The following is a 56,908-nucleotide window of genomic DNA, read 5'->3' on the forward strand; positions in this document are numbered from 1 at the left end:
GTCACCGCCACCACCAGCGGCGTGGACCGCATCTACCAGCAGATGCTCAAGTGGAACGCCCAGTGGCGCCTCAATGTGGACATCGCCAACGTCACCGCTGCCCTGGCTGCGGTGAACCTGGCCGGGCCGCTGTCGCGCCAGGTGCTGGAGAAGCTCTGCGAGGACGTCGACCTGTCCGCCGAAGGCTTCCCCTACCTCGCCGTGCGCACCGGCACCGTGGCCGGTATTCCGGCGCGGCTGATGCGAGTCGGCTTCGTCGGTGAACTGGGATACGAAATCCACGTCCCCGCCCGTCACGGCGGCAAGCTGTGGGACGCGCTGATGGCCGCCGGCACCGAGTTCGGCATTCGTCCCTTCGGCGTCGAGACCCAGCGCCTCCTGCGCCTGGAAAAGGGCCACGTGATCATCAGTCAGGACACCGACGGCATGACCCATCCGGGCGAGATCGACATGGAATGGGCCATCGGCCGCAAGAAGGCCTTCTTCGTCGGCAAGCGCTCCATCGAGATCCTTGAAGCGCAACCGCTGAAGCGCAAGCTGGTGGGCTTCAGCCTGCCGAAGGGCAGCCCGCAGCCGCTGGAGGGCCACCTGGTACTCAAGGGGTCGGACATCAGCGGCAACGTCACCTCCTGCGAGTTCTCCGCCACCCTCGGCCATATCATCGGCCTGGCCTACGCCGGTGCCGACCAGGCCGAACCAGGCTCGCGGATCCCGATCCGCGTCGAAGGCGGCCAGGTGGTCCAGGCCACCGTGGTGCAACTGCCCTTCTTCGATCCCGACAACAAGCGCCAGGAGCTCTGAGCCATGACCAGCCTCAATCCCATCGAGCGCTGCGCGCTCATCGACCTGACCGACCTGCCGCGCGTGGGCTTTCGCGGCATTGATGCCGCCGACTTCCTGAACAAACGCGGCTACCAACTGCCGGAGGCGCCCAACCGGGCGCTGACGCAGGATGACGGCTCGCTGGTGGCGCGCCTGTCGCAGGCCGAGTATCTGCTGCTGGGCAGCCTGGCCGACCGGGGCAGGCGCATCGCCGCCGAAGAGGCCGGCTGGCAGCTCGGCGACAACGGCAACTACCTACTGCCGCGCCAGGACAGCCATGCATGGCTGCAACTCTCCGGTCGCCACGTGGCCGAGGTGATGGCCAAGGTCTGCGGCGTGGACCTGCGGCCGCAAGCCTTCCCTGTGGGCGCGGCGGCACAGACCTCGGCGGCGCGAATCAACGTCATCGTAATCAACGCCAGCACCGGCGAGTTGCCACGCTTCCACATCCTCTGCGACCGCGCCTCCCTGGAGTACTTCCAGGGTGCCATGCTGGATGCCATGGACGAATTCGGCGGTCAGCCGGTCGGTATGGAAGCATTGCTGGCCTGATGCGCCGGGCTTCCCGTAGCTCAGCCCAGCCCAACCTACGAAACCCCGTAGGTTGGGCTGGGCACGAAACCGGCGTTTCGCTCGCTCGCGAGTGATCTGCTGGCGGCTGCGAACGGGTGGCACTCATCGTTCTGCCCCGGCAGGCGTCCAACAGGTCAAACAACTCCAGGCTGTGTGAAAACAGCGAAGTGCTGACACCAGAACCGCATGCGGGATTTGACCCGAGGGCTCGTAAAGTTGAATCGACAGTGTGCTGATGACCGCTGCCTGAGTCTCCTGACGCGATCCACGGCATCTTGAGGCGGAGAGACGCGTGGAAATGGCCCACCTCAGGCACGCAGAGCATCCACCGCGCCACGGATGCCAAAGATGCGCATCAGCCGTTTGAGGTTATAGGCGAGCACATGCAGGCCCATCTCCGTGCTCACCCGGGGCAGCGTTTTGGTCAGGAAGTGTGTCGCGCCCATCCAGTGATTGAGCGTGCCAAACGGGTGTTCCACGGTCCGGCGACGCACGCCCATCATCTCCGGCTGACGGTCCAGCCGCTGCTGCATGGCCTCCAGTGAGGCTTGCTCACGCAGCCGGTCTTCTCAGCGGAAACCTGCTGCTGCGCCAGATTGGCCATGCGGTGACGTTGATTACCCAACTGGTCCTGGTAGTCGCACTGCTGCTGGAAGCGTTCTGACAAGGGCAGGCTTGCGCATTCAGATCCAAGACGCCCCCTTCCTGCGTTGGAGAAATGCCAACGCATTACCCACATTCCAGCGCCGCGAGTTGTGGCGCATTCCTGAAACACAAGGAGGTAACCAGTCTTTTGCTCGGCGGAATACGCGATAACCCGCACTTTCTCAAATCCAAACAAGCATCGTAGTCGTCCTCCACACTACGCCATGATCCGCTGCTCCCTCCTAATCAGCTCCCGAGCCAAAACTATTTCCTAGCCGATCCGGATCCTGCTCGAAACAGTCTTTGCCCCCTCCCCTGTCAATGCCGAATCTCTCGCCCACGGCACATCTGCGTGCCGGGTGCTTTGTCGGAGAGGTTGGGTTCAGGGATGCAGGCGACGACGGTGCTGTACGGCCAGGTGCTGGCGGTGTTGGCCATTACCCTTTCCGGGGTATGGGGTGCCACACAGTGGACGGCAGCTGCGCTCGGCTACCAGGCACGCCTGGGGGCACCCTGGTTCGAATGGCTGGGCACGCCCATCTATCACCCTTGGCGTCTGTTCGAGTGGTGGTTCTTCTTCGATGCCTACGCACCGGAGGTCTTCAACGTCGGTGGCAGCATCGCCGCCTGCAGCAGCCTGCTGGCGTTGGTGGTGGCCATCGGCATGGCCATCTGGCGCGCACGCCAGGCGCGGCACGTCACGACCTACGGGTCGGCGCGCTGGGCCGATGCGGAAGAGGTACGCCAAGCCGGGCTCACCCGCCCGGCTGGCGTGTTCCTCGGCCTATTCGAGGAGCAGTACCTGCGCCACGAAGGCCCGGAGCACGTGCTGGCCTTTGCGCCGACACGGTCGGGCAAGGGCGTCGGCCTGGTGGTGCCCACCCTGCTCTCCTGGCCGGCCTCTGCGGTCATCCATGACATCAAGGGTGAGAACTGGAGCCTGACAGCCGGCTGGCGCTCGCGCTTCTCCCACTGCCTGCTGTTCAACCCCACCGATCCGGCTACGGCGGCCTACAACCCGCTGCTGGAAGTACGTCGCGGCACTCACGAGGTGCGCGATGTACAGAACATCGCCGATATCCTGGTTGACCCGGAGGGCGCGCTGGAACGGCGTAATCACTGGGAAAAGACCAGCCATGCGCTGCTGGTCGGCGCCATTCTGCACGTGCTCTATGCCGGCCAGGACAAGACCCTGCGTGGCGTCGCCAACTTCCTCTCGGATCCGGCTTGCACCTTCGAGCTGACCCTGCACCGGATGATGACCACGCCCCATCTGGGCGACGCGCCTCACCCGGTGGTGGCTTCGGCCGCACGGGAGGTGCTGAACAAGAGCGAGAACGAGCGCTCGGGGGTGCTATCCACGGCCATGTCCTTCCTGGGCCTGTACCGCGATCCGACGGTGGCCGAAGTCACGTCGCGCTGCGACTGGCGTATCGCCGACCTCATTTCGGCCGAGCATCCGCTATCGCTGTACCTGGTGGTGCCGCCCTCGGATATCAGCCGCACCAAGCCGCTGATCCGCCTGATCCTCAACCAGATCGGCCGGCGCCTGACCGAGTCGCTCGATGGTGCCGACGGTATCGAGCGTCGGCACAAGCTGCTGCTGATGCTAGACGAGTTTCCTGCGTTGGGGCGGCTGGATTTCTTCGAATCGGCCCTGGCCTTCATGGCCGGCTACGGGCTGCGCGCCTTCCTGATCTCGCAGTCGCTCAACCAGATCGACAAGGCCTACGGCCAGAACCACTCGATCCTCGACAACTGCCACGTACGGGTGACCTTCGCCACCAATGATGAGCGTACCGCCAAGCGCATTTCCGAGACCCTGGGCACTGCCACCGAGCTGCGTGCGCAACGCAACTATGCCGGCCACAGGCTCGCTCCCTGGCTGGGTCACCTGATGGTGTCGCGCCAGGAGACCGCACGTCCACTGCTGACCCCGGGCGAGGTGATGCAACTGCCTACCGACGAATCCGTAGTGATGCTCTCCGGCCACGCACCGATCCGGGCGAAAAAGCTGCGCTATTTCACCGATGCCAATTTCCAAAGTCGGGTACTGCCGGCACCGCAACTGCAGCCTGGGCGTTACGCTGACGCGCCTGCAGCAAGGACAGACGACTGGAGCACCTTGGCTGTACCCGTGGCCATGGGAGTTCCGCCGGCTGGTTTGGCCGACGGCGAATCCCTCGAAGATGGCGGTCCTCGCCTTCAGCCCGAACTGGTGGAAATCGCCCAGTTGCCTGATCCAGGTGAACTGTCCAGCGACCTGCTACTGCTCGACGAGGACGACACCCCAGCCCCCTTCTCTACCCAGCCTGATCCGCGCCTGCAGCGTGCAGCGCGGCTGGCCGCCCTCGACCCTGACGATGGAATTGCCCTATGAGCCGAGCCCGCCTGAACCTGTTCATCCAACCCGAGCACGCCAAGCGCCTGAACGAACTGGCGATCAAGAAAGGCGTGTCGAAGTCGTCGATCATCGCCGCGGCGCTCGCTTCCTGGCTGTCTCCTGACTCCGGCGACCAGCGAGAGACGACCATCGCCAAGCGCCTGGACCGGCTGTCGCGCCAGCTCGAGCGGCTGGAGCGCGACCAGAACATCCTGATCGAGACCATCGCGCTCTACGTGCGCTACTACCTCACCGTCAGTACACCAGTGCCCGAGGCGCACCAGGAGGCGGCGCGAGCGCAGGGCAAGCTGCGCTTCACCCAGTTCGTCGAGCAACTGGGACGCCACCTACAGCGTGGGCGCAGCCTGGTCAGGGACGTGCATGAGGAGATCCAGCCGGACGCCCAGTGGCTGGACGCCTCCGAGGTTCAAGCCATGGGAGAACGTCCGTGAATGCTCCTGCCTCCTCGGTGCTGACCGCGGCTGCAGCCTCCCTGGATCGTCGCACCCGCATGCTGCGCACGGCGATGGGGCCACTGATCGCTGGCGCCCTTGAAGATCCCGACGTGGTCGAGGTCATGCTCAATCCCGACGGCGTCCTCTGGCTCGACCGAGTCTCGAGTGGCCGCTCCCAGTTGGGCACCCTGCCCGCTGCTGACGGCGAGCGGATCATCCGTCTGGTCGCGGCACATATCGGCGCGGAAGTGCATCGGGGCAAACCCTTGCTCAGCGCGGAGCTGCCGGAAACCGGCGAACGATTTGAGGGAGTTTTGCCTCCCGTGGCGCATGGGCCGACCTTTGCACTGCGCAAGCGAGCGGCTGGCGTGATCCCGCTGGAGCAGTACGTGGTCGACGGCATCCTCAGCGCCTGGCAGGCCGAATACCTCCGCGGCGCCGTGCGCAGCCGACAGAACATCCTCGTCGCCGGCGGCACCAGCACCGGCAAGACCACCCTAGCCAATGCCCTGATCGCCGAGGTGGCCGGTACCGGCGACCGCGTCCTGGTGCTAGAGGACACGGTCGAACTGCAGTGCCCGTCCCTTGATCACGTCGCCCTGCGCACCCGCCCTGGCGTGGTGTCCATGGCTGACCTGGTGCGTGCCACGCTGCGCCTGCGCCCCGACCGGGTGGTGGTCGGCGAAGTACGCGGCGGCGAGGCCCTGGACCTGGTCAAGGCCTGGGGCACCGGCCACCCGGGGGGCATTGCCACCCTCCACGCCGGCTCCGCGCAAGGCGCCCTGCTGCGCCTCGAGCAACTGATCCTGGAGGTCGCCCTGGCCGCGCCACGGGCGCTGATCGCCGAGGCGGTCAACCTGGTGGTGCTCCTCGCCGGGCGCGGCCGCGCCCGCCATGTCCAGCAGATCGTCCGGGTCACCGGCCACGACGCGCACGGTTACCGGCTCCATCCCATCGACGCCCTCCCTTCCCTGCCCTCTGCCTCAGGAGATCAGCCATGAATCCCCGCCAGACCCTTGTTGTGTTCCGTCGACGCTTTGCCAGTGCACTCGTGCTGGGGGCACTCTGGCTCGGTACAGCCTTGCCGGTATTGGCTGCCGGCTCCGGCATGCCCTGGGAAGGGCCACTGCAATCGATCCTCGACTCGGTCCAAGGTCCGGTGGCGCGCATCGTCGCGGTGATCATCATCATTACCACCGGCCTGACGCTGGCCTTCGGCGATACCAGCGGCGGCTTCCGCAAGCTGATCCAGATCGTCTTCGGCCTGTCCATCGCCTTTGCCGCGTCTTCGTTCTTCCTCAGCTTCTTCAGCTTCGCAGGCGGGGCGGTGGTCGCATGAACGGTGAGCGCGCTTTCATCCCCGGCTTCGAGGTGCCGCTGCACCGTTCGCTGGCCGAACCGATCCTGCTCGGCGGCGCGCCACGCAACGTGGCCATCCTAAACGGCACCCTGGCGGCCGTGGTCGGCCTGGGCCTGCAGCTGTGGATTCCGGGCCTGGTGCTCTGGCTGGTCGGCCACACGCTAGCGGTTTGGGGCGCCCGCCTGGATCCGCAGTTCATGCAGGTCTTCACCCGGCATATCAAGCAACGCCCGCTGCTGGACGTGTGAGGAGCGCCGCCATGCTAAACCTTACCGAATACCAGCGCCGTCCCGCCCAGCTCGCCGACTGGCTGCCTTGGGCCGGCTTGGTTACCCCGGGCGTGGTGCTGAACAAAGATGGTTCGTTCCAGCGCACGTTGCGCTTTCGTGGGCCGGACCTCGATAGCGCCACCCAGGGCGAACTGGTGGCCACGTCGGCGCGCCTGAACAACGCCCTGCGCCGCTTGGGCTCGGGCTGGGCGCTGTTCATCGAGGCCGAGCGCGTGGCCGCCGCCGACTACCCCGATAGCAGTTTTCCCGAGCCGCTGTCCTGGTTGGTGGATGAGGAGCGTCGCGCCACTTTCGAGGCGCAGGGCAGTCACTTCGAGAGCACCTACCACCTGACGCTGCTCTACCTGCCGCCGGAGGAGTCGCGCTCTCGCGCGGCCAGCCTGCTGTATGAGCACCGGGCGCACCGCGGCGTCGACTGGCGCGAGCGGTTGGCCGCCTTTATGGCCGAGAGTGATCGCTTCTTCGACCTGCTGGACGGGGTGATGCCGGAGCTCGCCTGGCTCGATGACAGCCAGACGTTGACCTATCTGCACGCCACGGTGTCGACGCACCGTCAGCGGGTGGCAGTACCCGAGGTGCCCTTCCACCTGGACGCCCTGCTGGCCGACTGCCCCCTGGCCACCGGCCTGGCACCGCGGCTGGGCGAGCAGCACCTGCGCGTCCTCTCGGTGCGCGGCTTCCCAACCTCGACCTGGCCCGGCCTGCTGGATGATCTCAACCGCCTGAGCATCCCCTATCGCTGGTCGACCCGCTTCATCTGCCTGGACAAGGACGAGGCCGAAAAGGAACTGGTGCGTCTGCGCCGTCAGTGGTTCGCCAAGCGCAAGGGGGTCCTGGCGCTGCTGCGCGAGGTACTCTTCCAGCAGGAAAGCCCGCTGCTCGACAGCGATGCGGCGAACAAGGCCAGTGACGCCGACGACGCCCTACAGGAGCTGGGCGCCGACCAGGTCGCCTTCGGCTATATGACGGCCACCGTGACGGTGAGCGACCACGACGCCGAGGTCGCCGAGGAGAAACTGCGTCTGGTCGAGCGGGTGATCCAGGGGCGCGGTTTTATCACCATTGCCGAGAGTCTCAATGTGGCGGAGGCCTGGCTGTCGTCCATCCCCGGCAACGCCTACGCCAATGTACGACAACCGCTGATCTCGACGCTCAACCTGGCCCACCTGATGCCGGTGTCGGCAGTCTGGGCTGGCCCCGCGCGCAACGACCACCTCGATGGTCCGCCGCTGGTGGTCACCCGCACGGATGGGGCGACGCCGTTCCGCCTGGTCACCCATGTCGGCGACGTTGGCCACACCTTGGTGGCCGGCCCCACCGGCATGGGCAAGTCGGTGCTGCTGGCGACCCTCGCGATGCAGTTCCGTCGCTACCAAGGCTCGTGCTTGTTCCTCTTCGACATGGGGCGTTCGCTGCGCGCGACGGTGCTGGGCCTGGGCGGCGAGCACTACGACCTGGGGGGCGATGGCGACCTGGCCTTCCAGCCTCTGGCGCGCATCGACCAGGCCGGCTATCGCGCCTGGGCCGCCGAGTGGCTGGAGGCGCGCCTGCTGCAGGAGGGCGTGGTCGTCGGCCCGGAGCAGAAGGCCGCGCTCTGGACCGCCCTGGACAGCCTGGCCGGCGCACCCGAGGCGCAGCGTACGCTGACCGGCCTGAGTGTGTTGTTGCAGGACAACGCTTTGCGCCAGGCGCTGCAGCCCTATGTGCTGGGCGGCGCGCACGGACGACTGCTGGACGCCGACTGGGATCGCCTAGGAGCGGCCGACGTGCAGTGCTTCGAGATGGAGGAACTGATGCACAGCAAGGCGGCGGTGGCGGCTGTATTGAGCTACCTGTTCGCCCGATTCGAGGAGCGCTTCGACGGCGCACCCACCCTGCTGATTCTCGACGAGGCCTGGCTATTCCTCGACGATCCGCTGTTCGCCGCACGCATCCGCCAGTGGCTCAAGACCCTGCGCAAGAAGAACGTCTCGGTGATCTTCGCCACCCAGTCGCTGGCCGACATCAAGGACTCCAGCATCGCCGCGGCGATCATCGAGAGCTGCGCCAGCCGCATCTTCCTGCCCAACCCGCAGGCCAGCGAGCCGCAGATCCGCGGCATCTACCAGGGCTTCGGCCTCAACGACCGGCAGATCGAGATCATCGCTCAGGCCACGCCCAAGCGCGATTACTACTACCAGTCGCGCCTCGGCAATCGGCTGTTCGACCTTGACCTGGGTCCGGTGGCAATGGCCTTTTCAGCCTCCGCCAGCCCCGTAGAGCAGCGTGAAATCAGCCGGATCCAGCAGGAATCCGGCTCTGCGGATTTCGCCGTCACCTGGCTACGCCACCGCGGGCTGGACTGGGCCGCCGACCTACTCGCCTCTTACCTCTCGCCACGCAAGGAGTGCCTGCAATGAGTCGCCGAACCCGCCTTTCTCCGCTTACCGCTCTGCTGTCGTGGGGCCTGCTGGCATTCCAGCCGGCCAGCGCCCTCACTGTGATCGACCCAACCAATCTAGCTCAGAACACTCTGACCGCAGTGCGCACCCTTGAGGTAGTCAATAACCAGGTCAACCAGTTGCAAAACGAAACCCAGATGCTGCTGAACCAAGGCCGCCACCTGGCGACCCTGGATTACAACGTGATCAATCGGCTGCGCGCCAGCCTGGCCAACACCGAGCGTTTGCTGGCCGAGGCCCAGGGGCTGGCCTATGAGGTCCAGCGCCTGGATCAGGAGTTCGTCCGCCTGTATCCCACCGAGTATGCGAGCAGCGTCAGCAGCCAGCGCATGGCACAGGAGGCGCGCGAGCGCTGGAAGCAGGGTCTCGATGGCCTGCACACGGCCATGCGCGTGCAGGCACAGGTGACGCAAAGCCTCGCCCAGGACGAGAGCGTGCTGGCCGACCTGGTGCAGCAGAGCCAGTCGGCCGTTGGGACGCTGCAGGCGGCCCAGGCCACCAATCAGTTGCTGGCCCTGCAGGCCAAGCAGTCTAGCCAGGCCCAGCAACTGCAGGTCACCCAGAACCGCGCCATTGCCCTGGAACTCGCCCGCCAGGCTGCGGCGGCCGAGGAGGCGCGTGAGTTGCGGCGACGCTTCATGGGTAGCGGGACGCCCTACACCCCCTATCCCGTGCAGTTCTACCGGCAGTGAGGGCGCTGCGATGAAAACCTTCGTGCTGCAGCCACTGCTACTCGTGCTAGCTGCCTGCGGCCAGGGCGATGACAGTGGAGAGGTCCAGTCAGAGCTATCCCCGCAGGCGCGCTTTTACTCCGGGTGCACTCGTCCCGGCGAGTTCCTCACCCCCGAAAGCCTGCCTGCCATTCCGCCGAGCTTCGACGAGGACGTGCGATGAACGACGTCAGCGTGATCGACCGCTTCCTCGCGGTGTTCTCGCTCTACATCGACTCGGGCTTCGGCCTGCTCGGTGGCGAGGTGGCCTTTCTCAGCCTGACCCTGGTGGCGATCGACATGACCCTGGCCGGGCTGTTCTGGGCCATGGGAGGCGAGGATGTCACCGCCAAACTGGTCAAGAAGACCCTCTACGTCGGCGCCTTCGCCTTCATCATCGGCAACTTCAACACGCTGGCGGAGATCGTCTTCCGCTCCTTCGCCGGGCTGGGCCTGCTGGCCGCGGGCTCGGGGCTGAGCCAGGGCGAGTTCCTGCAACCCGGGCGGCTGGCGTCCATCGGCATCGACGCAGGTAGCCCGTTGCTGGAACACATCAGCAGCATGAGCGGGTTCCCCGACGTCTTCAGCAACCTCCACAGCATTCTGGTGCTGTTTCTGGCCTGGTTGGTGGTGGTGATCAGCTTCTTTTTCCTGGCCATCCAGCTGTTCGTCACGCTGATCGAGTTCAAGCTGACCACCCTCGCCGGCTTCGTCCTGGTGCCCTTTGCCCTGTGGAACAAGACCGCCTTTCTCGCCGAGAAGGTCCTGGGCAACGTGGTCGCTTCCGGCATCAAGGTCCTAGTGCTGGCGGTGATCGTCGGCATCGGCACCGGGCTGTTCGCCGAGTTCCAGGCCGTGCCGGATGAGCCCTCCATCAACCATGCCCTTGTGGTCATGCTCGCCGCGCTGGCATTGCTGGGCCTGGGCATCTTCGGCCCGGGCATCGCCACCGGCCTGGTATCCGGCGCCCCGCAACTGGGGGCAGGAGCAGCCGCCGGTACGGCCCTCGGTGTTGCGGGCATGGCCGCCGGTGCCGCCGCCGTGGCCACGGGTGTCGGCGGTGCCGTGCTGGCCGGCGTCCGCATGGCGCCCGGCGCGGCGCGCCTGGCCATGGGCGGTGTCAAGCCTTTGACCGCCGGCATGGCGCCAGGATCTGCAAGCGCGGGCGCAGCGTTTGGCGATACGGCCACGGCGGCCGGCCCCGCGACATCCCCTGCCAAGCAACCCGACTGGGCCAAGCGGCTGCAACGTAAGCAGCAGCTCACCCATGCCGCAACCACGGTCGCGCACACCCTGCGCGGTGGCGATGGTGGCGGCTCATCCCCCGGGCCGCAGGTGCGCGACCCGTCGAATTCGTGAAGGAGAACGAAGATGCGATTCAAACGTCCGCAGGTGCGCTACAGCGACACCCCGCAACCGGCTACACCCTATCAGGCCGCGGCGCAGATCTGGGACCGGCGCATGGGGAGCAGCCTGGCGCAGGCGCGCAACTGGCGGCTGATGGCCTTCGGTTGCCTGAGCCTGGCCCTGCTGATGGCCGGCGGGCTGCTCTGGCGCTCGGCCCAGTCGATGGTCACGCCCTATGTGGTGGAGGTCGACAATGCCGGCCAGGTACGCGCGGTTGGCGAAGCCGCCAGTCCCTACCAACCGCAGGATGCGCAGATCGCCCATCAACTGGCGCGCTTCATCGAGTTAGTGCGCTCGCTGTCCATCGACCCGGTGGTGGTGCGGCAGAACTGGCTGGAGGCCTACCACTCCACGACCGACCGCGGCGCCGCCACGCTCAACGACTACGCCCGCACCAACGATCCCTTCAGCCGGGTCGGTAAGGAGTCGGTAACGGTGGAGGTGACCAGCGTCGTGCGAGCTAGCGACAGCTCGTTCCAGGTGCGCTGGAACGAGCGCCGCTACGTCAACGGTGCGGCCGCCGGGCTGGAGCGCTGGACGGCGGTGATCTCGGTGGTGCTGCAGCCACCGCGCACCGAGGAAAAGCTGCGCCGCAACCCATTGGGCATCTACGTCAACGGCCTGTCATGGAGCCGCGAACTGGACACTACGGAAGGAGCCAAGAAACCATGAGAACCTGCCTGCACTTCTGCACCTGCCCGCTGCTGCTGGCCATGCTGGCCGGCTGCGCCGGCTCGGGTGAGCCGCCGGTGATTGCCCTGGACGAACCAGTGGAGGCGCAGCGCCTGCCGGAGCCACCCAAGCCCATCGAGGTGGTGGAGATGCCAAAGCCGCTGGCCCTACCGGCACAGCTGAAACCGGTGCCGGGGGCCAAGGCCGAAAAGCCGGTCGAGGAGCCAACCGATGAGCGCGTGCGTGTCTCGCGCGCCAACCGCGACGCTCGGGTCGCGCCGACCCGGGAGGGCTACATCAACGCCATCCAGGTCTGGCCCTACTCCGACGGCGCGCTGTATCAGGTGTACACCAGCCCAGGGCGGGTAACGGCGATCAACCTGCAGGCTGGCGAGGAGCTGGTCACGGTGGCCGCCGGCGATACCGTGCGCTGGATTGTGGGCGACACCTCCAGCGGCAGCGGAGAGGAGCTACGTGTCAGCGTGCTGGTCAAGCCGACACGGGTCGACCTCAAGACCAACCTGGTCATCACCACCACGCGGCGCACCTACCTGATCGAACTCACCGCCACCGAGCAGGCGTGGATGGCCTCGGTGTCCTGGGACTACCCCAAGGACCGCATGCTCGCCCTGCAGCGCCGCGCTACTGCTGCGAAAGCGGCGGCCCCGGTCGATACTGGCCTGGCGCTGGAGCAACTGCGCTTTCACTATGCGATCAACGGCAGCAACCCGCCCTGGAAACCGCTGCGTGCCTTCGACGACGGCCGCAAGGTGTACATCCAGTTCCCTGCCGGCATCGCTCAAGGGGAGTTGCCGCCGCTGTTCGTGATCGGTCCGGAGGGTGACGGCCAATTGGTCAACTACCGCTTCCGCTCGCCCTACTACATCGTGGATCGGCTGTTCGGCGCGGCTGAATTGCGCCTGGGCGCGGACAAGGGTGACGTGGTGCGGATCGAGCGCACCGATGGCGTGGCACGGAGGCCCTGATCATGAGTGCCACGAATGATATCCAGGATGCGGCGCCGCGGCCGCCCAAGGAGGCACCGGAATCACTCGAGCTGCGCGCTCGGCCTCGCCCTGTCACCCGCCTCAATCCACGCATGCTGGCGGTGCTCATCGGAGGACTGGCCAGCGCGGTGCTCGGCGCCATGCTTTGGTCGTTGCAGCCTCAGCAGCGCCGTCAGGGTGCGGAGCCAAACGAGCTGTACAACGTCGACCGTGTGACCCGCTCCGAGGGACTGGAGCAGCTCCCGGCGGATTACTCGCAATTGCCAACTCTCGCTGCGCCCGAGGTGCCGCAGCTGGGTCCGCCGCTGCCCGGCGACCTGGGGGGCCCTATCCTCAGGGCCGAGCAGGCACAGGGTTACGACTACCGCCATGCCGGGCCCGACCCAGCTGAGGCTGAGCGCCTCGCCAGGCTCAAGGAGGCCGAGGAAGCGGCGTTGTCCTCGGTATTTTTCCGCTCTGGCAGTGGAGCGACATCGAGTGCCGGAGGCCCAAGTCCGAGCATGGCAGAGCACGCGAGATTCGATCCTTTGACAGCGACTCCTGCATCGGCCGCTGCAATGACCAACGCCCCTGCAGCAACGCAAAACCCGCAGCAGCAGAAAGAGGCGTTTCTCAGTAAATCCGTAGATCCGCAGATTCGTAATTCCGGGTTTCTGCAAATGCCCGATTCCCCCTCCCGGGTAATGGCCGGCACCATCATCGCGGCCGCACTGGTCACGGGTATCAAGTCGGACCTGCCCGGTGATGTGATCGCCACGGTGACCGAACCGGTCTACGACAGCGCCACGGGCCAGCATGTGCTGATTCCCCAGGGCTCACGCCTGCTCGGCCGCTACAACAGCCAGGTGAGCTACGGGCAGAGTCGCGTGCAGGCGGTGTGGCAGCGGGTGATCCTCCCGGACACCTCGTCCTTCCAACTCGACAATCTGGTGGGCAGCGATACCGCCGGCTATGCCGGCCTGGAGGACGGCGTCGACTGGCACTGGGACCGGATCGTCGCCGGTGCGGCCATGACCAGCCTGCTAGGCATCGGCGCCGAACTGGCGGCACCAGAGAACCGCACGGATGGAGATCGGGTCGTCATCGCTGGACGCGACAGCCTGCAAGACACAGTGAACCAGATCGGCCAAGAGGTCACCCGACGCAATCTCGATATCCAGCCCACGCTGACCCAGCGCCCCGGCCTGCCCCTACGCGTGATCGTCAGCCGCGACCTAGTGCTGCGCCCCTACCAACCCTTGTTCATCCAGCAGAGGAATCCGCAATGAGCACGAACAAGCTGCGCCTCGGCCCCTTGCCGAAAACCGAGAACCTGAAACTGACCTTCACCTGTCCGGCTGGCCTGAAGGCCGACCTGGAGCGCTACGCGGCGTTGCACTCGCAAGCCTACGGCGAAGAAGTCGATGCGCTGACGCTCATCCCACACATGCTGGAGGCGTTCATGGCAAGGGATCGGGTGTTCAGGCGATCTAGTGCAGGTGCAGGCAGGAGCGCTTGATTGCTGTTATGTCAGATATTGAAATATACTTCTGACAATCAGTCTTCAGAACCGCCAAGGTACTCGCCGTGAAAACCCTCCCTGAGAGAATCCTCGAACAAAGTCAGCAGCTCCCCGAGGGCGGTGTACTTTCGCCCAAGGATTTCATTCATCTGGGTAGTCGTGCGGCAGTGGACCAGGCCCTTTCTCGCCTGGCCAAGGCAGGAAAGCTGATGCGTGTGGCACGCGGCACCTACGCGGCGCCTGTCACCAGCCGATTCGGCACGCGACCACCAGCTCCTGAGAAAGTCGTAAAGGCGATAGCGGAGCAACGCGGCGAGACCCTGGTACAACATGGCGCCCGGGCTGCCAACGCCCTAGGACTCACGCAGCAAGTACCCATCAAGGAAGCGTTCCTGACCGCAGGACGATCCCGGAAGATGCAACTCGGCAAGACCGAAGTGCTTGTGCAACATGCTCCTCGCTGGATGCTCGCCCTTGGCCCAAGCCTGGCCGGCGAGGCGGTCCGTGCCCTTGCCTGGCTTGGCCAGGCGCATGTGAGTGAAGCGGTTGGCAAACTCCATAGCACGCTGCCCGAATCGGAGTGGGATTCGTTACTCGCGAGCCGCACCATCCTGCCTGCCTGGATGGCTCAGGCTATCGGCCGAGAGAATGCCCATGCCTGAGCAGTTCTTCGAGTTATCGGAACAGGACCAGCGTGAAGCACTTCAGTTTGCCGCTGCTCAAACTGGCCGCCCTGCTCATCTACTGGAAAAAGACTTGTGGGTGGTCTGGACGTTACGGGCGCTGTTTACATCGACAGCCGGCCAGAACCTGACCTTCAAGGGCGGCACCTCCTTGTCGAAAGCGTACAAAGTCATCGATAGGTTTTCGGAAGATATCGACCTCACGTACGACATCCGCGAGTTGATCCCCGAACTCACAGGCAAGTCCGACCTCCCCTCTACACGCGGCGAAGCTCGCCGATGGACCGAAAGGGTGCGAGAGCGCTTACCGGACTGGATTCAGCAGGTCATCAGTCCGGTGCTTCAATCCTCGATCGAACAAGAAGGGCTGGACGCTACACTGCAGATTGCGGGTGAAAAGCTATTCCTCCGCTACCCCGCACTGGCTAGCGGTACAGGCTATGTCCCCCCAGTCATCACCCTGGAATTTGGTGCCCGCTCGACCGGTGAGCCGCATGCACCGCACCACGTCGTATGCGACATGGCTGGAGCAGTTGAGGGCGTGGTCCTTCCAGAGGCCAATCCAATTGTAATGGACATCGCGCGCACATTCTGGGAGAAGGCCACGGCCACCCATGTCTATTGCTCACAGCAGAGAATCAGAAGCGAACGATTCGCCAGGCATTGGCATGACTTGGCAGCCATTGCACGTACCGCACACTTCGATGAGATTGCAGCCAATCGACACGTTGCCGACTTGGTCACAACCCACAAGAGTTGGTTCTTCCAGGAAAAAGCTGCAGACGGTTCGGTAGTCGATTACCACGCAGCTGCACGAGGCAGCATTCAGATTGTTCCCAATGGAGCAGCAAGGGAGGCCCTGGGACAGGACTACGCACTGATGCTCGACGACGGCGTCATGGTTGGGGACGCCCGATCATTCGATCAACTCATGCAGGAGTGCGTCGTGATCCAGGATCGCCTTAATGCACTGACTACTCCGAAGGACCAGTAATGAACAAGGCCTCGAGGCCCAATGCGAGCAGCCTTTGACGACTCGTCAGATCTAGCCCGGACGACATTAAACACGCAGCTTGTATGGCCACATTCTTAAGCGCTATCGAAAGCCTACATAGCATTCCCGTCAACACGTCCCCTCTCAGTTGAACCGTTTTGACGGTGATGCTGCTGAGGGTTTTTTTGTTGCCCGCATTTCGTGGAAAGTCCCACGTACCTTTCCCTTGCAGGTGCTTAGAGGCCCGAGAATGCTCACCACTAGCCTGCGGGACGTCTGCTTTCGGCAGATTCTGTTGAAGAACTCAGTGCCGTCTAACGGGATTCACTGTGTGATTCCAGATTCACCAATAGGTACCAACGTAGGGCGTATGTTGCGCCCCCTCCCCCAGGGAAACGAATCTTCCTTCTTGCCGCCTGAGTAGCCACTCTGGCCGGGATGGTCGCGGCGCGCTCCGTCAGCAAAGGACGGGCTGCCAGTGTTGATGGCAAATGACTCCCAGCCAACTGGAAACCTTTCTCCGCAAATCTTGCTGGCGTGTCCCTTCGCCGTATCTCGCGCCACCTCGCACACACGCAAATACTCGAGGAGCGCTGCGCCTCGAAGAACGACCGGATACCTGGGCGGAAATCATCCCATTTCTGGAACGCATGGTTCCACTTCGCAGGATTGTTCCGCGCCAAACCCAAAAATACTATTTATACAACCAATAACGGCGTAATCGCTGTTATTTCATAACGCAACCAGAAAAACCTCTATCTCATTCTCGATAGGGCTGCGCAGTCCTAACGCCAGAGATTCATGGCGCAACTCGATGCCGTCAAAAATTAGATATCCGAATTTTCAAAAGACAGTAAGCGACAAACAATTTCGATAGTTAATCGACTAACACTACAGGACTTCGGGATGAAAAATGAAGATCACCATGACATTCCCGGCACCTATGTGCTCGATGGTGAACACTCGCGAAACGGCTATCACCTCAATATGTTTTGCATGTCGCTGAACAAGGCTGAGAACCGGGAAGCATTACGTGCCGGCGAAGTGACTTACCTGAAGAGATTCCCAATGACCGAGGAGCAGCGTCAGGCGGTGTTGAGTCGGGACTGGCTGGGCATGCTGCGCCTCGGGGGGAATATTTACTATATCTTCAAATTAGCCATTTTTGACGGCCTTAACATGCAGCAACTGGGTGCATTAATGTCAGGCACCGGCATGACAGAGGAAGAATTCAAAAAAATGATGATGAATGGCGGCAGGCGCATCGACGGTAACCGCAGCAAATCGGAGGCGCACAGTGGCTAAAATCATTGCCGGACTTGGCACCTCGCACGTACCAGCGATTGGTGCGGCTATCGACCATGAAAAAACCCAGGAATCATACTGGAAACCATTGTTTGAAGGTATTCAACCGGCCCGCCAATGGATCAATGAATTGAAACCGGACGTATGCATTATCGTCTATAACGACCATGCATCAGCTTTTTCTCTCGAAGCCATTTCTACATTTGCAATTGGTGTGGCGCCCGAATTCTTACCAGCCGATGAAGGCTACGGTCCGCGTAAAGTGCCAGCGGTGAAAGGCAACTCCAAACTGGCTTGGCATATTGCGGAATCGCTGATCAAGGATGAGTTTGATATGACCATCGTCAATGAAATGCCGGTGGATCATGGCCTGACAGTTCCGCTATCGCTTATGTATGACAAGCCTGACGTGTGGCCCTGCGAAGTAATTCCACTCTGCGTTAATGTCATTCAATACCCGCAACCGACCGCCAATCGCTGCTACAACCTCGGCAAATCTATTTGTAGAGCTGTCGAGTCCTATCCAGAGGCTATCAGGGTTGCAATCGTCGGTACGGGCGGCCTTTCGCATCAACTGCAGGGCGAGCGGGCTGGGCTGATAAACAGCGATTTCGATGAAAACTGGCTCGACGATCTCGTTTCCAAACCGGAAGAACTGAAGAACGTCTCCCATACCGAGTATCTGCGCGAGGCCGGATCGGAAGGGATCGAGATGATCATGTGGTTCATCATGCGTGGCGCTTTGGATGAGCGGGTTAAGCAGGTGTATCGCTTCACTCACTGCCCTGTATCGAACACCAACTACGGATTGCTGGCTCTCGAAAACGAAAGCTGATTAACCCAAGCATGGACAAGACGAAGGTGAGCATGAAAGTTGGACTGATCGGACAGGGTGCGTTTGCCAAAAAACATCTGGACGCTGTCGGAAATATTGACGGCGTGGAAGTAGTTGCCGTGCTCGGACGCCGCACCGACTCGGTCGTTGCGTTCGCTGAAGAGTGGGGAATCCCTTACGCAACTACCGATCTGGGAGACTTCCTGGCTCAGACGGGAGTCGAAGCGGTGCTGATCACCTCACCTACCCAAGTGCATGCCGAGCAGGCCATCGCCGCCTTGCGGGCAGGCAAACACGTGATGATCGAAATCCCGATGGCAGACTCACTGGAAGATGCCAGAGCCATTGTCGAGGTACAGAAAGAAACCGGATTGGTGGCCATGGCGGGACATACCCGTCGCTTCAATCCGAGTCATCAGTGGCTACATCAGCGCTTTGCTTCCGGCGAGCTGAAGCTGCAGCAGCTTGATGTGCAGACCTACTTCTTCCGTCGTACCAACACCAATGCCCTGGGTGAGCCTCGCAGTTGGACCGACCATCTGCTCTGGCATCATGCCTGTCACACTGTCGATCTATTCCAGTACCAGACTTCCGAGTTGGTCAGCCACAGTTTTGCGCTTCAAGGGCCGATCCACCCAACGCTTGGAATTGCAATGGATATGAGTATCGGTATGAAAACCCCCGATGGCTCACTTTGTACCTTGTCGTTGTCATTCAATAATGAAGGTCCGCTGGGAACTTTTTTCCGCTACATCTGCGATAAGGGTACCTATATCGCCCGTTATGACGAGTTGATTGATGGTAATGGACGACCCATCGATTTGAGCGGAGTCGCAATTTCCGATAATGGCATCGAATTGCAGGACCGCGAATTCTTCTCCGCAATACGCCAAGGCCGCGAACCCAACTCCAGCGTCGCTCAATGTTTATCTGCGATGAAAGTTCTGAATAAACTCGAACAACAACTGGTGTAAGCCCATGCAGAAAGCCATTCCATACATGCACTTCCGCGGCGGAAGCTCCAAGGGGCTGTACTTCAATGCCGCTGACCTGCCCTCAGATCCGGAAATTCGTAACCGGGTACTGATCGCGGCCATGGCAGGGGTTGGCGGCAATGATGGTCGCCAGATCGACGGGCTCGGAGGAGGCGATCCGCTGAGCAGCAAAGTCGCTATCGTCAGCCGCTCCCAACGAGCCGATGCCGACCTTGACTACGCCTTTGTCCAGGTCGTCGTCGGCGGTAACCGCGTGGATACCATCCAGAACTGCGGGAATATCCTGGCCGGAGTAGTGCCTTATGCGATTGAAGCCGGGTTAGTGACGGCACAAGCGGGCCAGACTCGCACACGTGTGCACATGCTGAATAGTGAAACGGTCTGCGAAGTGGTGGTGCAGACGCCACATGGGCAGGTGCGTTATGACGGTGATGCGAGGATCGATGGCGTTCCGGGGACTGCGGCCCCCATTACCTGCAACTTCATTGATGTGGCTGGTTCAACCTGCGGCGCACTGCTGCCCACCGGCCATCCATTGGATGTGATCAACGATGTCGAGGCGACCCTTATCGACAACGGCATGCCGGTGGTGATTCTGAGGGCAGCGGATTTCGGCATCAGTGGTTATGAAAGCTGCGACCAGCTCAATGCCAACGCCGCGCTGAAGCAGCGACTGGAATTGATCCGTCTGCAGGCCGGCAAAATGATGGGCCTTGGGGATGTAGCCGACAAGGTGGTGCCGAAGATGTGTCTAGTGGCCGCCCCCCGACACGGAGGCCGGATCTGCACCCGCACGTTTATTCCTCATGTCTGCCACTCTGCGATAGGGGTCCTCGGAGCCGTGTCAGTCGCGACTGCCTCTATTTTGCCAGGCACGGTGGCAGCGGGTCTTGCTGCCACCCTCGTCGATGGCAGCAGCACGATTTCGGTCGAACATCCCAGTGGTGAGTTTTCCGTCAGCCTGGAAGTCGACCGCAGCGCCGCATTTCCAGAGATCAAGAGTGCCGGTTTATTGCGGACGGCACGCTTGCTGAGCAAGGGCGAAGTCTTCGTCCCCATGTCCGTTATACGAGATCCCCTATAAGAAGAGCGTTCAGACCATGTCCTTTCTTGCCGTGCATCCAAACCCGAAGAAGCCGGACTTCAACCTTCCACCGAAAGCCTGTGACGCGCACTGCCATGTCTTTGGTCCAGGCGACAGATTCCCTTATGCGCCTGAGCGCAAATACACGCCTATTGACGCGCCGAAGGAACAACTCTTCGCCTTGCACAAGCATCTCGGCTTTGAGCGTAGCGTCCTTGTCCAGGCGAGCTGCCATGGCACTGATAACAGCGCCATGATCGATATGCTGGAAGCCAGTGAAGGTCGCTACCGCGGTGTTGCAGTAGTCGGTGACGACTTGACGGTACAGGAAGTAGAGCGCATGCATGCCGCCGGTGTACGAGGCATTCGTTTCAACTTCGTCAAACGCCTGGTCGATATCAAGCCGATGGCCTTCTACAAGCGTATGGCAGAGATGATTGCGCCATTTGGCTGGCACATCATCGTCTATTTCGAGTCGCAGGAACTGGTCGAGATCGAAGAACTGCTGTGGGCTATTCCGACTCCAATTGCCATCGATCACATGGGCCGCCCGGACGTCACCCTAGGCATGGACCATCCCGACTTCCATCGGATCTGCAATCTGGTGCGCAACCGTCCGGATACCTGGATCAAGGTAGGCTGCCTCGAGCGTCTGACCCACGAAGCGCCGCCGTACAACGATGTCATTCCCTATGCGCGCTACTTCGTGGAGAACTTCCCCGACCAGGTGCTCTGGGGTACCGACTGGCCCCACCCCAACATGACAACGCATATGCCAGATGACGGTGCGCTGGTCGATACGATCCCCGCGATTGCGCCGACCGCTGAACTTCAGCAAAAACTGCTGGTGGACAACCCAGCACGCCTGTACGGCTTTGAAAACTGAGTCGAGGTTCTATGAAAGCGGTTGCGGTTAAAAACTTTGAACGCGCGGATGTCGCAACGGCGACAGCACTGGGGCAAGTCGGTGTGGCCACCGTGCATGAAGCCCAGGGGCGCATAGGACTGCTGAAGTCCTATATGCGGCCGATTTATCCGGGCGCTCGCATCGGTGGTACTGCAGTGACCATTCTGGCCCAACCGGGCGACAACTGGATGATCCACGTCGCCATCGAGCTCTGCAAGCCAGGGGATGTGCTGGTGGTGGCCTGCACCACCGACAATACGGATGGAATGTTCGGCGACCTGCTGGCCACTTCTGCCAAGGCACGGGGCGTCAAGGGACTAGTCATTGATGCCGGGGTGCGCGATGTGAAGGACCTGCATGAAATGGACTTTCCAGTCTGGTCCCGTGCAGTGAACGCGAAAGGCACGGTCAAGAACACCTTGGGATCGGTCAACGTACCCGTGATGTGTGCCGGTCAGCTGGTCTATCCGGGCGACGTGATCGTGGCCGACGACGATGGCGTCTGCGTGGTGGCTCGCACATCTGCAGCCCAGGCCCTTCAAGCCTCCCAAGCACGGGAAGCAAACGAGATGGCCAAGCGTCAACAGTTGGCGGAAGGCGTTCTGGGGCTGGATATCTACAACATGCGTACACGCCTGCAGGAACATGGTCTCGAGTATGTCGAGACCCTGGAAGAACTGGGCGAATACAACGGCATCAGAGTCTAGCCGTCACCACTGCCTGCCCTGCCCTGCCCCGTCGGCGGGCCCGAACGACCCAGGAACAGAATCATGATCATCGATTGCCACGGCCACTACACCACCACACCTTCTGAACTCGGTGACTATCGTGACCGACAGAAAGCCGACCTGAAAAGCGACCCCCTTCATCAGGCAATCAAGGGGGTGCTGAACATCAGCGACGATCAGATCCGTGAAAGCATCGAGAACAACCAGTTGCGGCTGCAGAAAGAGCGCGGAACGGACCTCACTATCTTCTCGCCACGAGCTAGCTGGATGGGCCATCACATCGGGAACGAGTCCACCAGCATCGCCTGGACCACCCACTGCAACGACCTGATCAAGCGCGTGGTCGATTTATTTCCGCAGAACTTCGCGCCGGTTTGCCAGTTGCCGCAAAGCCCCCTGGTCAAGCCCGAAGCCTGCATCGCCGAACTCGAACGCTGCGTCGAGCAGATGGGTTTCATCGGCTGCAACCTGAATCCGGACCCGTCCGGTGGCTACTGGAAGGACAAGCCGCTGCACGATCGCTTCTGGTACCCCATCTACGAAAAGATGGTCGAGCTGGATATTCCGGCGATGATCCATGTCAGCGGCGCTTGTCATGAGTGTTTCCACACCACCAGTTCCTATTACCTGAGTGCCGATACGACCGCCTTCGTGCACGCGATGATGTCGGACCTGTTCAAGGACTTCCCCACGCTGCGCTTCATCATTCCCCATGGCGGCGGCGCAGTGCCCTACCACTGGGGACGCTTCCGTGGCATGGCACTGGATATGGGACTCGGCGACCTTGAAGAACGCGTGCTGGACAATATCTACTTCGATACCTGCGTTTATCACCAGGAAGGGATCGACCTGTTGCTGGATGTCATTCCTACCAGGAACATACTCTTTGCGTCCGAAATGATCGGTGCGGTCCGCGGTGTGGACCCTCGTACCGGACATTATTTCGATGACACCAAGCGCTATATCGACGGCAACAGGAAGTTGAGTGCCGAACAGAAGCAAATGATCTTCGAAGACAATGCGCGTCGGGTGTTCCCGCGCCTTGTAACGGCTTGAGACCATGCGGAAAGTCCAACCGAAGTCCTCGTTGACCCTCGAGGCCGCCCAGTTTCTGGCTAAAGCCGCGATCGAGAAAGCCACGGCGCTGGGGTTCAGGATCAATGCCGTAGTCGTTGATGTCAGCGGTGACTCGCTGGTGTCCTTGCGAATGTCGGGCGCCCCTTTGCCAGCCCGTGATTTTGCCGAGAAGAAAGCCTACACAGCGGCCGCCTACGGATGGCCAACGAGTAGATGGAAGCCGCTGCTCGAAGCGCGTCCGGTAATCACCGCAGGTCTTGCGCAGCATCCTCGGGTCGCCCTGTTTGCCGGGGGATTGCCAGTACTGGTCGAAGGCCAGGTGGTGGGCGCCATTGGTGTTGCCGGTGGCAAGGAAGACCAGGACGAGGTCTGTGCCCAAGCCGCGGTCGATGCCTTTTCCTTGCAATGAATCAGCTACCGCAGGAGGACCGTACTGATGACCAGCAGTGACGGTATGCCACTGAACATCGCCTTCATCGGATTTGGTGAAGCCGCCATGGCATTCGCAGAGGGCTGGAGGCCCTTGCAGAACTTGAAGATCAAGGTCTATGACCGCCTGTTCGAGGACAGGGCTGAAAGAGAGCACAAACTGTCCCAGTGCAGAGCGCTGGGCGTTCAGAGCGCAGATTCGGCGGCGCAAGCCGTCGCCGGCGCGCCTATCGTGATCTCGGCAGTCACTGCTGATCAGAGCTTGAATGCTGCCGAGCAAGTCGCTCCCCGCCTTGGACCCGGCCAGTACTACCTCGATATCAATTCTGTAGCCCCGTCGAAAAAACGGAGGGCCGCCCAATTGATAGAGGCGTCGGGAGCACACTTCCTTGACGTCGCGGTGATGTCGCCCGTGCATCCCAAGCTGCATCGCACACCCCTGCTGATTTCCGCACCCGCGGCGCATCAGGCCATGGAACTGCTGGGAACACTTGACCTGAACTTTCAGATCAATGGCAATCAGGTAGGACAGGCCTCAACCAACAAAATGCTGCGCAGCATTCTGATCAAGGGCATGGAAAGCCTGCTGACCGAGTGCGTCACTGCAGCGGAGAAAGTCGGCATCGCTGATCAGATCCTGGCGTCTGCGGCCAAGACCCTGCATATGGACGATCTACACGGTTTGGCCGACTACATGATGGAACGTGTCGTCGTTCACGGCCAACGTCGCGCGGCTGAAATGCGTGAAGTAGCCCAAACGCTAGAAGAACTGGATGTCAGCAATCACATGGCCAGTGCCACGGCCCAGCATCAGCAGTTGATCACAGACCTGGCCATCAAGCAGCGCTTTCGCGAAGTGCCCCGCGATCGCCACGTACTGGCAAAGGCGATACTGCAGTCACTGGAGTCCCGCGACACAGCTGGTCTTACGCGCTCTTGAAGGAAATACCTGAAGTAGGGGACTTCGTGTCCCCATATCCTCTGGATCTAGAAGACTGAACGCTCAAACAAAGGGTACTTGTCCATGAGCTGGAGCATTGATGACGTCCCAGTATTCGTCGCTGTCGTCGAACAACAGGGAGTAACGGCTGCAGCCGAGTTCCTGAACATGCCCAAGTCCTCGGTAAGCCGGTGCATCAGCCGACTGGAAGAAGGCCTGGGTGTACGGCTTCTTGAGCGTAACTCTCGGAACGTGCGAGTAACCAGCGAGGGGAAAGCTTTTTATCACCACTGCATGCTGATCATGGAGCAGGTTGAAGCCGCCAATGCCCAGATGGCAGGACTGACATCGATCCCCAGGGGCAGGCTTTCAGTCGCAATGCCGATGGCCTTTAGTCGAGAGATCGTGGGGGGACGCCTGGCCGAGTTCAGCAAGCGCTACCCATTGATCAATCTGGAAGTGGTAGTGACCAGCCACAATGTTGATGTCATCCGCGACCAGATTGATATCGCGTTGGTGATTGGTTCGCTGGACGATTCCGAACTGGTCGCGCAGACACTGCTGGAAACTTCTCTTGTCTGGATCACCAGTCCGGATTATGCCGCCGTTCACCCGCTTGACGGCGGAATCGAAGACCTCGTACCGCATATCCGGGTTTGTGAAAAACGCTACGGACAAGCACGACTGTCGATCCGTAACAACGGCACCAGGCAGACAATCGACCTGACCGGTGTCATGCACATCAACGATCCGCTGATGGTGCGCGAAATGGTGATCGAGGGCGCAGGCGTCTCGCTGTGCCCGCTGATCTATTGCCGTCCCCACATCGAACGGGGTCGCCTGGTGCAGGTGTATCCCGAACTCAATATCGAGGCCACCGCTGTCATATCTGCCGTCTATTCGAGCCGTCGCCTACTGTCCAACAAGGCTCGTGCTTTTATTGAGTTCATCAAACAGATCGCTCAATCGACTTGAAACGGCAACTCTGTTCAATGGCCTGAAGAGAACCATCAAGCATTCGCTCGCCCTGAAAAATTTCACACGCCACATCCACAAAAACCATTCGAGAAGGCAATCATGAAAACAAAAGTAGCCATTATCGGCGGCGGCCCCGCAGGACATCTGCTCGGCCAACTGCTTCAGAATCAGGGTATCGACAACATTATTCTGGAGGCGAAGAGCAAGGAGTATGTTCTTGGCCGTATACGTGCGGGGGTACTGGAACAGAGTACGGTGGATATACTGCGCGAGGCCAGGGTTCATGAACGAATGGAGCGCGAAGGTTTGATTCATGAAGGATTTGAACTTTTATTCAATGGCCGAAGCGAGCGAATTCCGTTCAAGGAGCTGACCGGGGGCAAGATAATGATGGTCTACGGTCAGACCGAAATAACGCGAGACCTGATGGACGCCCGCGAAGCCAGTGGCGCGATGACCATCTATGAAGCTGAGAACGTGACACCCCACGATTTCCATGGAGGCTCGCCGCGGATCACCTATGAAAAAGATGGTGCAGCCCATGAGATCCATTGTGATTTCATTGCAGGCTGTGACGGTTTCCATGGAGTTAGCCGCAGGTCGGTCGGGGCCGAGAATATCACCGAGTACGAATATGCCTATCCGTTCGGCTGGCTAGGCTTGCTGGCCGAAGTACCGCCAGTGTCCGATGAAATCATCTATTGCCATCATGAAGATGGATACGCACTTTGCTCCATGCGCTCGAAAACCCGCAGTCGTTACTATATCCAGGTTCCGGTCGACGAAAAGATCGAAGACTGGCCGGAAGAGCGCTTCTGGACGGAACTGAAGCGCCGACTGCCGGCCGAAGTGGCGCAGCGTCTGGTCACGGGGCCCGCACTTGAAATGAGCATCGCTCCGTTGCGCAGTTTTGTCTGCGAACCCATGCAGTTCGGATCCATGTTCCTGGCCGGTGATGCCGCCCACATCGTGCCGCCAACAGGTGCGAAAGGACTGAATCTGGCAGTCTGTGATGCAAAGACGCTCTACGATGCGCTACAGGACTTTTACCAGAACGGCAGCCGCACAAAACTGAACGACTATTCCGACACCTGTCTGGAGCGCGTATGGAAAGCAGCCCGTTTTTCCTGGTGGATGACGACACTGTTCCACAAGCTTTCCGATAACCCCTTCCACCGGAAGATCCAGCTCGCGGAACTGGAGTACACCATGGGCTCCAGGGCAGCGCAGGCCGCAATCGCGGAAAACTTTGTCGGATTGGACTAGATCAAATTACGGGTAGTCCATAGCCCGGATGCATTCCGGGCTATGGATGGTCAGCCTTGTGCCTTCGCGTCTACTCCGAAAAGTGCGGCGAGTTCGCTCTTAGTCAACTATCGCTCTGCCCCTGATCAAGAATCACATTCAGGCGGGCAACAATGGTCTCTACCTCCAGATTGTCCGCGAAGTGGGTGCGATATTCGCCGTCAGGGCCTATCAGATAGGCGATTGCAGTATGCGGCATCGTGTAGCCGTCCGGCTCGTTCGAGTCCGGTCTACGGGAGGCGAATACTCGAAACGACTGCTTCACCGCATCGACTTGTTGAGGCGTTCCACACAGCCCCGTAAACCGGGGAAAGTTGGCCTCCAGGTAGGATCGCATGACTTCCGGCGTATCCCGTTGCGGGTCGACGGTGATGTACAAGGGCGTCAGCAGACTTGATCGTGCGCCAAGCTGATCAAGCACGGTCGACAACTTGGAAAGAGCGCGCGGACAGACCACTCGGCAATGGGTGAAGCCGAAGTAGACCAGCATGAATGAACCGCGGTAATCCGTATCCGCAACCGCCTGCCCATGGTGATCGATCAAAGAGAAATGGCTCGAGACCCCGACATTCATACCCATGACAGCACCAGTGTAGTTTCGCCCTGCAGTTCGAATTCGATGATGAGGCGCTCGCCCCGCAAATGAACATGGTCGTCGAACGGCCTTCCATCTCGCAGCAGTCGCCAGTTGCCCCGCCCGATCCCATTCCCGACCTCCAGACGCACCGAGCCGGCCTCCGTAGCCTTTGCCACCGTCAGCACCAATGCGTTCCTGTCGCTCGCAAACCAGGCCCGGCGCACATCCAGTCCAGGCTTGCAATCCACTAACGCCGGCTGCGCGAAATGGGAATCGTCCAAGGGGCCGGCAAAGAGCTTCTGCAACCCGCCGGACACGTTCAGGCGCGCATAGGCGAGCAACGCATTGCCCGTGTGCGGGTCCATGGCGGCGAAGTTGCCATCCGCGTCCAGCAGTTGGTCATGGCGCCGATAGAAATATGCCCCATCGGCCCAGGTCGGATGCAGGAAGCGATCGGCATAGGCAAGCAGGCGAGACAAGGTTTCATCGTCGCCGACCTCGGACGCGCATACGGCGGCCCAGCCGAAGTCCCGCGCCGAGTAGCGGTCGGAGCCATTGGGCGGAATGGTGGGCTTGATCGAAAGGGTGCCATCTGGCCCGTCCACCGCCCAGTGCGCCAGCTGCTCGGGATAGTGTTGCCGGACCATGTCGGGATTCCACGCATGCATCAGCGAAGCCATCCAGAAGTCCACCCATGCCTGGTCGGGAAAGCTGATGGCGGCACGCTCGTGCTCCTGCACCATCATCCGGTAGTGGCCCGAATCGTCCAGCACACCAAACTCCTCCCAGGCCTTCAGGTAACCGTCGGTGACCTCCTCGGCGAGCGAGCCGCCGTAAACCAGGTCATGGAACCGGAAGCCCAGGATCGGGACCTGATTGCACACCTGGAAGACGCAGTTGGGTTCGCAGGCAATGCCCAGGTAACCTCGCTGCACCATGTTCCAGTAGATGTGCTCGTTCAGGGAGCGCTCGTCGTACGGGAAATGCTGTCCACCCATTCCCCAGAACAGTGGCTTGACGGAGAAAGTCAGTGCCCCGTCCTTCGCGTACTTGTCGTCGCGGAAAAGGTAGTGATAGAGCAGCGCCATGGATTGCACATAGGCGCTGTACATGATGTTGTCGCGCTCAACCGGATTCCAGGTCGCGGGCAACTCTCCCAGGGCCCTGTTGAACGGGCCATTGCCGGTCCCGACGTAATGCCAGTAAGTCCAGACATCAGGGGAAAGGATCTTCTGGATCAGTTGGTCGAAGGGCTTACGGAACAGCTCGGGGGCGGCGGGCAGGCGATGCACGTGGGTAAGCGCCAGGGCATACGACATGTACGCCAACTGAAAGCGCAGGGAACCGAAATCCTCCTGCAGGGTGGAGCGCCCCATCATGCCTGACCAGTCGTCAGGGAGCTGGGCCGCAAGATCGAAGATTCGCTTCAGGCTACCTGCCTGCAGATCATCGAGCTTCGGAACCTGCTCGACCCATGCCAGATCGTTTGAATCAGATTGTCCAACCATGTTGTGGGTTCCTGTGCCTTGTGCACTGCATATCGGAATCCTGGCCCTCATTCGGTGCCGGGTACAGATCATCGCTGTCGATGCTATCAACTGAACTAAAAATGTCAATTTGGACTATTTGTGTGTATTTTGAATGCCTGGAAAGAATTGCAGGAGCTGCGTCGATTCATGACTGAGGACAATGCAAGGCGTCGCGAGATCGGCCTGAAACGCCGTGAACGCACCCGCCAGAAATTGCTTGAAGCCGCCGCCCGCGTCGTCGCCGAATTCGGTGAGCGCAATGCGACCATTGATGATTTCATCCAGGCGGCCGGCGTTGCCCGGGGAACCTTCTACAACTACTACGCAACTCGCCAGGACCTGCTGGATGACCTTTGGGGATGGTTCGGGCGCAATCCATTTCTCGAAATCCACCAGGCGTGCCAGAAGCTGGAGGATCCAGCAGAACGCATCGCGGCCGAAGCGCGTCTGGTACTGCAAGGCGCCACGCAGAATTCCGCCTGGGGATGGCTCGTCTATGCGCTGTCCGCCAGCGGGCAGACCGTCAACGATGACTTGCTCGGTTACCCCAGGCCCGACCTGGTAATCGGCCTTCGCCAGGGCCGATTCACCTTCGAGGAGCTGAGCTGCGCGAGCGACCTGGTGGTGGGCACTGTGCGGACCGCGCTGAAGGCAGTATTGAGCGAGGCTCGTCCCAAGGATTACGCACACGGCATTTGTGTCCTGCTGCTTAGAGCCTTGGGCATCCCGAACGAAGAGGCCCTCGAAATCTCGGGCAGGCCGCTTCCGACCGACCTCCGGCCATAGCTCATAGATGAATTGCGACGAGGGATGAGAAGCCATGTTCTGTTGTGCATTCGCGGCCTATCTTTTCGGTCTGAGCTGTTTGACCACCCGAAAGGGATGGCAACGCTTTCGCAGCAATGGTTGGCGTCCTTCACGGACTTCCAGCGGAGCGTGCTGTGGGCCGCGTGGTGGTCCAGGTCCTGTGTATTCCCGGACCTCGCTCAGGCTCATCGCACTGACCGCGCTGCTTCTCCTCGGAATCGGCGCTGCCCATGAAATGTCCGTTGGCGAATCTGCTCCTGCCCCCGCTTCCCTCGATCCTGCCTGGTGTCGCGGCGGGGTCCTTCCCTTGCAACAAATCACACGCTGACCGACTACAGGTTTGCTTACAGCAGGCAGAAACCGGACAAGCCACGCCGCCTTGCGAACGAGGCGGCGTGGCGAAGGCGCTATCGCGGTTCAGCGAACTCCGGCGTTGCGCAGGGCGGCAGGTGTGTAGTCCGCGATGGTGGCCTTGAAGCCGAACTCAAGGCCACGCTTCTCCTCGTTCTTCATGCCCAAGGCGATGTAGCGTCCTGCGATGATGTCGTACAGTGCTTCCACGCTGTACGTCGCTACCTTCTGCTGGTAGTGAACGGTGGGGTGTCCTTCGCCGACTCGCCAGAGCTGACCGCGACCGTCGTAGTGATCGGCCAGAGCGACTTGCCAACTGTCCTCGTCGACGAACAGGTGCCGTTTGGCATAGATATGCCGTTCACCCGGTTTAACCGTGGCCTCCACTTCCCAGACCCTATGCAGCTCGTAACGAGTCAGATCCTGGTTGATGTGCCCGGCCTTGAGGATGTCCTCGTACTTCAATTTCGGCGAGTCCAGCTTGTAGCTGTTGTAGGGGATGTACATCTCCTTCTTACCAATCAGCTTCCAGTCATAGCGGTCCAACGCGCCATTGAACATTTCAAAGTTGTCTGACGTGCGCATGCCATCGGCCGCAGTGCCCGGGCCGTCGTACGCAACCTGCGGCGCGCGCCGCACGCGACGCTGGCCAGCGTTGTAGACCCAGGCCAGGCGCGGCTCCTTGTTCTGGTCGATGGTCTCGTGGACCAGCAGCACGTTACCGGCCAGGCGAGAGGGCTCGGTAACCCTCTGTTTGAAGTAGAACAGCACGTTGCTGGCCTTCTCCATATCCAGATCGGTCACGTCGGTGGGAGAGGCCAGATCGTCTTGAAAGTGCACCATGGTGAAGGCGCCATTGGTCTGCGGGGTAGCCTGGGTGATCAGGCGCCGCACGTTGCCGCCGCGATAGCGGGTTAGGTGGTTCCAGATCACCTCCACCCCGTTCTTTGGGATCGGGAAGGCGTAGTAACGGCTGTCAGAGAAGTTGGACAGGCCATTGCCATCATCCACTGCCACGGTGTTGAGCGCGCTTTTCTTTGCCGCATCGTAGATCGCTTGCGGCGCGGCCATAGTACGGTGACTCGGGTAGACCGGAATCTTGTAGGTGGCAGCATAGCGCTTGAACATCGCGACTTGGCCCGGCGACAGCTTGTCTTTGTACTGCTCGACATTGGCCGCAGTGATGGTGAACAGAGGCTTTTCGCTGACAAAGGGGTCGTCGAGGAATCCGTTGGCATCCACTGCAGCCGCATTGGTCTGCAGGCCGCCGGTCCACTCCGGAACGCTGCCGTCGGCGTTTGCGGCCTTTTCCGCGCCTAACGGAGTCAGGGTAGTGCCCAGCTTGGTGGCCTCTTCGGGGGACACTGCGGCCATTACGCCGCCTGCCAAGAGTGACAGGGTCATGGCCGCACCAAATTGCGTGAATTGTTTGGTTGTCATTGTTTGAGTCCTTACGGGTCGTGCTTAGAAATTCACACCGAAGCTGAGGGCAACAAAGTCACGGTCAGTGACGGTGTTGTAGTCACCGCCGAAAAAGTCGGTGTAGCTGAGGCTGGCGTTGTAGACGTTCTGATAGTCGGCATTCAGGCCGACGCTGATGGCTTTGCTGCCTTCGTTGAAGTTCGGACCATAGCCATCAACGTCATGCGACCAGGCCACGTTGGGCGTCAGATTGATCCCGGCGATCACGTTGCTGTAATCGAGACTGGCGCGTGCGCGGTAGCCCCAGGAGTTGCTGGTGAAGAAGCCTTTGTCATTGCACTCCTGGGGATTGGTGGCATTGAGGGCGCGGCAAGTAGGTTGAGAGGCCAGTTGCCCCGCACCAAAAATCGGGTCGCGGCCGAAGCGCAGTTCGCCGACATCGTCGCTGATGCCATTGATGTGGTTGTAGCCCACCTCGCCCACCAGGGTCAGTCGGCTGGCCCCTAGCACTCGATCAATGAATTGCACCGCGGAGAGCTGGGCCTGAGTGACCCCGCGGCGATCGTAGCCGTGCAAGTCGCTGCCGGCGGTGTTCTGTGCCTGGCCAGACTGGAACACCGGCGACAATGGCAGTCCAAGCGAGGCGAAGACCAGGTCGGTTGAGTTGATCTGCAGCGGCATGTTCGGGCGGTAGCTGACCTCTCCGGACAGCGCCGTGCCGCCGACGTTGGTCTGGAAGCTCAGGCCATAGAGGCGAATATCCTCCGGGTACTCGATGAAGTAGCGAGCGTTCGGCGCTCCTGGAATCAGGGCGGCGGATGGAGTTGTCGTGCGGATAGTGCTGAAGACCGGGCCGCGACTGTGGTAGTTCATTGCATAGGCGCCGAACTCGGTGTCGTTCAGTGCCTCGGCAAACCAACGCAGGGCCAGGCCGTACTGGCCACCGTCCCTCGCATCGCGGTCACCGGCTCGTGGGATGAAGAAGTTGTTGCCTGTGGCCGGACCGGTGTTGTTCGATTGGCCCGGCGGCAGGTCATTGCCGGCGACCACCAGGCGGTCCGCGCAGCCGTCGGCGGCCAAATCGGAGGTAGAGAAGAAGGTGCCGCAGTTATCAACTACGGTCTGATCCCACTCCAGCTGATAGAAGGCCTCCATCGACAGACTGTCGCTCAAGTTCTGCGACAGGTAGAGCAGATTGACCGGAATCAGGCCTTCCTTGATCTCCGCGCCGGGGCGGCGGAAGGCAGCCACGTCGATGGGGTTGATCGAGTTGATGCTGTTGCCAATGAAAGTGCTCTCGCCCCAACTGACCACCTGCTTGCCGACCCGCACGCTGCCGGGTAGATCAGCGAGGTTGTAGTTGTGATAGAGAAAGGCATCGAGAAGCTGCGCACCGGAAGACTGTGCGCCTTCTTTGCGGTTATGGTCCTCGATGTCATAGAACAGGCGGTGCTCATCCTTGGTCTCGAAGTCATACCAGTATTTGCCGCGGAGGAATACGCCGATGTCGCCGTACTTCAGTTCAAGGTCGTGGATACCCTTGAATATCTTCGAGAAAGTCTCGCCCTTCTTGAAGTTCAGCCGGCCGTCATCCTGACCGCGCGTAGAGGCCTTGCCGCCGCTGGCTGCGGAAATGAAGTCCGGGTCGGCAGCGCGTACCGACCAGCTGGCGCCGACGGACAACTGCGAGTCGAATTGCCCTTCGACTTCTCCCATATTGAAGTTGACGGCGCTTGCCAGGCCTGTACTGGCGGCCAGATACCCACTTCCCATAGCGACAAGCGCTCGACGAACTATTAATTTCTTGTTTTTCATTGCAATCCCATTTTGTTCTTATTTGCAAGACATCAGCCACAAGAGACTGATCGTTAATTAACTCCCGCACGGAGGACAACTTTTTATTCTTATATTTCAGCCATTTCCTCAATTACCAAAAGCAACGGAAATACGATCTCCGAACAAAGATTCAGCGCGAGCATTACTTTCCAGCAACGCTCGAACTTGAAGTGGTGGTACTTCAGATGATCAGCTGCGCAATTCGCGCCTCAGGATTTTGCCGGTGCTTGTTCTCGGCAGAGAGTCGACAAAGGCGACGCTGCGGGGGACTTTGTAGCTGGCCAGGTGTTTGCGGCAGTACTCTAGGATCTCGACTTCGGAGGCCCGGCAATCCGGGTTGAGCACGATGAACGCTTTGGCCAGTTCACCCTTGAGCTCGTCCTTGACCGGTGCCACGGCGACCATCGCCACCGCAGGATGGCCAGCCAGTATCTGCTCCAGTTCAGCGGGGAAGATCTTGTAGCCCGCGGTGATGATCATGTCCTTCAGGCGATCCAGAATATGGACATAGCCTTCGGCATCGATCTTCGCGATGTCACCTGTGCGCAACCAGCCACCATCGAGCAGGCTTGATGCCGTTACCGCAGCATTGCCGAGATACCCGCGCATGACGGTCGGGCCGCGAACCAGCAGTTCTCCCGACTCCCCTGCAGCCAATGTGCGCAGTGGATCGTCAACTGCGACGATCTTTGCCTCAACGCCCGGGAATGGCAGACCAACCGCGCCGTGGCGGGAAGGGAGATAGGGTGAGTGGGAAATCACCGGTCCGGCAACCTCGGTCATTCCCCAAAGCTCCAGAAGCGGGCAACCCAGGGCCGTGGTAATCGCGTCGATCTTCGCCACCGGCATGGTCTGGCCGCCCACCGTGCAGCGGGTCAGCGAACCTAAGTTCGAGCCAGGAAGATCAGGGTGCATCAGCAGGTAATAGAACATCGTCGGAACCCCCTCGAAGAGGGTCGCCTGGTAACGCTCGATGCTCTGCAGCGCCCAGCCCGCATCGAAACGCTCGGTAGAGATGAGCGTCATCCCCACCAGGAAACAGGCGTTCATGACCACGTTTCCGTAGACATGCGGGAATGGCAATGCACTGACCACTCGCTCGCCCGGTCGGCGCACGTGCACGGTGGCGGTTAGCGCCGTGCTCATGAACACGTTGCGGTGACTCAACATGGCGCCCTTCGGGTTCCCTGTCGTTCCGGACGTGTAGGCAATGGTGAACAGATCGTCCGGTTCCACATCGACGACAGGCATCGGTGGCGCCTCCAACAGGCTACCGAAGTCCACGAAATGACTTGCCGTTTGGCTAGCTCCATCGCCTGCCGACAGTGCGATGAACAACATGGGTGCTTGCCCTTCGGACTGGGGCAAAGCGCCGGTCAGCGATTCGCAGCGGTCATGCGGAGCAATGATCGCGACGGCACCGCTGTCGTTGGCGATGTACGCTATCTCTTCGATGCTGAGGAGGAAGTTGGCTGGAACCACCACGGCACCTAGCCGCGCAATAGCGTAGTAGGCAACTATCCATTCCCAGCTATTGGGCAAATGCAGGATAACCACCTGCCCACGCTGTACCCCGCTCTTCTGCAAGCCTGCCGCGAAGCAGGACGCAAGAGAATCTATCTGGTTGAAACTCAGTTCCCGCTCACCGACGATCAGTGCGACCTGGTCACCAAAGCACTTCGCTGCCTGCTCGCTGAGTGTACTCAGTACTGCCTTCATCACGTGCTCCCCCGCCTCAACCTTTCAACCGCACGACGGCTTTCAGGACTTTGCCCTGTTCGGAGTCCTGGACGGCCTGATTTATTTCTTCGAAGGGATAGAACGAGATCAATCGATCGAAGGGGAACGACCCCTGCCGCCAGAGCTCGATCAATTGGGGGATGAATATGTCGGGAACACTGTCGCCTTCGATGATGCCGCGCAGCGTGCGACCGAACAGAATGCTGTTCATGTCGAGCTGAACCTCGGTTCCCAATGCAGCCGCCCCGATCAGACCGCAGACACCGGTTTGGCGCAGCGCCTCGACAGCCTGCCGCAGCACCTTGGGCAGGGCTGTGCACTCGAGCGAATACTGCACACCCTCCCCCGCGGTCAGCGCCTTGATGGTCTCGACGGGCTCCTGCTCTTTCGCGTTGATGGCGTGCGTCGCCCCCAGCTCCAGCGCGAGGTCCAGGCGGGCCTGGTTCATGTCCACGGCGATGATGGTCGTGCAACCCACCAGCCGGGCCGCCATGACAGCAGCCAGGCCGACGGAGCCGCTACCGAATATGGCGATGCTGCTGCCGGCGCCCGGTTTCAATGCATTAATGACAGCCCCGGCTCCCGTCTGGATGCCGCAGCCAAGAGGCCCGAGAAATTCCAGCGGCACATCCTGTGGAACCTTCACCAGGTTGTGCGGCGAGGCGATCGCCAGCTCACCAAAAGACGACTGGTTGAAGAAGCAGCCACTGACCGGATGACCCTGCTCGTCGCAGTAAGGCGTCGAGCCGTCTCTGCGGTGGCCGCTGAAGTTGAGACCGTACAGGTCCGAGCAATAGCCGTTGAGCCCCTTCTGGCAGTTGTGGCATTCGCCACAGCTGTCGAAGGTCATCACCACGTGATCGCCCGGACTCACCTTGGTTACCCGGCTACCGACCTTTCGTACGATGCCGGCACCTTCATGGCCGAGCACCGCCGGCAGCGGTACCGGGTAGTATTGGTCACGCACCACCAGATCCGTATGGCAGATGCCGGTGGCAACCACCTCCACCAATACCTCATCGTCGCGCGGCCCCTCGAGGGCCACCCGCTCTATCCTGAATGGCCCGGCCTTTTCACGGACCACCGCAGCTTTCAGCGACACCATCGCTTTGCCTCCTGTTGTTCTTGTCGTGGATGGAAGATGTCCGCGGTTCACCTACAGCGCGCATCCCATGATGGTCTGCACGTTGGTGTACTCACCCAGACCTTCGAGCGCGTTCTCGATACCCAAACCCGACTGCTTGTGGCCTCCGAAGGCGATGTGCGGAGAGAACTGGTGGACCTGGTTGATCCATACCGTTCCGGCCTCCAGGCGCTGGGCAATCGCCTGGGCCTGCACCAGGTCACGTCCCCACACGGAAGCGGCAAGGCCATACTCAGTATTGTTCGCGCGTCCGATGACTTCTTCGACATCGCGGTATTTCAGCAGCGGCAGAACTGGGCCGAAGGCTTCCTCGACCACGCAGCGCGCGTCGTCCGGAGGGTTGTCGATCAACGTGATGGGAATGAAATAGCCTGTTCCGCGCTCGACCGTGCCGCCGGCGAGGAAGCGCAAACCGGCGCGGCGGGACTCTTCGATCAGGTCGCACACCTTGTCGTACTGCATCTTGTTCTGCAGCGGTCCAAGCTGGGTGTCGGCGTCCAGGCCATTGCCGATCTTGATGCCTGCCGCGTAATCGCAAAGCGCCTCGGCCACTTCGTCATAGATCGACTCGTGGATGAACAGCCGCTTGGTCGCCACGCAGAACTGGGCGCTGTTCTGGAAAGAGGCCCAGAACAGTTTTTCCGCGATGCTTTTCGGGTCGACATCGGGAAGCACGATAGCCGGGTCGTTGCCGCCCAGTTCCAGGGTCACGCGCTTGAGATTGCCAGCCGCGCTCTGCATGACACGACTGCCCGTTGCCGTAGAGCCTGTGAAAGCGATCTTGTTGACGTCGGGGTGTTCGGTCAGCCACTGGCCGAGCTCATTTCCTCCGGCGACGATGTTCAGCACGCCTGGCGGAAGGACGCGCTGGGCCAGTTCGCCAAACCAGAGCGTGCAAAGGGGCGTATAGGGCGACGGTTTGACGACCACGGTATTGCCTGTCAGCAATGCCGGAGCAATTTTCCATATCGCCAGAAGCAGCGGGAAGTTCCATGGGGTGATGGCGCCGACGACCCCCAATGGAACGTGCCGACACAGCACTTGCCCCTGCTCCCCCCCGCTTGCCAACGACTGAGGAAGCGTCTGTTGGGCGACCTCGCGTAGCCAATGGATGCAGCCACCTATCTCCCATTCGGCACCAGCGCGTGCCTTACCTTGCTCCAGCGTCAACAGGCGGATGAAATGCTCCTGACGCGCGGCAATCAGGTCTGCCAGCTCGACCAATTTCGCCTGACGGGATTCCCACGGTGTATCGCTCCAGGAAGCGAATGCGGCCTTGGCGCCTTGAACTGCCGTTTCCAGTTCCTGGCGGCCTGCCATTGGGTAGTCCACCAGGATCTCGCCGGTAGCAGGGTTGATGACTTCACCGCGCTGCGGCGTCTGTACCAGATGACCAGCGATGGACAGCGGGAAATCGGTGCTCGGCATACCAGCCAGCAGGCTGGATATCGTTTTTTCAACCTGACTCATTGTTGTCTCTCTAGTTGTCGTCAGATGCTGAACGGATAGGGCTCCGTTCGGTTCGACAAGAGATGGGCAACGACCATGCCAAAACTATATCTGTTTGTTTTTAAAGCATTTTTCCATCAGCGCTAATCTTTGGCGTGTCCACCTCCCGGACAGCACAAGTAGTCACTGTCCAGTAACTGCACGCCCATTGAGAAAATCTCGATAGATTTCATCGAAATAGAGCTGAACCGCTCCTCTCAACTTCCTTGCATGTAGGAAAAAAAAACTGTCCCATCACTGTTCATCAGCCTTGGCCTTCAGAAAATTGCTTTCTTCCCTTTGGAGGCGCCATGAACAAAGGCTTGCCTAGCTGGCGAATGGCATAGAACTACAAGAGACATGCACGAGGTATTCAATGTCGATGATCTCTGGATCCCCTCAAACGCTGCATAAGGCCCGTGAGCTGTTTTCTGAAGGGGGCACGTTGCCCGCTGGACTGATTCCGGCCGAACTTGCGAACTCCTGGGAACGCTCGAGGCAAATTGGTCTCACGCCTCAGAGTCGTCGGCTTCACCACGGTCGACCCGCCAAGCAGCAAAGACAGGACACCCAGGAAGAAAACCAGCAACTGATCCGACATGTAACGCCTGAGATGCAGCTGCTCTGGCAATCGCTCATGGATCCTCGCTGGACCCTCCTTTGCATGAATCGAACCGGCGTCATCGTGCACGAGCGAAACGCTGAATCGGCGACCGCTGTCGAACTGAAGACACTCGTCACCGGAAGAGGCCTCAGCGAAATGGAGTTAGGCCCAACGGCGCCCAGCTGTGTCCTCAAGGAGGCACGCCCATTTACTGTAAGCGGCAGCCAGCACTACCTCTGCGAACTTGATCGCTTCTTCTGCGCCGCCGCCCCCATTCGCACCCCCGACGGACAATTGGTCGCCGTATTGAATGTCTCAGGCATTGATATGCAGCCGTCGTTGTGGCTCCAGGACCGCATCAATTTCACGGCGATCAGCGTTGAGAATCGCCTTTATGAGGATCTGCCGGATTGCTCGTTGCTGCACGTCCATGCGGACCCCCGCCTGATCGGTACGCCACTGGAAGGCATCATCACCATTGATCCGCATGGGTATCTCCTCCACGCCAATCGCAGTGCCAGAAGCCTGCTTGGACTCGGCCTGGAAGAGCACTCGCGGCTGGCCATTTCCCTGGAAGCGCTGCTCGGTTCGCAAGGGCGGCGTGACCTCAGCAACCTGCAACGATTTCCAGGCGAGGTGCAGGAAATCTCGCTCTCTTCCGGACGCCGAATCTATGCACGCCTGCAAGGTTCGGAAAACTCGGCCGGGATAGTCTATCGAGCGCCCGAGCCCCCTCAGCCAGCACCGAAAACGGGGCCTTCGCCGTTCAACGAAGCCTCCCTCGACAATGCGTTCGATATATCCAGGCGAGCGTTTGTCGGGGACGTTTCCATTCTTGTTCAGGGCGAGACTGGAACGGGCAAGGAAGTATTCGCCAAATCCCTCCACGAAAGCCTCGCCGCCGATCGCCCTTTCGTCGCCATCAATTGCTCGGCGATTCCCTCGAACCTGATCGAAGCGGAACTGTTCGGTTATGTCGAAGGCGCCTTCACCGGGGGGCGCAAGGGCGGCGCGATGGGCAAGATCGAGGCAGCCAACGGGGGCACCCTGTTTCTCGATGAAATCGGTGATATGCCGATGGAGCTGCAAACGCGTTTCTTGAGAGTCTTGCAAGAACGCAAGCTGACCCGACTGGGTGATAACCGTGATGTTCAATTGGATATTCGGCTGATAAGCGCCTCCCACCGCGACCTCGAAGAGTTGGTGAGAAACGACCAGTTCCGCGAGGATCTTTTCTACCGAATCAACGGGTTTCGGGTCGTCCTCCCTCCTGTCCGAGCTAGGCTCAATATCCAAGGCCTGATCCAGAGCCTGCTTTCACATCTCTCCCCAGATGAGCCGAAGACGATATCCCCGGAGACCCTCGGCAAGCTGCTTGCCTATAGCTGGCCAGGAAACGTTCGCGAACTGCAGCAAGCCCTGAAAGTCGGCTGCATCCTGAGCGGTCCGGAGTCTGAAATATCCATGAGTCACTTCTCTCCAGACATGCAGGCCAAACTGGCCGCAGTCCCAGGCTCTGGGCCCATTTTCCAGTCCCCGTTGCGCCGCCAGGAGCGAGAAACCATTCGAGACTCCCTGGCACGCAATAACGGCAATATCTCGGCAACAGCCAGCCAACTGGGTATCTCGCGGACCACTCTCTACAAAAAGATGCGCGAATGATTCAGCTTGCCCCGCATCGATTCGACCCGAGGCTGCACCTGATGTCCGGGCTTCCGCGGGTCGGTCATGTCAGGTAGATCGAAGCAAGCGGCAGCTTGATGGCGTACTTCCGCTTCGGATGGTCGCTGGGCGCTGTCGCAAAGGTGATCGCCAGTCCGAGAAGCTGAACACCAGTGCCTATGGACAGGCGCCAAAGGAAAGTTCGAGGCCATGGAGGCCTCGAAGGGGATGAATGGCCGAGAGAGGGTAAAGCCTGGCGTTCCGTCCTTCAGAGCTGGCCAGCCCGCTTCATCGCGCGCAAGCCCAGGGCCGCCAGGTCCAGTTGGCCTTCGCCCTGGGCCATGGCCTCCAGCAAGGCATCGCGCAGGACGCTGGCGAACGGCAGCGGGACATGCTTGGCCTCGCCCGCGCTCAGCGCAAGACCGACATCCTTCAGTCCCAAGGCGAGCTTGAACGCCGGCTCAGTGACGCGGCGCTCAGCGATCAGCGCACCGTAGCCTTTGTAGACTGGGGAGGCGAACAGCGTATTGGTCAGAATCTCCAACAGCTCCGCCGCCTGGACGCCATGACCCTGAGCCAGGGCCGACGCCTCGCCCATGGCCTCAATGGCACTGATCAGCATGAAGTTGCCGGCAATCTTCACCACATTGGCCCGCACCGGGTCCACCCCGAGCGGCCAGCACTTCTGGCCCAGGACATCGAGCAGCGGCTGGACCTTGGCGACGGCATCCGAGGGACCGGCCACCAGGATGTTCAGCCGCCCTGCCGCGGCGACCTCGCTGCGCCCGAATACCGGGGCCGCGACGTAAGCCAGCCCGGCTTCGGCATGACGCGCCACCAACTCGGAGACAAACGCCACCGATAAAGTCGCCATGCTCAGGTGGATGAGCCCCGGTCGGGCTACGTTCAATGCCCCGCTATCGAGGATCACCTCGCGGGTCGAATGGTCGTCCGCAAGCATGGAGATGACCACCTCGGCGTCAAAAGCCTCGGCTGGCGAATCAGCGACTGTGGCGCCTTGGGCCGCCAACTCCGTGGCCGCCTCGCGGGAGCGGTTCCAGACGCATACGTCGTGGCCTGCCATTAGCAGGTTGGCTGCCATCGGTTGCCCCATGGCGCCTAACCCCAGGAACCCAATTTGCATGACGATACCCTCTTCTTTAGAAAAGGCGGCGAGCGCCGGCTTCGACGGTCACTCGACTGCTTTCAGGTAGCTGCGAACCGGGTCAAGGAACTCCAGGGTGCGCGGCGCCTTCAGCAACGAGGGGAGGATAGCCTCGTAGTCCCTGCGATAGTCGACGTTCAGGTGGTGATCCCGGAAATGCTGCTCACTGCAGGCCCAGGTTTCGAAGAGTACGAGGGTGTCTGGGTCTTCGACCGAACGATGCAGATAGGTGTTGATGAAATCGGGCTCCTTGGACATCTGATCGAGCACGTACAGGAGCTTGGATTCGAGCTCTTCGCGATGTTCCGGCTTGCCCGGCAGGTGGACGATGAAGGCAATGGTCTGACTCATGAGAATTCTCCGGCGATAGTTGCCCTGCCTCACGCAGGGTTCATATGAGGTGATGTGCGGTTCGGTGTTCGTTCCCGCGTTCAGCTGCTGCTGTTGGCATCCTTGCCGGAGGCGCTGGGCCCCTCTTTGGGTGGCTGCTCTTGCGAGACTCCACCGACCGAGGGCATCCACTCCATCGAGTGCCCGGCGTCACTTGGCGAATGGCCTGCGCCGATCCGCTTGGCGAACGGAACGAGTTGCTCGCCCAGCAGAATGCCGAGCAGCCCAACAAGGGCGATGATCGGTGGCGCCGGAGAGCGAACGCCCAGCACCGCATAGATCGAGCCGACCAATACACCTGTCGCCAGGGAAAGCAGATAAATCTTCATGATGGTTCGGTCCGTGTTCGCCTGGGCGGATAGCAGGATGGCCGCGTGTCCCCAGGGACATACGGACACCTTCACTCACGCGTTGAAGCCACCGTCGATGGTCAGGCTGGCCCCGGTTACGAAGCCCGCTTCCGGGCCGGCCACGTAGGCCACCATTGCGGCGATTTCGTCTGGGTGGGCATGGCGCTGGAGGGCCATGATGCCGTGCATGGCCTCGGCAAAATCGCCCACTTCCGGATTCATGTCGGTGTTGGTCGGGCCAGGCTGCACGTTATTGACAGTGATGCCCTTGTGTCCCAGGTCGCGGGCCAGGCCCTGTACCAGGCCCTGCAGTGCCGACTTGCTCATGGCATAGGCGCTGCCACCGGGGAACGGCATGCGCTCTGCGTTGCAACTGCCGATATTGATGATCCGGCCCCCCTGCCCCATGTGCGGCACGGCAGCCTTGGCCGCAACGAAGGCCGCTCGAACGTTGATCGCCAGGGTCTTGTCGAAGTCCTCCAGCGAAAAGTCGTCCAGCGTGCCCAGTAGCAGCACCCCTGCGTTGTTGACGAGAATGTCGATCTTGCCCAGTTGCTGCGCAATGCTGTCGATGGCACGGGTGAGCGACGCAGCGTCAGCGACGTCGGCCTGCAGCGCAATGGAACGACCACCTGCGGCGGCAACCTCTGCCGCCAGTTCGTTGGCGGCGGCAGTCGAGCTTTGATAGGTGAAGGCCACCGTGGCGCCTTCGCGAGCCAGGCGACGGACGATGGCAGCACCGATACCACGGCCGCCGCCGGTTACGAAGGCAACTTTGCCGGAAAGAGTCTGAGTCATGTCATGTCTCCTGATGAGCAAGGGCGTGAAATGCGGGGCGGCGCCAGGGCTCCTGGGCCGCCTCTAAAGACTAGCCGCTACCGGGAACACCCCGGACTGGCCCACACACTGGTGCCATTCGAGCGGTCGGCAATCAATGGTGGAGCAGCCCCTCGCGGATGACGTACCAGTATCTTGGCGGACTCGTTCGACTTCATCGAACGTACTCGCCGGGCAAGCCAAACCGAGGCGAGAATCACCTCCACCCGCAGAAAACCGCGCACAGCGCTGGCGAGCGGACCCGACACTCCTTGCCCGCCGTCAAGCGGGCTGAGTGGTTTCCGAAGCGATATCCGGAATCAGGAAAGTGCGGTTTCTTGTTGCAGACCTTGCATCCCTGCCAGTACGCGCCGCCCGGCCGCCATCTGGCGCGCCACCTCGGCAACTCGAGCACCGAGGTGTTCAGCCGTAAGCAGGTCCGCGCTTGGCGGCGCGACTTCAGCGCTTACATCGGCATCCGACTGCGCCGCGGCGCCGAGCCAGAAGCTATGACGGTTCAACATATCCTCGGTCGACTTGGAATTGTTGTGCCCCGGCGGCAAGCCCAGATTGACCCAGTGCATGCCATGCTGGGCGGCGAAGATCGAGAGCTGCTGCAAGGTCGCAAGTTTGTCGCCGGAACGTGAGGCGGCATTGGTGAAGCCGGCCGCGATCTTGTCGATCCATACGCCGCCCTTGGCGAACACTGTCCTCGAGGTTGCATCCATGAAGGCTTTGAACTGGGCCGAGGCGCTGCCCATGTAGGTCGGCGAACCGAAGATGATGGCATCCGCACCTTCCAGGATTTCCCAGTACTGGTCGATGTCTTCAACACTGATCAGCAGGCTTTCAGTGTCGGCGACACGACCTGCGCCACTGGCTACGGCCTGCGCCTGCTTCGCGGTGTGGCCATAGCCACTGTGATAAACGATGGCAACGCGAGTTTGGGTAGTCATGACGTGTCCTCAAGGTTCAGGGAGCCGACCAGGGATTGGCTGCGACTTGAGGCAGATACTGCGCGCCACCTGTTCGATTGACGCACCAATATCTCGAGCCACTCGTTCGAATGTGTCGAACGTTCTGTTGATTGCTCCCGCCAGCCCGCAGTTCTGACCTTGAGGAGTGCGGGCGAGCTTGAGCCGAACTCAAACGGGAATGGGAAGCCCCTGAATCAGTCGAGCTGCCAACGTCGGTTGGCGCAGCTGCTCCAGCCACCATTCCATGGCGCGCCCCTGGTGATCCCCCTGCCAGCCGACATAGAGAATGTTCGGCTCACGCGGATCGGTCGTCTCCTTCTCTACCAGTTCCCCCCGTTCCAGCAACGCCAGCACGCGTTGGCGGGGCAACCAACCGACCCCCAGTCCGGCGCGCTGGGCAAGCACTTTCGCCCGCATGCTGGGCACCGCCAGGGTGCCCTGCCCCGCCGACACTCCGTAAGTGCGTCCCTCGGCACTGCGCGAGGTGTCCGCGACCACGACCGCCCGATGTTCCGCCAGCATGTCCCGGCTGATGGGTTGCTTGACGCGGGCCAGCGGATGCCTGGGCGAAATGGCGAAAACCCACTCCATCACCCCCAGCTCGAACCAGCGCAGCGTGGCAATCTTGGGCGGTTCGTTGGTCGCACCGATCACCAGATCCGCTCGACCGTCGCGCAACCCTTCCCAGGTGCCGCGCAGGACCTCGTGGGTGATCCGCAAGGGGACCCCCGACTTCAGCTTATCGAAGGACTGGATCATCGGTAGCAGGGTTTCGAACTCCAGTACTTCGTCGGTGACGATCCACAAGCGGCTTTCCCAACCGTTGGCCACCTGCTGCACGCGCTGTGTCAGGCGCGCCATGTCCTGGCTGAGCCGCGCCGCCTCCTGCACCAGCAACTGGCCGGCCGGGGTCAACTGCAGGCGATAGCGTCGGCGGTCGAACAGCAGCGCATCGAAGCGCTCCTCCAACTGGCGGGCGGCATAGGAGACGGTGGAGGGCGCTTTGCCCAGTTGCGCCGCGGCGCGGGACAGGCTACCGGTTTCGCGGATGGCCTCCAGCAAGGCAAGTTCTTCCTGAGAAAACATGTTCGAAACCTTCGAAGGTCGACACCTAATCGATGGTACGTCTGGCTGCGCCGGCTCGTCCAACATGGCCCCACGGTTGCCCCTGCCAGACCAGGTGCAGCCACAGGGCCTGAGCCGGGCATCCTCCGCGCCGGGCACACACCTTCCGCCACCGAGTACGCCCCATGATCCAGTTCTACTTTCACCCCTCTCCGAACCCGATGAAAGTCGCCCTTCTGCTGGAAGAGTTGCAGCTTCCCTATGAGCTGATCGCCGTCGATACCTTCAAGGGCGAGCAGCATTCGCCGGCCTTCCGCAAGATCAACCCAAACGGCAAGGTCCCGGCCCTGGCTGACGGCGAGGCTACGCTGTTCGACTCCCAAGCCATCCTTCTGCACCTGGCCGAGAAGCACCAGCAGTTTCTGCCCACCTCGGTAGAGGGCCGAGCTGAATTGCTGTCATGGCTGTTCTTCATCGCCACCGGCCTATCGCCCTTCTCCGGCCAGGCCGTGCACTTCCTCCACCACGCGCCAGAGGCGCTGCCCTATGCGCGCAACCGCTACCTGAAGGAAGTCGAGCGCCACTACGCCATTCTCGACGAGCGCCTGGCCGACTCCCGCTACCTGGTCGGCGGGGCGTACAGCATTGCTGACATGGCACTGTGGGGTTGGGCCAACTACGCGCCGTACATCTTTGGTGAGCAGGGCCTGGCCGCCTACCCCAACGTCAAGCGCCTGTTCGATGAAATATCCGACCGGCCCGCCGCGCAGCGCGCTCACACACTGAAAGACAAGGTAACCCTCAAAGCCGACTTCGACGAGGAAACCCGCCGCGCGCTGTTCCCGCAGAACACCTGACCGCACCTGAAATTGGCACAGCCTGGGCGTAGCGGTCATTCGCCGCCCAGGCCATCCCTCTGTTCACCCTAGACGAAATCGGAGAAGACCATGCCCGCATCGCTGATTGCGACAATCCTGGCGTCCACCCTCACTCTTGTCTCTACCGCCTTCCATGGGTTGGCCAATGCGGCAGCCCTTGACACTCCTGCGGCCGAGGTCTAGTCGGCAGCGACGAGAATTCAGGATGGCAAAGCCGAGGTCAACGGCGTGCGTTGGCGTGCATGCGCCGCTCGGGAATCACCTCGCGGTCAAAGTGGGCGAGCTTCTCCAGAAACCAGACGTCTTGCAGCAGCGCCGGGCCGCGCGGGCCGGCGGTCTGGGTGTTGTTGTTGTCAACGACGGGGGCGCCGACGGCGTTGGTCAGCTTGTTCTTCGACATGACAGGTTGATCCTCAGGCCAATGCGCCGATCAGGTCGGCTGTTGTGACGATGGCGTGGGCGAAGGTCGGCTCGTTGATCTCGTGGGCGGCGTTCAGTGCCTCCTCGGAGAAGGCCGCGTGGCGTCGCGCACCAGGGTGACGTGGTAGCCCAGTTCGGCGGCAAAGCGCGAGGTGGCCTCGATGCAGGTATTGGCCAGCAGGCCGACGACTATCACCCGGCGCACCGCGTGCTGCTTGAGGTGCAGGTCGAGGTCGGTATTGGCAAAGCCGCTGCCGCCCCAGTGCTCCTGCACGACCACGTCCCCGTCATGGGGCTGGAAGTCCGGGTGCCATTCGCCGCCCCAGCTGCCGACGGCGAACACCTGGGCGCTCGCCGCGCCCAGTTGGTAGGGACTGGGGTGCAGCCAGCCCTGGAAGTCGCTGGGCCGCGCGCGGTGGTGCGGCACGTAGAAGATGCAGATGCCGGACCGGCGCGCGGCGGCCACCACGGCGCGCAGGTTGGCCAGGGTGCCGAGACGCTCGGCCACCGGCTTGGCCAGCCCGGTAAGCTTGCCGCCCTCGCTGAGGAAGTCGTTGTAGGGGTCGACCAGCAGCAGGCCGGTGTCCTGTTTCGAATAACCCATGATGTACTCCACGAAGTGAAGCGGCGCCGGTTGGGCGCCGCGTGGTTCATCACTTGTCGGTAGCCTTCCAGGTGGCCGGCAGGGTCAGCTCGCCGGAGGCCACGTCCCACACGCTGGACACGCACAGCAACGGGTTGTGCAGGTCGGCATTGACCTGCAGGGCGGCGGTCACGCCGTCGTAGTTGAAGGTTTCCGGGAAGCCCACCGCCTTGAGCGGCACGCGGATGCGCGCGGCATCCTGCTTGACGCTCAGGTCGTAACCGGGCGAGTCGATGTAGATCGGTGCTCCGGGCCAGGTCGGCGGAAGCTTGGGCTTGGCGCCCTCGGGAATGTCGCGCACCTTGAGCCCGGACGGCCCGCACGTCTGATCCTTGGTCAGCACCACCCAGTGCGAATGCCACAGGCCGCCGTCGTTGTCCTTCTTGCCGTCGACGTTCTCGTCCAGGTGAGGGGTATCGTCGAAGTCCGGGTGCGAGGTCAGCGCCAGGGCGAGGATTCCGGAGTCCTGCTCGAAACCCACGCTGCCGCTGTCCAGGCTGGTCGGCCAGACGTAGCTGTAGACCTCGGCGGAGGCGAAGCTGCCCTTGGGCGACGATGTGCGGCTACCTGCCTCGCCGTCCACCAGTTGCTCGAATACCAGCAACTCGCCCTCTTTGAAGACCCGCGTGTGCACCAGGTCGAAGGACGCGTCGACCTTGTCGGTCTTCTCGCTATGAATGCCGCTGGACTCGTGGGCCAGTGCCGAGGTCGCGAATGCGCTGGTCAGCGAGAGCGCCAGGACGCGCTTCATGCGGCGCTCCTCGCATGCTGACCGAGGTACTCGGCAGTCGACACCACCGGTGCATAACCGAAGCTCAGCGCCGCCATGAAGGCCGCATGGACATGGGCCGCCGGCACCTTCACCCCATCGAACTCCAGGTCGAGGGTCGCGCAAGCGTCGTGCAGCACGGTGGTGCGGTAACCGTAGTCCACCGCCGCGCGGGTGATGCCATCCACGCACATGTGACTCATGTTGCCAACTACCACCACTTCGTCCACGCCGGCCTTGTCGAGGATCGGCTTCAGCTGGGTCTCGCGGAACGAGTTGATGTAGTTTTTTAACACCACGGGCTCGCCGGGCTGGTTGATGACGCTCGGGTGGATCTGCGCGCCCTCGCTGCCCGGCCGGAAAAACGGCGCGTCCTGGCTGGTGAACTCGTGGCGAATGTGCACCACCAAGTCGCCGCTGTCGCGGAACGCCGCGATAACCTGAGCGGCCTTGGCGGCGGCCGCCTCGACCTTGCTCAGGGTCCACAGCCCGCCGGGGAAATAGTCGTTCTGGATATCCACCACTATCAATGCTTTCTTGCCGCTCATCTCGTCTCTCCTGTCGATCGGGCCCAGCCGGGAGTCGGCGGGCGAATGCATGCCTAGGCGCGCAGGAACGCCAGCATGTCCGCGTTGAGTCTTTCCTTGTGGGTGTCGGTGATGCCGTGGGGAGCGCCGGGGTAGATCACCAGCTTGGCGTGGGGCATCAGCCTGGCCGAGGCGCGTGCCGCCGCATCCACCGGCACGATCTGGTCGTCGTCGCCATGCAGGATCAGCGTCGGGATGTCGAACTTCTTCAGGTCTTCGGTGAAGTCGGTCTCGGAGAACGCCTTGATGCAGTCATAGGCATTCTTGTGTCCGGACATCATGCCCTGCATCCAGAAGGCGTCGATCACGCCCTGGGATGGCTTGGCACCCGGCCGGTTGTAACCGAAGAACGGACCGCTGGCGACGTCCTTGTACAGCTGCGAGCGATCGGCGATCGAGGCTGCGCGAATGCCGTCGAACACCGAGAGTGGCAAGCCGCCGGGGTTGCTCTCGGACTTAACCATCAGCGGCGGCACCGCCGCGATCAACCCGGCCTTGGCCACCCGCGAAGTTCCGTGGCGTCCGATGTAGCGCGCCACCTCACCGCCACCGGTGGAGAAGCCGAACAGCGACGCCCCGCGCACGTCCAGATGTTCCAGCAACTGGGCGAGATCGTCGGCGTAGGTGTTCATCTCGTTACCGTCCCACGGCTGGCTGGAACGCCCGTGTCCGCGTCGATCATGGGCGATCACCCGGTAGCCGTTGGCGGCCAGGAAGAACATCTGCGCCTCCCAGCTATCGGCGTTGAGCGGCCAGCCATGGCTGAGGACCACGACCGGCCCCCTGCCCCAATCCTTGTAGTAGATCTGTGTGCCGTCACGCGTAGTGATAGTGCCCATGCTTCTTCTCTCTCCATTACTGGGTGGGGGGTTGGTGTCCGCGGAACCGCTGTGCATGCAGCCACTTAATGGCAACGCCAGCGCAGCGACCGCCACGGCCGAACCGACCAGTAGCGCACGACGCTGCGGGTCCACTGCCGTTTCTTGCTCGGCTGTCATTGATTCTCTCCAGGCAGGTTGGCGGGCAGGCTGAACTGCACGAGGCTCCAGCGCGTGACGCGCTCTTCCCACTCGTCGCCGGAAGCTTCGGTCAGCGGCAGCGCCAGGTTGGTGACCAGCATTCGTCCGCCCTGAATGGCGGTGCTGGCGGGGAACAGCAGGCCACGGGGCGTGCCGTCATCGGCCAGGCCGAAAAAGGCGCCGATCTTGGCGACCGGCAGACCACGCTCGTTCAACGCAACGATCTGGTCGACCTGGTTGGCGGCCACCCACAGCAGCCCCTGGTGGAACATCAACCCATCCGCGCCGGGCAGGCTCTCCGCCAGGACCTCCGGGGTGCCGCTCCGCATGCGCATGCGCAACACGCGGCCATCACCGGCGTTGTTGATGTAGAGCAGCGACTCGTCGGCGCTGAAGGCCAGGCCATTGGCGCCGAAAGGCAGGAAACCGCTGGTGGCCAGCAGCGGATCACGCGCCAGGACCTCGGCCTTGCAGGGTCGACAACGGGTCGCATCGGCGACGCGCAAGATCGCGCCCTTGAAGGAGTCCGACACGTAGAGGTTGCCGGCCCGGTCGAACACCATGCCGTTGGGTGCGGGCATGCCGCTGGAACCGAACTCGATGCGGTCCTGGCTGCCATCGGGATTGTTCACCGCACGGGCATCGGGCGCGGAAGGCTTGAGGCTGGGAAAGGTCGTCAGGGTCTCAACCGCACTCTCCTGGTCAAAATCGAGCGGCAAGCGCTGCAGGCTGCCGGCGCCGAAGTTGAGGATGTACAGCTGACCACCGGCAACGGCCAGGCCTGTTAACGGCGTCGCACCGAACGCCTTGCGGGCGAGTAGTGCGCCCTCGGCGGAAAACCGCAGTACCTGGTTGTTGCGCTGCTCCGCCGGCGTGCGGGCATCGAAGGTGCCGACAAACACCTCGCCGCTATCCGGCGCGACGGCCAGCCCTTCGGGATAACGCACATCCTCGGGCAACAGCGCGAACGGCTGCACGTCCACCTGAGCCGGCTCCGCCATCACGATGCAAGCAGGCAGGCACAGCAGCAGGACCATTCCTATTCGTCTCGGCGCACGCATGGAACCTCCCGAAGGTCCGGCGACACACGTGTCGGGGCCGGAAACCTGTACTAACGGGAGGCTAGCGAGACGGCGGCATCAGGTCCTTGGGAAAACCTGAAGATTCCTGAATTCTGTGTTTAGCTTCAGGCACCATGGCAATAAAAAACGCTGGGCTTCGTCGACACGGCAAATCTCCGGGACTTAACTTCGCCGTTCAACGTCGAACCCCAACTGAGCGCGAGACCGCTCCATGAATCAACCGTCGTACTCCCCGATCCGCTTCGGCCACTGCGAAGTCACCCCAGCGCGGCGTCTGTTGCGGGTGCATGGACAGTCCGTGGAGTTGCAGGGCCGCGCCTTCGATCTGCTGGTCGCCTTGCTTGAGGCCAAGGGCCAGGTCGTCAGCAAAGACGAGCTGATGCGGGCCGTCTGGCCCGGCCGCATCGTCGAGGAAAATACCCTGGAGGCACAGGTTTCGCTGCTGCGCAAAGCACTGGGACCGGAGCGCAACTCGATCCGCACCGTATCCGGCCGAGGCTATCAGTTCACCGGCCAGCCGCCCGCCTCGCCGCCTTCCGCGAACCTGCATATTCCGCTCGGCGTATCACGGCTGATAGGCCGGGAAGAAGCGCTGTTCGAACTGGCCGACAGTATCCACCAGCAGCGCCTGGTCACGCTCATCGGCTCCGGCGGCATCGGCAAGACCCGTCTGGCGCTTGAATGCGCGCACGACCTCGTCACGCTGTTCCCCGACCGCGTCTGCCTCGCCGATCTGGCGCCGCTGTCCACCGCCGAATTTCTCATCCCGACCATCACCGCCGCGCTGGGGCTGGCCCCCGCCAGCGGCAAGGCCAGCCTGGAGCAGATCGCCGGCAGCCTGAGCGGACGCCGCATCCTGCTGGTCATCGACAATTGCGAGCACCTGATCGATGCAGCGGCCAGCGCGGTGGAGGCCCTGCTCCGGGCCAACGCCACCCTGCAGATTCTGGCCACCAGCCGCGAGCCCCTGCGGGTCGAAGGAGAGCACCTCTATCGCGTCGGGCCGCTCGTGACGCCCGCGCCCGGCGCGGCGGCCCGGGACGTGGCGGCCTGCAGCTCGGTACGCCTGTTCGAGGCACGCCAGGAGCATGGCCAGATCGATCCGCTGGAACCAGACCAGGCCATGCAACTCAAGTCCCGCATCTGTCGCCGTCTGGACGGTATCCCGCTGGCCATCGAGTTGGCGGCCGCCAGGGTGGCCACACTGGGGCTTCTGGACGTGGCCGAGCGCCTCGATGGCGCACTCGACCTGCTCGCCGGTGGCAGCCGCTCCGCTCTGCCGAGGCAGCAGACGCTGCGGGCCACGCTTGACTGGAGCTTCAACCTGCTGTCGGAACGAGAGCAGACACTGCTGCGCCGCCTGAGCGTGTTCGCCGGATCGTTCGGCCTGGAAGGAGCCCTGGCGGTCGGTGTCGCCGTCGACCTGGGCACCGAAGAAATCGGCGCAGGCATCGACGGCCTGGTGAGCAAATCCCTAATGGGCCTGAGCCAGCACAGTAACGGGGGCAGGTATCGGCTGCTGGAAACCACCCGCAGCCATGCCGTCGAGAAACTGGCCGCATGCGGCGAGGAATCGGCTTCCCGCCGCCGACATGCGCTGTACCTGCTGGAGGTGTTTTCCAGCGCCTCGTCGCTCTGGGAGCTCGGCGAGTCGCCACGCTGCGCGCTGTGCGAGGCGCTGCAGGAAGACCTGCGCGAAGCGCTTCACTGGACGCTGGACCAGGGCAACGATTCGGTGCTCGGTATCGATCTGAGCATCGCCGCCCTGCCCTTCTGGCTGCAGCGCTCGCAGGTCACCGAATGTCTGGTCAGCGCCAGCCGGGCGCTCTCCCACCTGGCCACTCCCGATCTCTTCGAGCGCAAGGTGATGAAACTGGAAGCCGCACGCGGCAAGGCCCTGCTCTACACCGGCGCAACGGTCGAAACGAGGGAAGCGTTCCAGCATGCGCGAAGCATCGCCAACCGCCTGGACGATTACGACCATCAGGCACTGGCCACCTGGGGCATCTGGGCGCACGGTTATCTAAATGGCCCCTACGTGCAGAATCTGCAGATCGCCGAAGACTTCCTGCGCCTGGCGCATCGCCGACCCGACGCCGGCGATGCCCTGGTGGCGCAGCGCATGGTCGCGCTATCCAGGCTGTGCCTAGGTCAAATCGAGGTAGCCCGTGAGGGGCTCCAGGACGTTCTACGGCAGTACCCGGAAAACCTCCGGCAGCGGCATATCCTGCGCTATGCCTACGACCAGAAGGTCGCAGCGCTCTGCGCCCTCGCCTACACCCTCTGGCTGCAGGGCTTTCCCGATCAGGCCAGCAGGACGCTGCAGGAAGCGGAGCATCAGGCGCACGCCTGCGGCCATCTGGCCAGCCGCTGGCACGTGCTCACCATGAGCACCTGCTCGATCAACCTGTTGATCGGCGGCCTGCCTGCCCTCGCCTATCCCAGCCAGCAGTTGCTCGACGCCCGCGGCTGGCAGCATCTCAATGCTCATCCGATAGGCGCCGGGCAGTTCTGGGGTGGGGAATTCTGGCGGGGGCTGTACCGCCTCTGGCAAGGCGAGCAGGACGCCTACGAAAAGGTCATTTGCCCGGCGCTGGAACAGTTGGGCCGAGTCCGCTTCGCCTCCTACCTCGCGCCCTACACCTCGGCGCTGTGCACGCTGCTGGCACAGCGCGAGCGGCTGGGCGAGGCGCTGCGTCTGATCGACATGGCGATCGACCACGCCACCGGTGCCGACGACCTTTCGGCCCTGCCGGAACTGATCCGCTGCCAGGGCGACCTGCTGCTCGTCGCCAGCGATACCGGCCGGTCCGGGCCGGGTGAGAAACTGCTGCTGAAGGCCCAACGGATGGCCCGTGAGCGTGGCCTGAAGTCCTGGGAGCTACGCGCCACAACAAGCCTAGCGCGGCTGTGGATTAGGCAAGGCAAGCAGACACGCGCCGCCCGCGAACTCACCGAGCTGATGGACTCGTTCTCTGAAGGCTTTGGTACAGCTGATTTCGAAGCGGCCCGTCAACTCGTCAAACTGCTCGGCTGACACCACATCCTACAACGGCTGCCATTTGCCAACGTTCGTTTTTGGCCGATTTCCGCCAGTCATGACGGGCAGCTTCTGGCCGGTTAGCGCCCCTTGCACGGGCTGGTCATCCTTGCCCTCCCTCACATGGAGGACAAGCCATGAATATTGCAACCTGCGGCCATCAACCTTGGAACAAAGGAAAATTGGTCGGGCAAAAAGCCCCACTCCGACTCAGAGACATCTGGGCCATTCGGGTAAGGCTCCAAATCGCGGAGAGAACCCGGGATCTGGCGCTCTTCAATCTGGCCATCGATAGCAAGCTGCGAGCCTGCGACTTAACCAAGCTGCGTGTGCGCGACGTTGCCCATGGTGAGCACGTGTCATCGCGAGTCATCGTGATGCAGCAGAAGACTCAGCGACCAGTGCAGTTTGAGATTACAGAGCAAACACGGTCGGCTCTGGAAACCTGGATACACCAAGCCCAGCTCAGCAGCCAGGACTGCCTTTTTCCGAGCCGGCTGCATACCTCAGACCATCTCTCCACCCGGCAATACGCTCGAATCGTCAAAGCGTGGGTGAAAGCCATTGGCCTTGATCCAGCCATGTATGGCACCCACACGATGAGACGCACTAAGGCAACGCTGATCTATCGCAGAACAAAGAACCTGAGGGCCGTCCAACTCCTGGTTGGCCATATGAAGCTTGAGAGCAGCGTTCGATACCTGGGGATTGAGGTCGATGACGCCCTGGAGATGGCGGAACAGACCGAGGTCTGACCATGCATAGCGACGGTAGGAGTCAGACCGTCGCTAACCGGCCAGAAGCGGCCATATGGCAAGGGGCACACGCTCAGAAGAGCCGAGTGGCGGCACGATCAACGCAGTGCCAGTGGCAAAACCGTTTACCTCGCTGCGCTGTTGCATGACTTGGGGCTCACCAACGAGTTGTCCGCCGACCAACGCTTTGAAGTCGATAGCGCTGACGCGGCCAGCCGATTCCTGCTATCGAACGGTTACGCGGAATCGAAAGCGGGGCTTGTCTGGGATGCGATCTCTCTTCATTCCAGCGCCGGTATCGCAGACCGCAAGCAATCAGAAATCGCCCTGATCGGCATGCGAGCTGATCCACAACGCTCCATTCGATAACTGAGGGGCAAGAGTGTGCGTTGAAAGCACACTGCACACCCAGCTCAGAGCGCCGGGTGAGTCGCTGGGAACATGAGTCGGTGCTCGAGGCAATGTAGGCTCGCCTGGATCAGGAACCGGAGATGATGCGCATCCGCCGCCAAACGGTGGAGCATCCGTTCGGGACGCTGAAGGCCTGGATGGGCGCCACCCATTTCCTCACCGGAACGCTCGAGCGGGTGAGCACGGAAATGAGCCTGCATGTGCTCGCCTACAACTTCAAACGGGTGCTGAACCTGCTGGGCAATAGCTCGCTGATGGCGGCATTGAAGGCCTGAAACCCCGTTGGCTGCCCACTGAACTCGTTGCCCTGCATCGTGGAAGCCGCACTTGCCCGAACCAACTGAATGCCTCGGATGGACACGCCAAGCGCCCACGAGGCCGCTGGACGCGGCTAAAACCATTCAATATCCAGCAATCCATCACCCGCTGCGTTTTTACACGGCCTGGCTGCAGAGCGGCCGTCGGGACAACGTGCTGAAGGGCAGCAAAGGGTCGACTCTGTTGAAAGCTCGAGAAGGCCATGCATCTCAAGACTGTCTATAGGTGGCTTGAGTGCGGCCCCTTGAGCTCGATGGTGTTTCCCTCGGGATCGTAGATATAGATCGACGGCCCGTTGCCCTCGGCGCCGAAGCGCAGCAGCACGTCGCTCGCCTCGACACCACACGCGGCGAAATAGGACCTGAGCGCCTGCCCATCGAAGGGTTCGATACGCAGGCAGAAATGATCCATATTGCGGCCTCCAAGCCCGGCCGCAGCGCCGCCCGCGCGACCGGCAGGTAGCGCGACGTCGAGAAGGTCGACCAAAGCCCGCCCAGCGCGCAACTGGATCAGCCCGAACGAGTCGTCGCGGCGCTCGACGGTGCAGCCGAGCACATCACAATAGAAGCGCTCCATGCGGGCCATGTCGCTAATCCGGAGGACGACGTGATCGAGTCCCAGGATGGTGAAGATTACGCTGGGCGTCGGGCCATGTGACATCTGGATTTCCTCGGTTGGACGGCCGATGAGCTGTCATCTGCTGGGGATGAAATAGCCCCTTGACCTCGACCAGTGTGCTTGTAGGTGTATGTTCCCCAAAGAACTCGTTAAAGATCGCCATCGTCTTGATAGACTCGGCAATATCGGTGACGTAAACCGTCTGCGCCACCCAGTTGCGCAGAGTGGCACCCTCTGCCGCCAGACACCGTTTGAGAATCTCCAGGACCCACTCGGTCTGGACCTGCATGCTGCCTTCGCCCACCAGCTCCAGACTATTGAGTTCTCCCTTAAGGGGTGCGATCCCGGACAGGTATAGCGTATTGCCTGCCCTGATCGTTTGGGTAAAGGCGTTGGTCTTGAACACGTCCGCGGCCATGTAGCCCACCGCGGGATTGCTGCGCGTGATCATAAGCGCCTCCTTTGTTTTCCGTAATAATTCCGGTGCTTGCGCTACTTGAGTGGCAGGGCAACCGGACGCAGGGGCGCTGCATCGCCACCACGGAGTTTCAATGGGCCGCCAATAAAAGCGAACTCATAGACCTTGTCCTTTGACAGCTCATCGAGTGCGATCAACTCGATGATCGGAGCGCCCTGCTCGGCCAGCAGATAGGTGTGGACCGGAACATAATCGTCCGGCACTTCCGAAGGAAAGGCTTCGAAGCTCAGATTGTCCGCGCCGACCACCATCGCGCCGCTATCCTCGACGAGGTAGCGTGCCGCATCCAGTCCCATGCCGGGAGGGTTTGCCATATAGGCTTGCGGGTCGTTGAACAGTTTCATCCGGCCGGTCCGGATCAGGACAATGTCGCCTTTCTGCACGGTGGATTTCTGGCGTGCCAGTGCGTCCTTGATATCCTGACGGGTGATCCGATAGCCGTCCGGCAGCATGTCGACGCCCTTGGCCGCGGCAATATCGATCATGACGCCCCGGGCGATGAGTGGCGGAAACTTTTCGATCCCGGTGCGCTTCCAGCCGCGATCGCCCAGGTGCTCGTCGGCCTTGAAACCATTCCAGATCTTACCGTGAATACCGAAATGGTTGAGCGCGTCGATGTGGGTGCCGGTATGGGTGTACATGGAAAATGCCGCTCCCGTGTAACTGCGGGTGGCATTCATTTCCTTGCCGACGCCCATCGGGTCATCCACCTCGGTGCCGCGCGGCGTATGGGTCATCCAGAACTGGTAATGTGGATCGCCCGCAGCCTGCCAGCTTGGCATGCCGACATAATAGTCGGTCGCCAGGTCATATACCTTGCCGCCCTTGATGCGTGACAGGATGGCGGCGCGCGATTCCGGCGTCATCAGGTTGAGGCGGCCGATTTCATCGTCCGGGCCCCACGGGCTGGTGCCGACTTCTTGGCCGCTGGCGGCAACGGGCGCTTTTGCGTTGTCTTCGGCATGGGCCATTTGCGCCGAAAGGTTGGCGCTGCCGAGCAAGAGCAGGCCGACCACGCGAAGTTTACGCGAGAGTTTCATATTTGCTTCCTTTGTGAAGTCGATCTGTTCGATGGACATCATCCTAAGGATAGTGTGACGAGGGATTAAGCCCGTCGTGGTGCGGACAGTTTTCGCTACCGGTCAAGAATAGCGGTTGGCGGCAGCGAGATTGTACGGCCGTTCGGAGGCTACTGTAGTCATTCATGAGGGAAGGCAGGCGACGGGCCAGAAATTCCACGAAGGCTGTTACCTTGGGTTGAAGATGGCGGCTGGTCGGATAGACCGCATAGACATGGCGCGGATCATCCATGAAGGCCGGCAGGACACGCCGCAGGTCGCCGCGCAGAATGCCCTGGGCAAGGCGGTGAACTACCTGGCGAGCAACTGGCGCCGACTCGCGCGCTACATCGAGGCCGGCTACCTGCCGATCGATAACAACG

51 protein-coding genes and 7 pseudogenes (1 of these 58 cut by a window edge) are annotated in these 56,908 nt (G+C 61.5%); 35 read left to right on the plus strand and 23 right to left on the minus strand.

Annotated elements, in window-relative coordinates; genetic code table 11:
* Positions 1-801 (plus strand): aminomethyltransferase family protein (locus E8F12_RS23675; protein WP_280327634.1); only part of this gene is annotated, 801 nt, incomplete at its 5' end.
* A gap of 3 nt (positions 802-804) precedes the next feature.
* The gene (locus E8F12_RS23680; RefSeq protein WP_280327635.1) at positions 805-1,374 is read left to right on the plus strand and encodes a sarcosine oxidase subunit gamma family protein; all 570 of its coding nucleotides are present in this window, start codon (positions 805-807) and stop codon (positions 1,372-1,374) included.
* Positions 1,375-1,703: 329 nt separating this feature from the next.
* On the opposite strand, the pseudogene E8F12_RS23685 reads toward E8F12_RS23680, so the two are convergent.
* A pseudogene (locus tag E8F12_RS23685) lies at positions 1,704-1,946 on the minus strand (transposase); the annotation flags it as partial.
* Positions 1,947-2,428: 482 nt separating this feature from the next.
* Here E8F12_RS23685 and E8F12_RS23690 point away from each other — a divergent pair.
* The 25 genes and pseudogenes from E8F12_RS23690 to pobA all read left to right on the plus strand — a co-directional run bounded on the left by E8F12_RS23690 (position 2,429) and on the right by pobA (position 26,487).
* Entirely contained in the window at positions 2,429-4,420 is a 1,992-nt protein-coding gene (locus E8F12_RS23690; protein WP_280327636.1) for a conjugal transfer protein TraG, read from the plus strand.
* Entirely contained in the window at positions 4,417-4,875 is a 459-nt protein-coding gene (locus tag E8F12_RS23695) for a CopG family transcriptional regulator (RefSeq protein ID WP_280327637.1), read from the plus strand. The genes E8F12_RS23690 and E8F12_RS23695 overlap by 4 nt, the downstream gene beginning before the upstream one ends.
* A gap of 59 nt (positions 4,876-4,934) precedes the next feature.
* Entirely contained in the window at positions 4,935-5,879 is a 945-nt protein-coding gene (gene trbB / locus E8F12_RS23700; RefSeq protein ID WP_280327703.1) for a P-type conjugative transfer ATPase TrbB, read from the plus strand.
* Positions 5,876-6,169, plus strand: a pseudogene (locus E8F12_RS23705) (TrbC/VirB2 family protein); the annotation flags it as partial. The gene trbB and the pseudogene E8F12_RS23705, both read left to right, overlap by 4 nt.
* Before the next feature lie 44 nt (positions 6,170-6,213).
* Positions 6,214-6,486 (plus strand): VirB3 family type IV secretion system protein, encoded by a 273-nt coding sequence (locus E8F12_RS23710; protein WP_280327639.1) that lies wholly within the window; start codon positions 6,214-6,216, stop codon positions 6,484-6,486.
* Between the two features lie 11 nt (positions 6,487-6,497).
* On the plus strand, positions 6,498-8,927 hold the full coding sequence (gene trbE, locus E8F12_RS23715) for a conjugal transfer protein TrbE (RefSeq protein WP_280327640.1): 2,430 nt from the start codon (positions 6,498-6,500) through the stop codon (positions 8,925-8,927).
* A complete protein-coding gene (gene trbJ, locus E8F12_RS23720) occupies positions 8,924-9,661 on the plus strand; it encodes a P-type conjugative transfer protein TrbJ (RefSeq protein ID WP_280327641.1) in 738 nt (245 codons plus the stop codon). The genes trbE and trbJ overlap by 4 nt, the downstream gene beginning before the upstream one ends.
* Before the next feature lie 198 nt (positions 9,662-9,859).
* Positions 9,860-11,038: a P-type conjugative transfer protein TrbL gene (gene trbL, locus E8F12_RS23725; protein ID WP_280327642.1), complete on the plus strand. Its 1,179-nt coding sequence runs from the start codon at positions 9,860-9,862 to the stop codon at positions 11,036-11,038.
* A gap of 12 nt (positions 11,039-11,050) precedes the next feature.
* A complete protein-coding gene (gene trbF / locus E8F12_RS23730) occupies positions 11,051-11,758 on the plus strand; it encodes a conjugal transfer protein TrbF (RefSeq protein ID WP_280327643.1) in 708 nt (235 codons plus the stop codon).
* Positions 11,755-12,744, plus strand: a complete 990-nt coding sequence (trbG, locus tag E8F12_RS23735) for a P-type conjugative transfer protein TrbG (RefSeq protein ID WP_280327644.1) — start codon at positions 11,755-11,757, stop codon at positions 12,742-12,744. The genes trbF and trbG overlap by 4 nt, the downstream gene beginning before the upstream one ends.
* A 2-nt stretch (positions 12,745-12,746) precedes the next feature.
* The gene (locus E8F12_RS23740) at positions 12,747-14,033 is read left to right on the plus strand and encodes a TrbI/VirB10 family protein (protein WP_280327645.1); all 1,287 of its coding nucleotides are present in this window, start codon (positions 12,747-12,749) and stop codon (positions 14,031-14,033) included.
* Positions 14,030-14,263 (plus strand): DUF2274 domain-containing protein, encoded by a 234-nt coding sequence (locus E8F12_RS23745; RefSeq protein WP_280327646.1) that lies wholly within the window; start codon positions 14,030-14,032, stop codon positions 14,261-14,263. Before E8F12_RS23740 ends, E8F12_RS23745 begins: the two co-directional genes overlap by 4 nt.
* A gap of 68 nt (positions 14,264-14,331) precedes the next feature.
* A complete protein-coding gene (locus E8F12_RS23750) occupies positions 14,332-14,928 on the plus strand; it encodes a DUF6088 family protein (RefSeq protein WP_280327647.1) in 597 nt (198 codons plus the stop codon).
* Positions 14,921-15,943 (plus strand): nucleotidyl transferase AbiEii/AbiGii toxin family protein, encoded by a 1,023-nt coding sequence (locus tag E8F12_RS23755; protein WP_280327648.1) that lies wholly within the window; start codon positions 14,921-14,923, stop codon positions 15,941-15,943. The genes E8F12_RS23750 and E8F12_RS23755 overlap by 8 nt, the downstream gene beginning before the upstream one ends.
* Before the next feature lie 906 nt (positions 15,944-16,849).
* Positions 16,850-17,248 carry a protocatechuate 4,5-dioxygenase subunit alpha gene (gene ligA, locus E8F12_RS23760; RefSeq protein WP_280327649.1) on the plus strand — a complete coding sequence of 133 codons (399 nt, stop codon included), beginning with the start codon at positions 16,850-16,852 and terminating at the stop codon, positions 17,246-17,248.
* On the plus strand, positions 17,241-18,083 hold the full coding sequence (locus E8F12_RS23765; RefSeq protein ID WP_280327650.1) for a class III extradiol dioxygenase subunit beta: 843 nt from the start codon (positions 17,241-17,243) through the stop codon (positions 18,081-18,083). The genes ligA and E8F12_RS23765 overlap by 8 nt, the downstream gene beginning before the upstream one ends.
* Before the next feature lie 32 nt (positions 18,084-18,115).
* Positions 18,116-19,057 carry a Gfo/Idh/MocA family oxidoreductase gene (locus tag E8F12_RS23770; protein WP_280327651.1) on the plus strand — a complete coding sequence of 314 codons (942 nt, stop codon included), beginning with the start codon at positions 18,116-18,118 and terminating at the stop codon, positions 19,055-19,057.
* Between the two features lie 4 nt (positions 19,058-19,061).
* On the plus strand, positions 19,062-20,162 hold the full coding sequence (locus E8F12_RS23775) for a 4-oxalomesaconate tautomerase (protein WP_280327652.1): 1,101 nt from the start codon (positions 19,062-19,064) through the stop codon (positions 20,160-20,162).
* Between the two features lie 16 nt (positions 20,163-20,178).
* Entirely contained in the window at positions 20,179-21,048 is an 870-nt protein-coding gene (locus E8F12_RS23780; RefSeq protein WP_280327654.1) for an amidohydrolase family protein, read from the plus strand.
* Between the two features lie 11 nt (positions 21,049-21,059).
* Entirely contained in the window at positions 21,060-21,776 is a 717-nt protein-coding gene (locus E8F12_RS23785) for a 4-carboxy-4-hydroxy-2-oxoadipate aldolase/oxaloacetate decarboxylase (protein ID WP_280327655.1), read from the plus strand.
* A 63-nt stretch (positions 21,777-21,839) separates the two neighbouring features.
* Positions 21,840-22,853 carry an amidohydrolase family protein gene (locus E8F12_RS23790; protein WP_280327656.1) on the plus strand — a complete coding sequence of 338 codons (1,014 nt, stop codon included), beginning with the start codon at positions 21,840-21,842 and terminating at the stop codon, positions 22,851-22,853.
* Positions 22,854-22,884: 31 nt separating this feature from the next.
* Positions 22,885-23,283, plus strand: a complete 399-nt coding sequence (locus tag E8F12_RS23795) for a heme-binding protein (protein WP_280327657.1) — start codon at positions 22,885-22,887, stop codon at positions 23,281-23,283.
* A 27-nt stretch (positions 23,284-23,310) separates the two neighbouring features.
* Positions 23,311-24,243: a DUF1932 domain-containing protein gene (locus E8F12_RS23800; RefSeq protein WP_280327658.1), complete on the plus strand. Its 933-nt coding sequence runs from the start codon at positions 23,311-23,313 to the stop codon at positions 24,241-24,243.
* A gap of 84 nt (positions 24,244-24,327) precedes the next feature.
* Entirely contained in the window at positions 24,328-25,218 is an 891-nt protein-coding gene (locus tag E8F12_RS23805) for a LysR family transcriptional regulator (protein WP_280327659.1), read from the plus strand.
* A gap of 102 nt (positions 25,219-25,320) precedes the next feature.
* On the plus strand, positions 25,321-26,487 hold the full coding sequence (gene pobA, locus E8F12_RS23810; RefSeq protein WP_280327660.1) for a 4-hydroxybenzoate 3-monooxygenase: 1,167 nt from the start codon (positions 25,321-25,323) through the stop codon (positions 26,485-26,487).
* Between the two features lie 103 nt (positions 26,488-26,590).
* On the opposite strand, the gene E8F12_RS23815 is transcribed toward pobA, so the two are convergent.
* Together E8F12_RS23815 and E8F12_RS23820 are read right to left on the minus strand one after the other, a co-directional pair.
* Positions 26,591-27,106 carry an SCO family protein gene (locus E8F12_RS23815; RefSeq protein WP_280327661.1) on the minus strand — a complete coding sequence of 172 codons (516 nt, stop codon included), beginning with the start codon at positions 27,104-27,106 and terminating at the stop codon, positions 26,591-26,593.
* Positions 27,097-28,611 carry a hypothetical protein gene (locus E8F12_RS23820; RefSeq protein WP_280327662.1) on the minus strand — a complete coding sequence of 505 codons (1,515 nt, stop codon included), beginning with the start codon at positions 28,609-28,611 and terminating at the stop codon, positions 27,097-27,099. The genes E8F12_RS23815 and E8F12_RS23820 overlap by 10 nt, the downstream gene beginning before the upstream one ends.
* A gap of 168 nt (positions 28,612-28,779) precedes the next feature.
* On the opposite strand from E8F12_RS23820, the gene E8F12_RS23825 reads away from it, so the two are divergent.
* Positions 28,780-29,418, plus strand: a complete 639-nt coding sequence (locus E8F12_RS23825) for a TetR/AcrR family transcriptional regulator (protein WP_280327663.1) — start codon at positions 28,780-28,782, stop codon at positions 29,416-29,418.
* A 438-nt stretch (positions 29,419-29,856) separates the two neighbouring features.
* Here E8F12_RS23825 and E8F12_RS23830 read toward each other — a convergent pair whose 3' ends face one another.
* From E8F12_RS23830 to E8F12_RS23850, 5 genes are all read right to left on the minus strand, one after another.
* Entirely contained in the window at positions 29,857-31,230 is a 1,374-nt protein-coding gene (locus tag E8F12_RS23830; protein WP_280327664.1) for a DUF1329 domain-containing protein, read from the minus strand.
* Between the two features lie 24 nt (positions 31,231-31,254).
* Positions 31,255-32,985, minus strand: a complete 1,731-nt coding sequence (locus E8F12_RS23835) for a DUF1302 domain-containing protein (protein WP_280327665.1) — start codon at positions 32,983-32,985, stop codon at positions 31,255-31,257.
* A gap of 252 nt (positions 32,986-33,237) precedes the next feature.
* Positions 33,238-34,767 carry an AMP-binding protein gene (locus E8F12_RS23840; protein ID WP_280327666.1) on the minus strand — a complete coding sequence of 510 codons (1,530 nt, stop codon included), beginning with the start codon at positions 34,765-34,767 and terminating at the stop codon, positions 33,238-33,240.
* A 16-nt stretch (positions 34,768-34,783) separates the two neighbouring features.
* Positions 34,784-35,893 carry an NAD(P)-dependent alcohol dehydrogenase gene (locus tag E8F12_RS23845; RefSeq protein WP_280327667.1) on the minus strand — a complete coding sequence of 370 codons (1,110 nt, stop codon included), beginning with the start codon at positions 35,891-35,893 and terminating at the stop codon, positions 34,784-34,786.
* A 51-nt stretch (positions 35,894-35,944) separates the two neighbouring features.
* Complete coding sequence (locus E8F12_RS23850) at positions 35,945-37,402, minus strand: aldehyde dehydrogenase family protein (protein ID WP_280327668.1); 1,458 nt, start codon at positions 37,400-37,402, stop codon at positions 35,945-35,947.
* A 394-nt stretch (positions 37,403-37,796) separates the two neighbouring features.
* Here E8F12_RS23850 and E8F12_RS23855 point away from each other — a divergent pair, with 394 nt between their 5' ends.
* Positions 37,797-39,686 carry a sigma-54-dependent Fis family transcriptional regulator gene (locus tag E8F12_RS23855; RefSeq protein ID WP_280327669.1) on the plus strand — a complete coding sequence of 630 codons (1,890 nt, stop codon included), beginning with the start codon at positions 37,797-37,799 and terminating at the stop codon, positions 39,684-39,686.
* 268 nt (positions 39,687-39,954) lie between these two features.
* Here the strand turns inward: E8F12_RS23855 and E8F12_RS23860 are convergent, their stop codons facing one another.
* The 6 genes from E8F12_RS23860 to E8F12_RS23885 all read right to left on the minus strand — a co-directional run bounded on the left by E8F12_RS23860 (position 39,955) and on the right by E8F12_RS23885 (position 44,470).
* The gene (locus tag E8F12_RS23860) at positions 39,955-40,830 is read right to left on the minus strand and encodes an NAD(P)-dependent oxidoreductase (protein ID WP_280327670.1); all 876 of its coding nucleotides are present in this window, start codon (positions 40,828-40,830) and stop codon (positions 39,955-39,957) included.
* A 48-nt stretch (positions 40,831-40,878) separates the two neighbouring features.
* On the minus strand, positions 40,879-41,202 hold the full coding sequence (locus E8F12_RS23865) for an antibiotic biosynthesis monooxygenase (RefSeq protein WP_280327671.1): 324 nt from the start codon (positions 41,200-41,202) through the stop codon (positions 40,879-40,881).
* 80 nt (positions 41,203-41,282) lie between these two features.
* Complete coding sequence (locus tag E8F12_RS23870) at positions 41,283-41,570, minus strand: DUF1427 family protein (protein ID WP_280327672.1); 288 nt, start codon at positions 41,568-41,570, stop codon at positions 41,283-41,285.
* Positions 41,571-41,645: 75 nt separating this feature from the next.
* Positions 41,646-42,389, minus strand: coding sequence for an SDR family oxidoreductase (locus tag E8F12_RS23875; RefSeq protein WP_280327673.1), 744 nt, complete (start codon positions 42,387-42,389; stop codon positions 41,646-41,648).
* Positions 42,390-42,727: 338 nt separating this feature from the next.
* Positions 42,728-43,363 carry a flavodoxin family protein gene (locus E8F12_RS23880; protein ID WP_280327674.1) on the minus strand — a complete coding sequence of 212 codons (636 nt, stop codon included), beginning with the start codon at positions 43,361-43,363 and terminating at the stop codon, positions 42,728-42,730.
* Positions 43,364-43,552: 189 nt separating this feature from the next.
* A complete protein-coding gene (locus tag E8F12_RS23885) occupies positions 43,553-44,470 on the minus strand; it encodes a LysR substrate-binding domain-containing protein (protein WP_280327675.1) in 918 nt (305 codons plus the stop codon).
* A gap of 167 nt (positions 44,471-44,637) precedes the next feature.
* Between E8F12_RS23885 and E8F12_RS23890 the strand changes: the two genes are divergently transcribed.
* On the plus strand, positions 44,638-45,306 hold the full coding sequence (locus E8F12_RS23890; protein ID WP_280327705.1) for a glutathione S-transferase N-terminal domain-containing protein: 669 nt from the start codon (positions 44,638-44,640) through the stop codon (positions 45,304-45,306).
* Positions 45,307-45,562: 256 nt separating this feature from the next.
* Here the strand turns inward: E8F12_RS23890 and E8F12_RS23895 are convergent.
* The 6 genes and pseudogenes from E8F12_RS23895 to E8F12_RS23920 form a co-directional block, all read right to left on the minus strand.
* Positions 45,563-45,727: pseudogene (locus tag E8F12_RS23895) on the minus strand (catalase); the annotation flags it as partial.
* Positions 45,728-45,740: 13 nt separating this feature from the next.
* A pseudogene (locus tag E8F12_RS23900) lies at positions 45,741-46,351 on the minus strand (isochorismatase family cysteine hydrolase).
* A 49-nt stretch (positions 46,352-46,400) separates the two neighbouring features.
* Positions 46,401-47,141, minus strand: a complete 741-nt coding sequence (locus E8F12_RS23905; protein ID WP_280327677.1) for a hypothetical protein — start codon at positions 47,139-47,141, stop codon at positions 46,401-46,403.
* Positions 47,138-47,707 carry a cysteine hydrolase family protein gene (locus tag E8F12_RS23910; RefSeq protein WP_280327678.1) on the minus strand — a complete coding sequence of 190 codons (570 nt, stop codon included), beginning with the start codon at positions 47,705-47,707 and terminating at the stop codon, positions 47,138-47,140. The genes E8F12_RS23905 and E8F12_RS23910 overlap by 4 nt, the downstream gene beginning before the upstream one ends.
* A 53-nt stretch (positions 47,708-47,760) precedes the next feature.
* Positions 47,761-48,585, minus strand: coding sequence for an alpha/beta hydrolase (locus E8F12_RS23915; protein WP_280327679.1), 825 nt, complete (start codon positions 48,583-48,585; stop codon positions 47,761-47,763).
* A 155-nt stretch (positions 48,586-48,740) separates the two neighbouring features.
* Positions 48,741-49,802 (minus strand): hypothetical protein, encoded by a 1,062-nt coding sequence (locus tag E8F12_RS23920; RefSeq protein ID WP_280327680.1) that lies wholly within the window; start codon positions 49,800-49,802, stop codon positions 48,741-48,743.
* Positions 49,803-50,058: 256 nt separating this feature from the next.
* On the opposite strand from E8F12_RS23920, the gene E8F12_RS23925 reads away from it, so the two are divergent.
* The 4 genes and pseudogenes from E8F12_RS23925 to E8F12_RS23940 form a co-directional block, all read left to right on the plus strand.
* A complete protein-coding gene (locus E8F12_RS23925; protein WP_280327681.1) occupies positions 50,059-52,884 on the plus strand; it encodes a winged helix-turn-helix domain-containing protein in 2,826 nt (941 codons plus the stop codon).
* A gap of 140 nt (positions 52,885-53,024) precedes the next feature.
* Positions 53,025-53,642 carry a tyrosine-type recombinase/integrase gene (locus E8F12_RS23930; protein WP_280327683.1) on the plus strand — a complete coding sequence of 206 codons (618 nt, stop codon included), beginning with the start codon at positions 53,025-53,027 and terminating at the stop codon, positions 53,640-53,642.
* Between the two features lie 117 nt (positions 53,643-53,759).
* A pseudogene (locus E8F12_RS29950) lies at positions 53,760-53,975 on the plus strand (phosphohydrolase); the annotation flags it as partial.
* A 50-nt stretch (positions 53,976-54,025) separates the two neighbouring features.
* Positions 54,026-54,328 (plus strand): annotated as a pseudogene (locus E8F12_RS23940) (transposase); the annotation flags it as partial.
* 262 nt (positions 54,329-54,590) lie between these two features.
* Here the strand turns inward: E8F12_RS23940 and E8F12_RS23945 are convergent.
* The 3 genes from E8F12_RS23945 to E8F12_RS23955 are packed head-to-tail and all read right to left on the minus strand — an operon-like array spanning position 54,591 to position 56,438.
* Entirely contained in the window at positions 54,591-54,956 is a 366-nt protein-coding gene (locus E8F12_RS23945; protein WP_280327684.1) for a VOC family protein, read from the minus strand.
* Between the two features lie 4 nt (positions 54,957-54,960).
* On the minus strand, positions 54,961-55,440 hold the full coding sequence (locus tag E8F12_RS23950; RefSeq protein WP_280327685.1) for a RidA family protein: 480 nt from the start codon (positions 55,438-55,440) through the stop codon (positions 54,961-54,963).
* A gap of 41 nt (positions 55,441-55,481) precedes the next feature.
* On the minus strand, positions 55,482-56,438 hold the full coding sequence (locus E8F12_RS23955) for a cyclase family protein (protein WP_280327707.1): 957 nt from the start codon (positions 56,436-56,438) through the stop codon (positions 55,482-55,484).
* 301 nt (positions 56,439-56,739) lie between these two features.
* Here E8F12_RS23955 and E8F12_RS23960 point away from each other — a divergent pair.
* Positions 56,740-56,908, plus strand: a pseudogene (locus tag E8F12_RS23960) (transposase); its annotated part runs 239 nt beyond the window's last position; the annotation flags it as partial.

Origin of the sequence: Pseudomonas sp. BN102 (assembly GCF_029871245.1) — a bacterium.
Classification (GTDB): domain Bacteria; phylum Pseudomonadota; class Gammaproteobacteria; order Pseudomonadales; family Pseudomonadaceae; genus Metapseudomonas.

Excerpts from the sequence above, each read along its gene's own strand:
- E8F12_RS23680 (WP_280327635.1), top strand. The coding sequence starts at position 805 with ATGACCAGCCTCAATCCCATCGAGCGCTGCGCGCTCATCGACCTGACC.
- E8F12_RS23690 (WP_280327636.1), top strand. The coding sequence starts at position 2,429 with ATGCAGGCGACGACGGTGCTGTACGGCCAGGTGCTGGCGGTGTTGGCC.
- E8F12_RS23695 (WP_280327637.1), top strand. The coding sequence starts at position 4,417 with ATGAGCCGAGCCCGCCTGAACCTGTTCATCCAACCCGAGCACGCCAAG.
- trbB (WP_280327703.1), top strand. The coding sequence starts at position 4,935 with ATGCTGCGCACGGCGATGGGGCCACTGATCGCTGGCGCCCTTGAAGAT.
- E8F12_RS23710 (WP_280327639.1), top strand. The coding sequence starts at position 6,214 with ATGAACGGTGAGCGCGCTTTCATCCCCGGCTTCGAGGTGCCGCTGCAC.
- trbE (WP_280327640.1), top strand. The coding sequence starts at position 6,498 with ATGCTAAACCTTACCGAATACCAGCGCCGTCCCGCCCAGCTCGCCGAC.
- trbJ (WP_280327641.1), top strand. The coding sequence starts at position 8,924 with ATGAGTCGCCGAACCCGCCTTTCTCCGCTTACCGCTCTGCTGTCGTGG.
- trbL (WP_280327642.1), top strand. The coding sequence starts at position 9,860 with ATGAACGACGTCAGCGTGATCGACCGCTTCCTCGCGGTGTTCTCGCTC.
- trbF (WP_280327643.1), top strand. The coding sequence starts at position 11,051 with ATGCGATTCAAACGTCCGCAGGTGCGCTACAGCGACACCCCGCAACCG.
- trbG (WP_280327644.1), top strand. The coding sequence starts at position 11,755 with ATGAGAACCTGCCTGCACTTCTGCACCTGCCCGCTGCTGCTGGCCATG.
- E8F12_RS23740 (WP_280327645.1), top strand. The coding sequence starts at position 12,747 with ATGAGTGCCACGAATGATATCCAGGATGCGGCGCCGCGGCCGCCCAAG.
- E8F12_RS23745 (WP_280327646.1), top strand. The coding sequence starts at position 14,030 with ATGAGCACGAACAAGCTGCGCCTCGGCCCCTTGCCGAAAACCGAGAAC.
- E8F12_RS23755 (WP_280327648.1), top strand. The coding sequence starts at position 14,921 with ATGCCTGAGCAGTTCTTCGAGTTATCGGAACAGGACCAGCGTGAAGCA.
- ligA (WP_280327649.1), top strand. The coding sequence starts at position 16,850 with ATGAAAAATGAAGATCACCATGACATTCCCGGCACCTATGTGCTCGAT.
- E8F12_RS23770 (WP_280327651.1), top strand. The coding sequence starts at position 18,116 with ATGAAAGTTGGACTGATCGGACAGGGTGCGTTTGCCAAAAAACATCTG.
- E8F12_RS23775 (WP_280327652.1), top strand. The coding sequence starts at position 19,062 with ATGCAGAAAGCCATTCCATACATGCACTTCCGCGGCGGAAGCTCCAAG.
- E8F12_RS23780 (WP_280327654.1), top strand. The coding sequence starts at position 20,179 with ATGTCCTTTCTTGCCGTGCATCCAAACCCGAAGAAGCCGGACTTCAAC.
- E8F12_RS23785 (WP_280327655.1), top strand. The coding sequence starts at position 21,060 with ATGAAAGCGGTTGCGGTTAAAAACTTTGAACGCGCGGATGTCGCAACG.
- E8F12_RS23790 (WP_280327656.1), top strand. The coding sequence starts at position 21,840 with ATGATCATCGATTGCCACGGCCACTACACCACCACACCTTCTGAACTC.
- E8F12_RS23800 (WP_280327658.1), top strand. The coding sequence starts at position 23,311 with ATGACCAGCAGTGACGGTATGCCACTGAACATCGCCTTCATCGGATTT.
- E8F12_RS23805 (WP_280327659.1), top strand. The coding sequence starts at position 24,328 with ATGAGCTGGAGCATTGATGACGTCCCAGTATTCGTCGCTGTCGTCGAA.
- pobA (WP_280327660.1), top strand. The coding sequence starts at position 25,321 with ATGAAAACAAAAGTAGCCATTATCGGCGGCGGCCCCGCAGGACATCTG.
- E8F12_RS23815 (WP_280327661.1), bottom strand. The coding sequence starts at position 27,106 with ATGGGTATGAATGTCGGGGTCTCGAGCCATTTCTCTTTGATCGATCAC.
- E8F12_RS23820 (WP_280327662.1), bottom strand. The coding sequence starts at position 28,611 with ATGGTTGGACAATCTGATTCAAACGATCTGGCATGGGTCGAGCAGGTT.
- E8F12_RS23825 (WP_280327663.1), top strand. The coding sequence starts at position 28,780 with ATGACTGAGGACAATGCAAGGCGTCGCGAGATCGGCCTGAAACGCCGT.
- E8F12_RS23830 (WP_280327664.1), bottom strand. The coding sequence starts at position 31,230 with ATGACAACCAAACAATTCACGCAATTTGGTGCGGCCATGACCCTGTCA.
- E8F12_RS23835 (WP_280327665.1), bottom strand. The coding sequence starts at position 32,985 with ATGGGAAGTGGGTATCTGGCCGCCAGTACAGGCCTGGCAAGCGCCGTC.
- E8F12_RS23840 (WP_280327666.1), bottom strand. The coding sequence starts at position 34,767 with ATGAAGGCAGTACTGAGTACACTCAGCGAGCAGGCAGCGAAGTGCTTT.
- E8F12_RS23845 (WP_280327667.1), bottom strand. The coding sequence starts at position 35,893 with ATGGTGTCGCTGAAAGCTGCGGTGGTCCGTGAAAAGGCCGGGCCATTC.
- E8F12_RS23850 (WP_280327668.1), bottom strand. The coding sequence starts at position 37,402 with ATGAGTCAGGTTGAAAAAACGATATCCAGCCTGCTGGCTGGTATGCCG.
- E8F12_RS23855 (WP_280327669.1), top strand. The coding sequence starts at position 37,797 with ATGTCGATGATCTCTGGATCCCCTCAAACGCTGCATAAGGCCCGTGAG.
- E8F12_RS23860 (WP_280327670.1), bottom strand. The coding sequence starts at position 40,830 with ATGCAAATTGGGTTCCTGGGGTTAGGCGCCATGGGGCAACCGATGGCA.
- E8F12_RS23865 (WP_280327671.1), bottom strand. The coding sequence starts at position 41,202 with ATGAGTCAGACCATTGCCTTCATCGTCCACCTGCCGGGCAAGCCGGAA.
- E8F12_RS23870 (WP_280327672.1), bottom strand. The coding sequence starts at position 41,570 with ATGAAGATTTATCTGCTTTCCCTGGCGACAGGTGTATTGGTCGGCTCG.
- E8F12_RS23875 (WP_280327673.1), bottom strand. The coding sequence starts at position 42,389 with ATGACTCAGACTCTTTCCGGCAAAGTTGCCTTCGTAACCGGCGGCGGC.
- E8F12_RS23880 (WP_280327674.1), bottom strand. The coding sequence starts at position 43,363 with ATGACTACCCAAACTCGCGTTGCCATCGTTTATCACAGTGGCTATGGC.
- E8F12_RS23885 (WP_280327675.1), bottom strand. The coding sequence starts at position 44,470 with ATGTTTTCTCAGGAAGAACTTGCCTTGCTGGAGGCCATCCGCGAAACC.
- E8F12_RS23905 (WP_280327677.1), bottom strand. The coding sequence starts at position 47,141 with ATGAAGCGCGTCCTGGCGCTCTCGCTGACCAGCGCATTCGCGACCTCG.
- E8F12_RS23910 (WP_280327678.1), bottom strand. The coding sequence starts at position 47,707 with ATGAGCGGCAAGAAAGCATTGATAGTGGTGGATATCCAGAACGACTAT.
- E8F12_RS23915 (WP_280327679.1), bottom strand. The coding sequence starts at position 48,585 with ATGGGCACTATCACTACGCGTGACGGCACACAGATCTACTACAAGGAT.
- E8F12_RS23920 (WP_280327680.1), bottom strand. The coding sequence starts at position 49,802 with ATGGTCCTGCTGCTGTGCCTGCCTGCTTGCATCGTGATGGCGGAGCCG.
- E8F12_RS23925 (WP_280327681.1), top strand. The coding sequence starts at position 50,059 with ATGAATCAACCGTCGTACTCCCCGATCCGCTTCGGCCACTGCGAAGTC.
- E8F12_RS23930 (WP_280327683.1), top strand. The coding sequence starts at position 53,025 with ATGAATATTGCAACCTGCGGCCATCAACCTTGGAACAAAGGAAAATTG.
- E8F12_RS23945 (WP_280327684.1), bottom strand. The coding sequence starts at position 54,956 with ATGGCCCGCATGGAGCGCTTCTATTGTGATGTGCTCGGCTGCACCGTC.
- E8F12_RS23950 (WP_280327685.1), bottom strand. The coding sequence starts at position 55,440 with ATGATCACGCGCAGCAATCCCGCGGTGGGCTACATGGCCGCGGACGTG.
- E8F12_RS23955 (WP_280327707.1), bottom strand. The coding sequence starts at position 56,438 with ATGGCCCATGCCGAAGACAACGCAAAAGCGCCCGTTGCCGCCAGCGGC.